Consider the following 48,182-nt stretch of genomic DNA (forward strand, 5'->3'; position numbering starts at 1 on the left):
GAGCTTATCGAGGCTCCGGGCTTGTCCAACACCTGAATATGGGGTGTCGGCTTCGCGACACCTATTCTTGTATGTTACACGGATTTAACCACCAGCATTTGAGTGGCTCCTTTTTGAAACTCGTAATTAATACCCTTTTGACAACAGACTAATCCTTTGGCGCTCAATGTTTCAATTACACTATTTAGGTGGGGTGATATTTCTCCGTTGAGTGATAATAACGGATATATTCGAACTTCTTTAGCAACCCTGCAAAGCTCTAGGATAGATGCAATGTGCTGTTCTAAATTTACATGCTCGCTATATAGAAACAAATAATGGGAACACAGTGCAAGATCGAACTGTTTATCTTGAAAGCTCAGGCTAGGTAATGATTCATTAATGTAACGGCCTAATTCTTTGCCATTCTCGTAATCATCAATGAACGCATTCATAGCACTCATTCGGAGTTCTCCTAGCGCTTCCACTGTGGGGATGCTTTTCCAAATGTACTTATCTTTATTAAGTTGCATTTGAGGCATAATTTCATCATAAACCGAAGCTATACGACTTTTCAGCTCTTCACCACTAAATTGATAGGTAGGATCAACTGAAATAACATTTCCACCAAGTTTTGTCAGCTCAGCATTAAATGATGCGGGACCATCACCGCAACCTAAAATTGATTTATCCAGATCAACTTCCGTTAATGAGAAGATTTCTTGATATTCATCTAAAGACCTACCCCAAGGTACTACGTTTTCCAACTTCACTTCTTACTTCCTTAATACGCTGTTACACGTATTATACGGAATTCCGTATAAACCCCGCACGCTAGCGCACGAGAATCGTTATTCCGTAAAAAATAAATTAATAATATTCAGCCAGTTAAATGCTCTTTTACCACCCTTAACTAGCTAAACAGGGGAAAACAAAGGAAGCCTAGTATTTACCGAGATCAAATTTGGCCCCCATAAAGAATTCATCTGATTAATTTTGTGATTATATATCAAGGTATTATAAATAAGGTGTGAACAAAGCGAGACTTTTGCAATTACTTTACCGCGCCAAATCCCCAGATATTGCCATTTACCTCATTAGCACTGGTTTTATATACAGCGCTATTGAAATGCATTTTATCGACCCATCTTGTTTGGCTAACTCACCTTGTTTATGAGGAGAAATCACACTATTTCTCTTATTCAGGTTAAATCAGGCTGCTTAAGGAGAAACCTTTTTACAACTTACCTAACCAATCCCTAAGCACGGGTTGGACCTCTGACCCAACCACTACGCCCATATGGGTCACATCGGGTAATAGCTTCACGTCTACTTTTGTGTATTCACTGATTAATGGTTGGTATTGGTCTACATACATGGTTTCGTCAGCAGTACCTGCAATTACCAGCAATGGCTGGTTAATACTGCTCAAATCTTGCTGATAATCTCGCGGCGCAAAAGAAGTATTAAGGCGATAAGAGTAAGCCAAGGTTTCACTGCCATTTCGCAGTGGCTCTGGCAGGTTAAATTGTATTGCCGTGAGTGAATCAAACCAATGAACACCCATGTTATTTAACATAGTGAGTCCCACAATCCGTCCCGTATAAGGCTGTGCCCAACCGCCTGCATTTGGCTTTGTGGTGGGTGCGTTGTAATAGATAAAAGGCGCTAATAATACATAGGCGTCGGCTTGCCCACCATACTGGCCACCAGCAAAACGGATAGCTAATCCGCCTCCCGAAGAATGACCGCCAACGATCACCTTAGTGTCGGGATGGCGGGTTTTGATCATTGCCATAAAATCGGCTAAATCATCTTCAAATTGGCCAATGTAATCGACATCGCCACGTCTTTTCGGATCATGCCCATGGCCGCGTAAATCTGGTGTATAAACCTGCGCCAAACCTTGTTTGCTGACATAGTTTGCCAAAGATAAAAATTGCTGGCTATGCCAACCCGAGCCATGCAATAAGATGAGTGTTTTATTAGCCCGACTAGGATAATGGCGATAAGCGAGCGCAGTATTGTCCCGGGCCTGATAATATTGCAGTTCAGGTAATGAATTGTAATCTATCAACATTTCGTTGAAGTTAATGTTGTCAGCACCTTGCTCTGCGGATATTTTTGGCTTGCTAACTATTATTAATGTCGCCGCGATGCCAAGATAAATTAGCACGGCAATAAGTAAAATTTTTAATATTATCAATACTTAAGCCCATATTTAAAACTAAGTAAAACCCCCGCTAAGTGGCGGGGGTGTTTGGCGACAACAGACTAAGGGTAAGTCTAGGACAAGCTAGTAACTAAAACGTACCTTGCCTGAACAATTCATTGCCTTTGTCACCAATAATAAGCATTCGGTGTCCTTCGGTAATGGAAGGCCACTCTAACTTGGTTAATTGGCGGTTAATAATCTCATCTCCAACAACATGCTGCCGGCTTTTATCATGACGTCGCAGCGTACTTTCCTTTACTTGAAAAGCAACAATGGTAATTAACGCCCCATAATTCAGGCCAAAGTCGCAAATTATTTGCCTAAAATCTTTACGAATATTAGTCGCATCCCACACAACATTTCGCTTATTTGCTAACGCTGTTTTTAATCGAGATTTAGCCAGCTGCAACATTTGACCACGATTTTTTTGGCAACTTCTTTTTCCGTTGATCTCTTCGCGTATTTCATCTAACGAAATAACCTCGAATCCGTTAAGGTTTTGCGCAATCCAAGTGGATTTACCACTGCCACTAATGCCACACATCACGTAAAGATGGCTGTAGCCTAAAGCACCTTGGTAGTTCTTAGCGAGCGCTTCCTCTATTATATTTATTTGGCCAATTGCGAGCTGACGAACAGCATAACCATTCAAATAGGCTTGTTCAGAACGAGAAGGTTTAACCTGAATAGGCTTTAATATATTGTCTGTTGGCTCATCCACACTCCATAGCTCATATTCTTGAGCGAACATTCTAAACTGTTCAAGCAAATCGATTTGTAGCGATGAGTCTGTACACGTTCGGCCTTGCATATCCGCTAATTCAAGCCAATAAAGTAGTGCTAAGTCTACATGCAGTGAAAGGTGCAAGTAGTCGCTGTAACTATTATTTTTGATCACTAGGCTTTTTGGCATCTGATGGTAGCCCACTAGCCCTATAATGGCTCTTATTACTTTATGCTCAAGGGGTAACTCAAGCAATTTAATAGCTAAATAGCTGGCACCAAGCTCCTCGTGCTTTGGCGCAACAACACGTTCAATACCCGCAATTAGCTTACGCTTTGTGGTTATCGGTTTTGCAATATCGTGCAGTAGAGCCGATAGGATCAATATCTGCCTTTTTACGCCAGTTATATGCTTGGCGTCAGCGTTGAATATTTCATACAGTTTACTCAATACCATGTCTGTATGTATGGCCACATTACCTTCCGCATGCCAAATGCTGTCTTGCTCAGTGTCAGCAAATTGGTGCAATAAGGGAAATGTCTCTCCTAAGTACCGTACACATTCAGCAAAATTTGGCGAATGGTCTAAGGCTAAGCTATCTAGCCAGGTTGCTAGTTTGTTCATCTTAACCTCCTTTTTTTAGATTTATATTGCTTAATCCATTAGGGACCAATTCAGCATGCATCCAATGTTTATCAGTGATCACATGGTTACTTCTCACCCATTTAGCGACACTTTTATTAAATTGTGAGTAGTGAAAACCATCAGTTACTCTTACTACGTAACCTTCTTGGTGTTTTGTATCCAGCACTATATTTTTTATTGTTTTTTCGCACCATAAGCCAACATACAACTCTTTCGGGGTGATTAAGCCTAATTGTGCAAAAAAACGTTTGCTGTCTTGCCAGCTTAAGCATTCGTTGTTTTCATTCCATAGTGAAAACGCCATAAAATAACTCATTAATGCTTCATAACTAATCGAGTGCCTTGCATAGAGGTTTTCACCACAAATACGCCACCCTTGTGGAATTTGGTAACCAATCTCAGCTTGCAATCCTTTCACCCATGTTCTGGATGGATGAAAGCGACTATCAATCGAGCGAGCATGCACAAAATCACTGTAAATAGTGGTATTTTCGCCATCCATTTTTTCTGTCACAACGACTTGTCGGTTTTCAAAACAGCTTATATTACCTTGGTAAAGGTCATCATCGGTCGCCCCCGGTGACCAAGGTAAGTGCGGGGTGCGAGGGTATTTAATTCTCATTATGTAACTCCAAACTTAAACGTTATGATTGCCCGTTAGGTCAATCTCTTAATGGTTTTATGCAGCGCATAGTTAATTCTCCATTCCTGAAATGGCGAATATGACGATGCGCTGCTGAGCTAGAATTACATTGCCCTACCCTCTAATGTTCTGAATTTAAGTTAGCGCCAAATAGCTACTAACATGTTGTTTTATTAGAATTACTAAATCTTTGTCCATGTATTGATATTCATCAGGAATATCTAATACCTGAATATCTTTATGAATTAACAACTTATAAAACTGTGCTTTTAACCTATTCTTGTGTTTTTGCTCCATAACAAAAATAACATCCGCCCACTGAATGGTATTGGCATTCACCCTTCTATGAGCCTTTGTGCTTGTACCTGCTGATTTTACAGCTAGCGCAGGATGATTTTTCCATACCTGCTCACCCGTTGGGCTTCGCCATTGGTTACGGCTACAAATAAACAGTACATTTGTTACTTGATGTTGCTGCATTAAATCATCGCTCCCTTACTCACAGAGCGCTCATGACTTAAGATAAATTTTTCACCTTTAAATGTTTTTACCGGATCACCGCGCTCAACTTGCCAGTGCTGTTGCCAACGTTTCTTTTCTTGCTGTGTCATGGTTGCCAATTTCGTTGCTTCAAGCTTTTGCAACAATATGGCCTTGGCTAAACGTTTATTGGCATGTTGACTGCGCTCACTCTCAACCCGCACTGACATACCTGTTGCGGTATGGGTGGCTCTTACCGCCGAATCGGTGGTATTAACATGCTGACCACCCGCACCCGACGCACGACATGTTTGAAAAGTCACACTGTTATCAAGTTGACTGTCATCAATGTCATACATTTGACCGCTAAAAAACCAGTTTTTACGTTTGTGCTTAGGTCTATACTGACTTTGACATACCCACAACATAGCGCCCTGCCATGATAGAGCAACTTGCCTCGCACCATCCTCGGGGGTAGAATCAAGTTGCAACAACACCGATTTATAGCACTCTCGTTCTTTTGCCGTGATCGTTTCAACGACATCCAACTTGATACCTTTATCTAAACATTGTTTATTAATCATGTTGAGCGCCAAGCCAACGGCTTTACAGCATTCCATTGGGCCTTGCCCTGCAGATATTTGCAGTAAAATCATGCTGAGCACTCCCCATTGGTTTTAAAGGTTAAAACGGGGCGCAGCCTTGCCAACACCTCAATTAGTCCTGCTTCTACCATATCGCTGATCACCGTTTCACATTTTTTGTATGCTTGGGGTGCTTCGTCGTATAGCAATTCTTTATTGCCACATACTACGCGGCTACCTAGCGCGGTTCGGTATAAGTCTTCACGCTTGTATTTATGACCGAGGCGGCCATGGCATTCGCCGCGTTGCCACTTGCGACCCGCGCCATGGGCCAGAGAAAATAGGCTAATGCGACCATTTTCAACTTGGTTTGAGCCATCCTCATTTGAATTGACTAAAAGCGGTTTAACCAGATAACTGTGATCCCCCCGCGACCCCGGAATAACCACATAGCCTTTGTCACTCGGGGTGGCGCCTTTTCTGTGTAGCCAGCCATCCAAACCATCCATGTTTTTTGCCGATACTAAATTGTGATTAATATCTAATGTGCAGTTTCCATTGGCGCGAATGGCCTCTAAAAAGCGCATGGCAATTAATTCACGATTCAGCTCTGCAAAGCGCACGGCTTCGTCATGCTGTTGCATGTATTTGGCAAAGTCGGCATCACTTTCAGATAATCCATCGTGACTGTATTTTGTTATATGCGCGGCTAGAATTGACTGCCCAAGCCCACGTGAGCCTGAGTGCACAAGTAGCTGCAGGTGCTTTTTATTCAACCCTAACTCATCTAATACTGCTTGATTGTAAATCTCATCAATGGCCTGAAATTCAGCAAAATGGTTACCCCCACCTATGGTGCCCAAGGCATGGTCATAGCCATTAATGGTGATGTTTTTGGCCGCTTTTCTAGATTGAATAACCGACTGCCAGCTGTCATCGAGTGGCTGCTCAACATGGGTGAATTTTTTGGCTAATTTATCAAGATTGACCTTTGATACTTTGGCGGAGGTTTGCCATAACGACATACCACAACCAATATCATTACCCACCAGCGCGGGGTAAATTTTGTTGCTAGTAAAAAAAGCTGCCCCAATGGGGTAACCTCTACCGGGGTGTAAATCAGGCATGCCCGCAACGCGCTGCATGCCCTCTAGCTGAGCTGTTTTTATTAGTTGTTGTATTGCCAGCCCTTCAATCCACGTATTTTTAGACGCAATGAGGCTAACGTTTTCAGAAATTTTTTGGACGGATTTGCCCATAGTACCAATTCCTTTTTCTTTATTAGAAAAATAGGATTAAAACGAAAATCGAATTGGCAGGTCTGGATCTATGTTGAAATCATCGAAAGGAACGAAGTTAACGCGGTGTTTAGCTAAATATACTTAGTGTACAAAGACGTATTTGAGCAACCCGTTTCTTATCGGATAAGACCTGCAAAGGATGTTAATGTAAATGTCATGATATTTTCTCCTTACAGTAAGTTGATCAATTGAGTTGGTATAGAGCACTTTTGGTTAGTGCTCATTAATTGGGCGGCATAGTATTCAGTTTTTGTGCGTAAAGCAACTGCAATTTTAGGTTAATTTGACTTATCATCCTGCGGCTGTTGCAATATTTCCCCCTGAGCACGCATTTACCTACACAATTTTGGAGAGGTGTATGCCCTTTAAATCGTATATTTTTTGTTTTTTCGGCTTTTTCTTAATGAGCTGTGATGCCAGCCCTGACTACTTGACCGATCTTAGACGCCATAAAGACACGGTGGGTAATTTTGTCGGTAAGGGCTTAACCGTTGCAGAGCGCGATACGGATCTGGATTGGTATGTAGCCGACTTTCATAGCACAGCGCTAAAAAATGCCTCACTGCTTGAATTCGCGCCCGAGAATGATTTTAAGTTTGTGCGTAGTTACAAGTTTTACGACGGCTCAGGGCTGCTCTGGTCGTGGACTCACTCAGGTCGCCAGTTCAATATGATTTATAGCTTTGTCGGCCCTGGCACCGATGTCACCATAGTTGAAAACACCCATCAGCTTACGGATGATGAAATCATTATTGCGCTGTACTTTGAAGACAAATATCAAGCCGTACTCAATGTATTTGAAGCCCCTAAATGGCGTATTGTTGATCAGCCAATCACTTACCAGCCCGAAGCGCTAGGCTTTTTACATCTCGTTGGCGACATTTTCCAGGGCAAGGTTGCCACCCTACCTTATGTGCTAATTGAAAGTTCAGGTTGCGCCTATTTAGCAGACAATCCAGCAACATGTACCGATCTACCCGCTCCTTTCAAACAATGGTTAAATGAACATGCAACGAGTTTGTTTGGCGCTAAATCCACAGCCGGATTTGGCATCAAAGTGGTTTACAACGATAAGGCAGAGTTTAGCGAGGTGATTGCTGCCTATCACTACAGTGAAGTGTACGATGAAAATGGATACCAACTTCTTAATGACATCCAGCTGCCCATTGCAAAAGGTTATCTTAATGAAGGAAATCGGCTCAAAATGCCCATTGGATACAGGTATTGAATATTCGATAGCGTGTCACTTTATAACTCGGCAGCCCGTAAAATAATGTTTGCGCATTCCTCGGGTTGTGCGAGCGCAATGAAGTGACCACCCGCCACTTTTTCTATGTCAAGCTGGGTAAACACTTTTGCCAAAACGTGCACCGCGCTAGCATCGACTAAACGATCCTGTATTGGCCGTATATAAACCGCTTGAATAGCTAAATGATCACGGGGGGTATCCATGACAGCCATCATCGACAATCGGCGTTTCAACTTTAGTGAACCCGCTTGATCAATCGCCCTGTTCACCAAGCTAATTTGCGCTTGGCTACCTAAGCCACTAAAACAACTTACATTTAGTAGCCAATCAGGCATAAACTTGGACTGAATAAAGGAGGCAGGTACCAACACACTTAATCGAGCAATACTTGAAGGGCGAGAAATGAAACTCGCAACAAAAATAACTTTTACAATACGTTCACCAAGAATATGGCATAACTCATACGCAATTCGCCCTGAATAGGACTCCGCCACTAAAATGATTTTTTCGCCTTGAATCCCCTTGGCAATTTGCTGCGCCAATTCAACGTAGCTATCGCCTGACACATCATTAAGCGGCACAACTTCAACATCCAACCGGCGCGATAATTGCTGAGCCAGCGGCTCAAAAAGTAACCCTGTGCCGTCCATGCCGGGTAATAGAATAACTTTCAACGATGTTCGCCTTTTTTGTGTAACGCTTCTATGTATAGCCTTTGGCTTTCAAGGCGCTAGCTAAGGTGGTCAATCATAACGTTCGCTTATTCAGTATGCGTCCTAACACTTTTTTCATCGACTCTTGAAAATCGATCACCGATTTCATATCTGTGATTTGTGATAGATCGATCTGACCATCATCAACCAATTGATTGAGTTTTACTCGGGTTGGAGGTTCACCTAAGTGCGCTTTTAGTTCATCTTTTAAAGATTGAGGCGAAGCGTCATTACCAGAACGCCCCTCAAATGCAGAGCAGTGTTGATAACGGTTTTTCAACGCACATAAAAGCCATGCTTCTGACTTGGGTTGAGCCACAAAAGGGACGCCATTATCAAAGCCTTGAGCTTCAAAGCCATATTCCATCGAAATACGTTTGGTCTCATAGTCAGGCCATTTATTACTGTCAGAATCGTGGAATAAAACCGCTAGACTTGGCTGAATACCTGCGTTCAGCGCCAAATGTGCTAGCGCACGTGCAGCACTGTAAAACTCACGAGTTTCGGGTGGGGTCTTTTTACCGCGCCTTGATAAAGGCTTGATTATCTTTTTATTACGAGAGATTTCGGTAATTCGTGCTTCATGGATCACTTCGAGCATGCCTGTCTCTAACAATGAGTACTGGGCATGCTGTTCTATAAATTTATCGATCAGCTTACTGAGTGGCCCTATTGCCTCATTGGTTTTACCGATATCGGTTTCGCCTTCACCACTGACAACTAAATACATATTTTATGACCTCTTAACCATTAAGTAATTTGAATCGGCCGATTTCAGTTACAAGGTCCTCAAGAATAGTGTCTTCATAGGCTTCACCTGGGCCCATGAACTTCAACTTGTTCAGCATATACGGGAGATCGAATAAGCGAATGGCTTGAGTAACTCCCGCCTTATTCTTATAGATATAAACGACGCCGGTTTTGGCTACTTCATCTTCCATGTAGTTAAGGATCATTGGGCTGTGGGTGGTGATAATAACTTGGGTATTTGCTTCTACTAAGCTATCTACTAGCTTTTCAATTAGCTCTGGGTTCACACCATTTTCAATTTCATCCAATAACAACGCACTTTGCTTTTTGGTTAGCTGGGCAAAGATCGCCATAAAGCGAAGTAAGCCATCATTGATGTGCCTCGCTTCGGTCTTGATGACCTTCTCACCAAACTTTTCTTCTATGTCAAGCCTAACGGTGCCTGCCGATTTTTGAACAGTAGCATCTACCTTGACCAAGTTTGGGTATAAGCCTGTAAGCGTCGTTACTAAGTTCGATTTTTCGTCTTTGCTCATCTTGCTAATAAAGCTCGATAGCATCTTACCGCCCGCACCGAGTGTTTTACCACTGATGTGTTGATCTCGAAGCATATCGGGTGAAAGCATGTCTAAAGCATTTAGCTCATTGAAGAAGGTCTTAAATTTCACCAGCTCTTTAGGAAGCTGGTTTTCTCGTAATTGGGATAGAATCGAACCTTGGTAGGCAAAGGTGATGGGGGCTTGCAGCTCTTCCGTCGGCAGTGAAAACTTACCATCAGCAACATTAAGTAGCGTTCTGCCACCCCAAATAATTTTCTCAGCCGTGCAGTACAACTCCGTGCGGTTAAAGCTGGCTTCCCAAATGACTGGATTACCAGCATCAGACAGCTCTACCGTAAAAGAAATATTAGATAGCTTGGTAAGCGTTGAATTCAAATCTTTCGCACGCCATTGACGGCTTTCTAACCATTCATCAATATCACCGCTAATCTGTTGAGAGAGAAAATCAATAAACTGCAATACGGTCGACTTACCCGAGCCGTTTAAGCCAACTAGACAGTTAAACTGGCTAAACGGCATTGAGAAATCCACCAACGACTTAAAGTTATTGGCCTTAATATTGACCAGTGAGAGTGATTGATTCATTTCGATATTACCCTTTGTCGGCGACTTTAATTTAGACGTCACGTTTATGGCTCTCTTCTTTGGTTTGTCTTACTCGCGTACTTCTAAATATACGCTCTAGCAATTAATCAGTTGGTTACATCTATCAGTTCTTGTGGACCCTACTCACTTTTTATACTGTATTCAAAAGAATAATAGCTTTGCAAAGAAGTATCTGCGTTATCAACAGAATACATAAAAGCCCTAGCGCAGACCAAAGCTACCATTATGCCTGTTATGTGAATAGCTTCATTCCCACCGTACTAAAATTTCAACATACTTCAATAACTTGCTTTAGTTACAGGTAAAAAGGTTAATCGTGAGCGTCTCAAAGTCAAACATCTCACGTTAACATGACCATCAACAGCTCATGACACTCGATACTGCCCCAGCTCAGGCGCTAGCAGCAGCCCTTGGCTTTTTAGCAATTGAATGCGTTGTAAATAAGCTGCGCCAGTCATTAAGTGACTAACCACATCGACCACTTTACGGTTTTGGTATTCAGCTAAATACGTGCCTTTGGTCCACGCATTAAACGCGCCCAGTGCGGGGCCTGCCCAAATTTGGTAATCCATTTCACGCCCTACTTCGCCTTGGTTTGACCAGCGGCTGGAAAGGCCTAAGTACCAGCGGAAAATTAACGCCATTTTGCGTTTAGGGTTATTTTGCGCGCGCTCGATTTGTTTAGGGTCACGACTGTTAAAATGGGCAACGGTGTTCTGCCACACCACTTCAAGGGGTTGACGAAATACTTGCTGCTCGAGCTTTTCACGCTCAGCGGCAGGAATGGCATCAATGCTGTCGTATTGTTGATACAAGTCGTATAACTTTTGCGCGCGCATTGGGAACAAGGTGCCGCGTTTAACCACTTGTAGTTGTACGCCCATTTCAAACATATCGGCGGCTGGCGCCATGGTCACGTCGGCCATTTCCGTGGTCGCTAATAGCTTTTTGGTGTGTTCACTGGCACCTGCTTCAATACAGGCTTGGTTAACCGAGCCGGTAACAATAAAGTCTGCGCCCATGGCAAAGGTAGCTAACGCGGCACTTGGCGTCCCCACGCCGCCACCCGCACCTACGCGCACGGGCGTGCTAAATTGATATTCAGCTTGCAACTGGTCGCGCAAACTGATCAAAGTTGGCAATAAAGTGACTAATGGACGGTTATCAGTGTGGCCACCAGAGTCCGCTTCGGCGGTAATGTCATCGGCCATTGGCACCTGCTGTGCTAATTCAAATTGTTGCGCGGTGATCAAACCTTGATCTAGCAAACTTTGCAGTAATTTAACCGGCGCAGGTTTAATGAACTTTTCGGCTACTTCAGTGCGTGATACTTTGGCGATCACTTTGTTAGCTATGTTGATCTGACCTTGCGCATTCACACTTAACCCTGCGGCGCGATAACGCACAATGTGCTCGGTTAAGCCCAAAAATGCCGATGCTTCAACGGTATGTACGCCATGGCTTAAATATAATTCCACGCAGCCACGCTCTAACGCTGGCTCACTGGGGCTGTGGATCAAGTTAAATGCATAAGGGCCATTGGGCAGCGCCGCTTGAATGGTGGTGATGGCTTGTTTAACACGATCTGGCACTAAACCCGCCGCGCCAAATGAAGCTAAAAAGCCCGCTTGGCCTAACGCTATTACCATTTCTTCTGAGGCAATGCCATTGGCCATGGCGCCCGCGTAATAAGCATAGTTAACGCCGTGACAGGCTTTAAAGGCGGCGCTGCCAAGTTCAGTGGCATCACAAGCAGGTGCAAAGGCTAATAGTGACTCGCCATTAACAGCATTGGCATCGGGGCGAATGGTGACGCCCTGCGCGCTATTAAATACAAAGCTATTTTGCGCCAGCTGACGCAGTGCCGTTTGGTTGGCGGTGGAAAATTCTAGTGTATTCATTGTCATTCTTCGTTAACCCTTAACTTCGGCATTAGCAGCGGCATTGGCCGTGTCTTGCTCGGTCTCTTTAATGCAAAGAGCAATATCTGTAACTTCATAAATGCGCAGACCGTCTTTAGACAAATCGGCATTGGCAATTAGCGTGACTTTATTTGGCTCGCGGATCACTTGGGTGATCTGCACGTTAATGTTCATCAAGGTATTGAGCGGGTTAATTTGCCCGCGATATTTCCATTTCACATTACTTAGCAGTGGCATAAAGCGCGGTGAAATAAGCTCGCCGCCTAAGCCTTGTTTTAACGCAAACACTTGCATTACTTCAATAATGGCCTCAACGCCCAATGAGCCCGGCATCACTGGATCTTGGTGGAAGTGAAATTGGAAGAACCAATCACTTGGATCAATCGTGCGCTCAGCGTAGCAATAGCCTAACTGATGCGTGCCGCTATTTGGCAGCAAGTAAACGGTATCAACAAAGTTTAATCGCCCTCCCGCCAAGCGGTAATGTGGCCGCTTCGGGTCAACGGCAAATAAAGGGTTTTGTTGATTGGTTAAATCAATGCGCTCAGGCATTTGATTGCTGCCAACGGTGGCGGCGTCTTGCTCTAAGTACCAAGCTTGACGCACCTTGCCGTTATCTAAGCCCAGTTGATGGGTCAGCGCCTCGGCTTTAAAATAACCAAATACCGCGCTGCCTTGATAAAACGGCGCGCCATCGGTCGAGAGCACAAAATCAAAGCTTTGAATAATGTTAGTCCCTGCGATCACCGTTGATTTCAAGGTCGATTCGTTGACGATGGTTTTTCCGCGCAAGTCCACTTCACGCAGCAACTCGCCTTGACCGTCGAGGTTTCTAAAAAACAGCTCGGTGCCAGGAAAGCCTAATGTGGTGCCCATGTAGCCGGAGATAAAGCCATTAGGCTGCAAGGATATTTCCATCAAGATGGAATACGGCATGTAATTGTGGTGGCTGTTGCCCTGGAAGTACCAAGCATCAGCAGGCACATCATATTCCGCAATACAGCTAGCAGGATGTTTTAAATCGCCGCGTTTACCTTGCACATCAATCACTCGGGTGGTGAGTTGCAAATCACCACATGGGGTGCGCGGCGGGATCAAGCCATCGTAGATGCGATAGTCTTCACCAAAACACTGGCAAATATCGCCCGTGGCAAATTCAAATAGATGATAAGGGGTAAACGGCAAAGTATCAGGCGTGCGGTTTTCACCCGCCACTACTGGCGCGGGTACATGCTTTAATGGCACCACGCCTTTGATTTTTTCGGCGCTCAAATCGGGCACTTGCGCCATTAACGGCGCGCTGGTACAGGGCAATCTGGTATTAGGTAATTTCAAGCCTGCTTTCGCTATCCCTTTAATCATTACGCCAAGGTTTTTAAAGTCCACCACTACCTTACCATTTAGCACTATGTCGATGTCGGCTTTGGCATAAGGCATCGGATGCAAACCGATTTCCGTCACTTGCATGCGATACACCAAGGTGCCATGTTGCGGCAGTACTTGACCACGACAGCGCACTTTTTGCGGCTCGTTCGCCATCGGTTGAAAGCGCCCTTGCTCGACTAAGGTGTGTAAACCTAAATACATCATGTAAAACTGCAGCAGTTGACCACAGCCTTCAGCCATCAGTGAGCCCGCCATCACTTGATCGTCTTTAAAATGACACGGGAAATACCAGTGCTGCGGATCAAGGCATTTTTCACCTTGCAGTGAACCAAGCCCCCAAGGGCCGCCATGGATATCAATGTTGGACACTTGCTCAATCATCAAGAATTTTTCAGATGAGAAACAAAGTGATGAGTTTTTATCAGTGGCGTATTCAGCGCCAAAACAAGCCGCGACATCGCCTTGGATCAAATGGCGGATTGCCTCTGTGTTAAAAGCAGTTTGCTGATGGGCTAGCAGCGGTGTGAAGTGTTGTTTTTCAACTTGAGCCAGCGCCTTTAATTCATCTTGTGTTTTGATCACCCCTTTACCATCGGCTAGCTCTTGATCGGTGAAAAAGCCGGCGCAGCCGCCGTCCATTTTCAGCACCATGGTATCGCCCACGAAGCACTCATAAGAGAAGAAGAACAACAAGGTATCGCCATTGCGCGCAAAATGATTGATGCTAATGTCGTAGCGCAAGGTCTCACCGCCTTTTGGCAAGTCAGCGAGGAAGGTTAAAGTACAATCAAGTAAACGATATACTCGCTCACCTTTGTTTTCAAAATCAATGCCTAAGTAGCTGATCAGCATTAAATCACATTGGCCTGATTCAACCGCCACCGCCCAAGGAATTTGTCCGTCCACTAGATAAGGGGCATCCAGCGGAATATCGTATTCGGTGGTCATGGTGCAAGGCTTGTATTCGTTGACCTTGGCATTGAGCTTGGTTACCCGCGACACCAATAAGTAATCGGTAGTCGGCAAACGCACGCGGCGCGGATAACTGTCAATGATGGCGTATTCAGGGCCAAACACCTTAGCAATCGAGCCTTCTGAATACTCAACTAAATCGTCATAGTTCCAGATCTCGCCCGCTTTTGGCTGATAAGTTTTAGTTTGATAGGTTTCAGTGCGCTTAGGCAAAGGAGTCTGGCACACCAGTCGAGCAAAATCATTTAAACCTTGCTGGCGCGTTTGTGCCACTTGGCTTGCTTGCTCATGTTGCGCCAAGGTGGTTGGCTGAGCGGCTGTGTTTAAGTTAACTGACAAGGCTGTTCCCTGTTCGATTATGGTTTTTGAAATAGAGGGGCCGCCAAGCCCGACGGCTTTCACTAAGCCGACTTTCTGCGGAGTGGGCACCTTGAATGCCTTGAACATTTTGGCATTAACGGCACTTTGCAACGTGACTTGGCTTAAGCTGCCATCAATACACTGCATGTAAGCCGCCGCTAATTGGCCTTGTGGTGCTGGACTTGGTAAAGCTGGGTTTAATTTGACCAGCACACTTAATAAACTGAACAAACCGCTGGCAGCATAGAGGTGACCCGTCTGTTCGCTACTGGTTTGCACCGTGGCGTTCGGATGATGTTGTTGACAACGCTGTTGTAACTCCTGTTGCCCTTGTTGGCTATCACTGCCGGTGATGTCCACTAGGCTAATGTCTGCGTCATTGTTTTGTGCGCTTAACTCATTAAGTTGACCACGGGTAGCAAAGTTTAGGCTGGTGATTTGGCCATAATAGGGCTGGGAAGTCACTTCATCACTGGCTAAACGCAGCACAATCGCACCCGCTCCGTCACTCACATGGCCGCAAAAATCAGCCGTTAATTGCTGGCGCAGAGCAAAGTTTTCAGCACTGGCGGCTAAATCGACAGCGGCCACGACAACGGCATCCACTTCCCCTTGTACCAGCAGATCGTGGGCAATTTGCAAGCAGTTGTAAACGGAGTTTTCTTCGCTGGAAATAGTAAATGCTGGGCCATTGAAGTCCCACAGTGACGCTATTCGCGAAGCCATAATATTGCCAATAAAACTGGTATATTGATTTAACTTGGCAGCGCCTAACACGCTGTCCATGGCAATGGCTTGTAACCTGGCTTGCTCAGCTGACGTAAGCGTAATGCCTGCTTGCTTGAGGCTGGCAGGAAGTTGCGTTTGCAAATTAACTCGGCCACGAAATTGATGGGTTTCTGGCTCAGCCGACATGGCCACCAGCACAGCAACATTATCGCCAACTTTCACTTTGCCATCCTGCAAGGCTTGGTCGGTAACTTTCATTAACAATAACTGCTGAGGGATCAAGCTATCATCATTATTTGGTGGCACTTTAAATTGCATAAAGTCCAGCTCAAACTGTTCAATAAAACCGCCTCTCATTGCTTCAGGCTCTGCCAGTAATTGTTGCTCCATGCCCTTCCAGCGCAGTGGCGGCAGAGGGACAAACACGTCTTGTTGCTCAGACATAATTTGCGCAAAATCAACTATGTTTTCAGCGCGACCAACATGACAAGCGACGCCGGTGATTGCCATTGCAGTGGTGCTTGACTCACGTTTGTTCGCTGCTATTGATTTTACATCGGTGGCAGGCGGTTGTTGTAATACTAGATGGGCGTTACAGCCACCAAAACCAAAGGCTGAAACCCCTGCACGCTTTGGCGCACTGCTGTTATTGGCTGGCCAAGGCTGTGCATTCCTGACTAATTGTTGCTCGCCCCACGCAAGATTACCTGAGCTAATAGGCGCATTAATGCCAATGCTGGCAGGTATTTGGTTATGTTGCATCGACAATATGGTCTTCACAATACTGGGCATACCCGCCGCAGTCAGCAAGTGACCGATATTACCTTTGACTGAGCCAATCAGTGGTACCTGCTTGCCATCGCCAAAAAATTGCGACATCGAGTTCAACTCGACTTTATCGCCCAGTGGTGTGCCGGTGGCATGACACTCAATGTAATCCACGTCGCTGGGTTTAAGCTTCGCTTGGAGATAAGCACGCTGATAGGCCAGTACTTGGCCTTTACTGTTTGGGCTAAGCACAAACTGACCGCGGCCATCATTAGAAAGGCCGACGCCTTCAATAGTGGCATAAATCTTATCTTGATCACGCAGTGCATCATCAAGGCGTTTCAGTACCAGTACTCCCGCTCCCTCACCGGCAAATAAACCTTGGCTTTGCTGATCGAACGGCGCTGAAATCCCATTGGCGGGATAAGCCTGAAAAATGGAAAATCCCATATTGATAAAAAACGGATCTGAGCCAGATACCGCACTGGCCAGCATCACATCACTGCGCCCCGCGATTAAAGCATCACACGCTAGCTTAACGCTATATAAAGAAGAAGCGCAGGCCGCATCTAAAGCATAATGACCACGGCCAAGCCCTAATGCATTGGCCACTAACCCGGCGGTGTAGCCGGCAATCAAGCCTTGTTTGGCATCGGCTTGCTGATCATTAACGTGATCAGTGGTGTGATAGTCTTGATCAAATGCCTCCAGTTTAAAGTCTTTCCCGAGTACTTGCTGCAACCCTGCTTCGACCGCGCGATGATATAGCGGCAAGTAAACTTGGTTTGAGCCTTGAGTCGGAAACGATAACGCGCCTAGGACTAAACCCGTTTGCTTTAACACCTCGTCCGTTAACGTTACCCCAGCGTCAAGCAAGGCTTGCTTGCAAACTTGTAAGATCCAGTGCTGGTGGCAGTCAAGTTGACTTAATTGCTCAGCAGATACTTGATAGCCAGTTGCATCAAAATCAAACTGCTCGATATACCCGCCGCGATGACTGTAATGTTTGTCATTGTCACCCTTACTGCCGGAGAAATCGGCAGGATCGGCACATTGGCGCGCGGGATTGACGTGTGTGCGTGAATCACGTTGCTGCTGTAAATTTTGCCAAAACCCCTCAAGATCATGACTACCTGGAAATAAATGTGCGATACCGACAATGGCAATACTGGTCATTAAATGGATTGATCCTGTTGTTGATAAAGAGATAGAGAAAAGTGACGGCCAAATAAACTATCTAGTTCGGGCTTAAGACCTAAACTGACCAGCTGAGCCAATAAACGTAATAGACTGCGGCTACTACTTTGCCCCTTGCCATTGGTGGCTAAACTCACATGAGGCTGATGTTGCAGTATTTTATCTATATGCGTGCAGCAACTTCGCCCCGCGCCTACTTCAATAAAAATACGCGCGCCTGCTTGATGCACTTGCTGCGTTAAATGGGCAAAATCCAACGGCTGACAAAAGCAATCACGAATACTTTGGCTGATGGCGTCACTTGAAACATTCACTGGTTGATAGTTCGCGCTGGAGAATAACTTAACCGCAGGCTGTTTCCTTGATGCCTGCAGCGCAAGCGCTTGGCCTTGCTCCGATAGCGGCAGGTGAAATATTTGCGCTATTTCGTCGCCATAGTATTGCGCCGCAGGTGTGTGCATCGCCGTGACAAATCCGACCTTAATCGCTCTTACGCCTGTTTCATTCAATAATTGCTGACATTGCTGCGAATCACCCACCAAAATACCGCTGTCGCCGTGGTTAATCGCCAGCCAAGCTTTATCATAATGGACAAGGTTTTTCGTAAAACCGTCGGGTAAACGCAGCGAATAACTGGCCCAATGCACCTCTTGCTCGGGTGTTAACTGCCAGTGCTGCGCGACGGCGTTTAACTCACCGGTAATGCCACTGTTGAAGGCCACTGATTTTGCTAGCCGCTCGCCAAGCACTTGAGGCGATTGCCATAATGACAAACCGGCCCACATGCTTACTTCGCCTAGGCTGTAACCGAATGCATAAGCAGGCGTGATGTTAAGCTGTTGTAATAAGTGACTGAGTAACCAAGCGCTACCCACGCCGGCTTGTGCCAATGTGGTCAGCTTGTCAGTGCCTTGCCCATCTGCTAAAAAATGACGCGCAGCTAATAGCTCAGCCAATTCACCGTTTGTGTCTAATGCTTGATACAAACGAGGAAAATACCGCGACAAATCATGAAACTGTCCGGGATAACATGTGCCGATCCCCGGATAAACAAAACAAACACTGTCAGCAATAAACGAAGCTTGCTGATCATCTTTAACTTGGCGCACTGCACTGCCAGCTGGTGTTTGTATTGACGCTTGGCTTAACGCGGTCTGTTGCCCAAGTCTTTCTAATAATTGCTTAACCTCGCCATCCAGTGCATTTATTTCGCTGGCAACTAATACCGAAATCAACCCTTTGGTATTTTGAGTATCCGTTGAGGTTTTATGTTGTTGGTAGGCATTTAAGTCATTCAGCATCTGCTGATAACGCTGACTGGTTGGCAAAGCTAAAATACGGTTGAGCTTAGCAATTAATTCTGTCTTATTCAGCGCGGTAACAGGCCAAAACACTTGCCAATTTAATGGCTCCGAATCAAAGGTAGACTCGATTGGTAAAGTAGCTGAAGGCTCAGTACAAAGCAGTGGCCATGGTGTGGCAGTTTGGTTGCCCTGTTCAAATACTAATGTGGCTGATGCGACTACCCTTGGCTGCTCAGCGTTCACCATACCTGCAAGCTCAAGATACGCCTGACGGCTTTGATGCATGACGCCGTACCAATAATGCTGCTGCAATTGCCGCTGCTTCAAGCTTTGAACCAAGTTAAATATGCAAGAGGCCAGATCGTCGTCGCCGGATAATTGCCGCTGCCAATATTTAGCTAACTTCGCATTTGGCTTAGCTGTTTGTTTCAATGGTTCGGGTAAAACTTGCCTTAACCGCGCTAGCATCTTAATGCCTTGCTTTAACGCAATCGGCACTGGCATAAACGTGAGCAACAAACCAAATGATGCATTTAGACTTGTTTTAGCATCTGCTGATAGGCGCGAGCGCAGCCAAGCAGGTAGACCCGCACCATTAACGGGGATGACAATTGAAGATCGGGCTTCAATATTTTCGCCAGCCTTTATATCTATTCGGCGAGCTAATAATTGCTGACAATAACTCAACAACGCAGCGCGATTGTCGAGCCATTGAGCGCAGCCATGTACGTCAACTATGCTAGGTCTTTCCCTTGCTGGAATTTGAGCTAAATTCAAGACAAATTCATCACTTAGATCAATCGCACAGGTATTAGCTAAGTTGGCTGGAACATCATCTTTGGGCAGCGCCACACAATAGAGACCACAAAGGGCCCATTTGGTGGCGATGCCGTTATTGGTTATGCTACGAGTGGACATCAATATTAATTCATGCCCTGTTTTTTACCTAAGCTTTGGCTTAACACCACTTTGCCTTGGCTCATCACGACCAGTGCTTGGCCTTGTTTATTAAACAGGCCGATATCGGCAATCAATTCACTGTGTGTTTGTTTTACAACCGTTAGCTGCAGGTACAATGTCTCGTAGGCCTTTGGTCGCTGGTAAAATGTAACTTTGGCCGCTGCGACAGGCAAACTCGCCATGCCCAACTGATCTTTTGCCCAGACCAACATGACTTGATACAACAGATCATCTGCTAATAACGCACTGCTCGCATTGGCAAAATCGCCAAAGTAGCTGGCCTCAGGCGCTGGGATCTGCGCACTAAATAGCGCGCCATGTTGATCCATCTGCAAGCTTGCGGTTAAGCCTTGAAAGCGCTGACCATGAAACAAGGTGCCATCTTGATACCAGGTAGGTTTACTTGCTACTTGATCAACCAACAGATCAAGATCCAACACCTCTGCTGGCGCAACAACTCGGCCGTTAGCTAACATGCATAATTGCGCACCATAATGAAACACAGTACGGCCATTTTGCTCGCTGCTGATACGTGCATCCACCACTCGTTCATGCGCTGAATCGCTGACGAACTCAAGGGTTAAGTTTAACTCCGCGTTGGCATCGGCGTCTGCCAGCACCACGCCTTTAAACAAGCGGTAATCCTGTACCGCCGTTACCGTAAAGCCAGATAACCAAGTTTCGGCTTGAGCAACCATCCAACCGGTAGCGAACACTGTCGGTAACACAGGTGCGCCCGCTATCTGATGGTCGAGCAAAAATGGATGAGTCGCGACCGCGATGGTTTTAACACTCACATTTTTGTCGTGCAACTTTGCCGATTTCAGTTTATCTAGGTGCAACAAACGTTTACTTGCTTGCTGCACCTGTGGCTTTTTTGCTGCATCAACTCCTGACTCAGGTGCTTCACCCGCCATATCGGTGCCAACTAGCACTTGTACATTAGCTAATGCGCCGCAACTGATTTGATCGGCAAATAACTGTGCACCGCCAGCAATCGGGATCACATATACACCGCGTTGCTCAAACATACGTTTTAGCTCAGGTGTGACCATGCCACCGTCCCAAGGGCCCCAGTTAAAGCTCAGCACGCGCGTTTGTGGATATTGCTGCGCTAACGACAACGCCGTTTTATTGAGTATTTCATTAGCGATGGCGTAATCAGCTTGACCTTTGTTGCCATAAAAACCAGCGGCAGACGAAAACAGCGCGATGTGTTTTAAACTCGCCACCTCTAAAGCCGCCAATAACGCCTGCAGTCCTGCTACTTTAGTGTTAAAGACGCGCTCAAAGTCGCTGAGTTTTTTGTTCTCAATAAAGCCATCGGCTAATACACCAGCGCCGTGGATCAAACCAGTGATCGGCCCTAAAGTCATCTTGGTTTGTTCTACTACACGCGCTATCGCTGCAGTATCAGTGACATCGGCAGCAACATATTCTGCTAATCCTCCGACGGCGCTGATCGCTTCAAGACCGGCGTTAATTTCCAGCTGCGACAAGATAGGTTGGATCATCTTTTTCAAGCTGGCTGGCGTAGCTTTTTCGCCAATCGCTTGGCAATGCCCTAACGCCGCTTGTTGTAACTCGTTAGCTTGAGTTAAACCTTGCGCCCAAGCAGGAATAGTAATCGGCTCAGAGCGGCCGAGCAGAACAAATTTAGCTTGATAGCGTTTTGCTAGCTCAAGCACACAGGCATGAGTCACCCCTTTCGCGCCGCCACTCACAATAAACACATCTGCTGGTGTCGGCGTGCAGTCAGTTTGACGCTCAGCTGATACCTCAGTATTAGCTTGCGGCACTAATGTAAAGCGGCCTTTTGAGTTGATTGCTACTTCACTTAGCACGACGTCACTGTCGAGGATCTCGTCGAATAACAGACTTGCTAATTCACTGCCTTCAATGCCGGGCGCGATATCCAGCGCGCGACACAAGGTTTGCGGCCATTCCTGCTTTAAAGTTTTACATAAACCTGACAATCCCATTTGCATCAGCTCTGTATTCGCCAAACCAGACGCATAACCTAAACCGCCATCGCCTCGTGCCACGGTAATAAAACAGTGCTCAGGCTTGGCGAGTTGTGCTTTTAAGTTTTTAGCGAATAAAAACACCGCAGCCAATAACTGCTGGCTTTGCGCTTCATGTTTTGCCACTTTAAAGTCGTTTGGTTGCAAGTGTACAAAACCTTGTAGCTCAGGGTAACTGGCGATTAAATCTTGGCAAAACGCGGCCACTGTGGCTTCGCTAACTTCATCAAGCGCGCGGCGCTCAATTTTGCTGTTTAAAGCTGAGCTGGCTTTTATTAATGACTTAGGAAAGCTCACCACCACGGGTACTAGCCCCTTGGCTAGTAATTTTTCCGCGATAATGCCAGTGTTATGGCCATCATCGGTCAGTAAAATTACTTGGCCCTGACGCGCCTTAGTACTAGCTGGCTTTGGCGCAGCTATTGGACTCATCAGGGCATATTGAAAAGGGACCTTTGTCTGCTCCTTATCACTGTTATCTGTCACATTAGCTTGTGGCTGAATCAGCTCACCCTCGCCTAACTTCGACTGCATGTAGGCAACGATTTCACCTAAGGTGCGCAGCTCGGCTAAATCTTCTGGGTTGAGCGCAGGCAATTCTGGCAGTTGGTCTTGCACTGTACCGAGAATTTCCACGCGCTTAATTGAGTCGATACCTAAATCGGCTTCCATGTCCATACTCAGCTCTAGCATATTAGCTGGGTAGCCCGTTTTATCGGCCACCACATTTAGCATGGTTTCATTAATTGCTTCTAAGCTTAGATCGATGCTTGGTTGCGCAGAGGCAGGTGCAACATCACCTAGTTGCGCCTGCATGTAAGCGACAATTTCACCTAAAGTGCGCAGCTCGGCTAAGTCTTCAGGATTGAGCGCAGGCAAGCTTGGCAGTTGATCTTGTACTGTGCCTAAGATTTCCACCCGTTTGATGGAATCGATGCCTAAATCGGCTTCCATGTCCATACTTAACTCAAGCATATTGGCGGGGTAACCGGTTTTATCGGCTACCACGGCGAGCATGGTTTGATTGATGGTTTCTAGGCTGAGTGTCGCTGGGGCGGTTTCTGCCGCTGCTTGAACAACAGCAACGTCGCCTAGTTGTGCCTGCATGTAAGCCACAATCTCACCTAAGGTGCGTAGCTCGGCTAAATCTTCTGGATTAAGCGCGGGCAAGCTTGGCAGTTGGTCTTGTACTGTGCCTAAGATTTCTACGCGCTTAATTGAGTCAATACCTAAATCGGCTTCCATGTCCATGCTTAGCTCAAGCATATTGGCTGGGTAACCGGTTTTATCGGCTACCACGGCGAGCATGGTTTGATTGATGGTTTCGAGGCTGAGTGTCGCAGGGGCGGTTTCTGCCGCAGCTTGAACAACAGCAACGTCGCCTAATTGCGCCTGCATATAAGCCACAATCTCACCTAAGGTGCGCAGCTCGGCTAAATCTTCTGGGTTCAGCGCGGGCAAGCTTGGCAGTTGGTCTTGTACTGTGCCTAAGATTTCTACGCGCTTGATGGAATCGATGCCTAAATCGGCTTCCATGTCCATGCTTAGCTCAAGCATATTAGCTGGGTAACCGGTTTTATCGGCCACCACGGCGAGCATGGTTTCATTAATCGTTTCTAGGCTGAGACTGCCTGAAGAGGTTTGCACGAGTGCTGTAACTGGAACATCAGATACAGTAGTTGTGACAACTTCACCCAGTTGCGCCTGCATGTAGGTCACAATTTCACCTAAGGTGCGCAGCTCCGCTAAATCTTCTGGATTGAGTACCGGTAAACTCGGCAGCTGGTCCTGCACCGTGCCTAAAATCTCTACACGCTTGATGGAATCGATGCCTAAGTCGGCTTCCATGTCCATGCTTAGCTCAAGCATGTTAGCAGGGTAACCGGTTTTATCGGCCACCACATTTAACATGGTTTGGTTAACATCACTGGCGCTTAAGCTAGCGGTTGGTGTCACTGACACACTTGGCGTGGGAATGGGCTCAGCTACAGGCGTAATCACAGGATAAGCCTTGGGCATAATTGGCTCATTGCTAACAGCCGTCGCCACTTGAACAGGCGCTTGCTCGGGGGCCGAGGTCTGCACCGGCGACGCTGAAACAGGTGCTCTTGAGCTAGAGGCAATACCAGACAACGAGTCTAACAATCGATTATTCAGCTGGGCTTGTTGCTCTAGAAACTGTTGCTGCAAAGCAATACTTTGATTTTGCTGTTGCTGCAACTGTTGCTGAAACTGCGCCATATTAGCAGCCAATGTTTGCTGCTGCTCTAGTAAAGCGGAGGCTATCGGGCTGATAGCGGGAGTATGGGCCGTTTGCTCAATTGATTGCGCACTTGGTGCGACTGGCACTTCTTTAATCACTTCTTTTACCACCTGTTTCACCACTTCAATGGTTTTTGGCTCGGGTTGGCTAACTTGGCCTTGCGTTAAAGCCTGTTGCATTTTTTGTTTGGTTGCATCGCTGAGATAATTTTGCCCACCTAAACGAATACTCAGCGGTGAAGATTTTTTCGCCGCAGATTTTGGTGCAAGGGCATATTTATCCAGTGCAGTCAAAGGCAAGCCCAACACAGCAAGTTGTAGGTGTGCCAATTGCAGTTGTTTATCACTGCAATCACTGCTGCCATTGAGGGCGATGCTAATCACGTCATCTTTGTCACTTAATGTTTCTTGCACTAAACGGCTCAAAACATTTTTTGGCCCAAACTCAATAAAGACACGACCGCCCTGCTGGTAAATCTCATTAACTTGGTCGGTAAAACGTACCGAACTCAGCATATGCTCTTTAAAGCTTTGTTTGATCTTAGCGCCGGTTTTAGCGTGGTTTTTACCGCTGCCATTGGCGGTTAATGTATTAACAGGCGCGTTAAATTTAACGCTGTCAATCACCTTGGCAAAAGGCTCTTGAGCAAATTCCACCAGCGGGGTATGGAATGCCGCCGAAACCGGTAATTTAACCCCTTTTATACCAAGTGCTTTAAGGTCTTTAACTGCTTTATCTATCGCACCACTGCTACCCGCCACCACTATTTGCGTCGGAGAGTTAAAGTTGGCAAACCACAGTTCGTCATTGCTTTCAATTAGCTGTTCAAGCGCTTTAACGCGGTCGCTAAGCTCATCACCAGTCAGACCTTTAAAAACAACGGCCATCATGGCACCACAGTCTTGCCCAGCTGGCGTATTGGCCATCGCTGCGCCGCGCGCCACACACAGTTTCAAATAATCGTCTTCGCTGATCACTTCACTGGCCGCAAGTGCAGTCAGTTCACCAAAACTGTGCCCTGCTGTGAAGTCAGCCTTAAAGCCTGTGCCTTGCATTAGTTTATGCAAACTCCAACTTAACGCGCCTATGGCAGGTTGAGCAAAACGGGTATTTTGCAGCGCGGTTGTTTGCGCTTTCTTTTCCGCAGCTGTGAATACCGGGATTGGCATCACAACACTCGATAAAGAGCTTTGATTTTGCTCTGTCAACAGTGCGTCAAAATGGCTTAGGGTGGTGCGATATTCCGGATAATTCAGCGCTAATGATTGCCCCATGTTGACATACTGAGATCCTTGACCGCTATAAAGTGCCACTATTTTACCTGTCATCTCCTGCGCCGAAGGTCGATAAAATAGGTTTTGTTGCTGCCATGATGAGGCATTATTTTGACTTAGTTTAGCCAAGGCTGCGTTAAGCTGCTCTTGAACCGGTAAACTGGCGTCAAGCCAAACGCCGAAACGGGCGTGTTCATTAGCTACGGGTTTAACACTGTATTCATTTAGTAAACAGCTTAAAGTCAGTTCGCCTGCTGAAAATTGGCTCACCACCTGGCGTACGTCTGCAACTAACTCTGTTGGTGTTGCACGACTAAATAATAGGCTAATGCCAACGCGGTGCATACGATACGAGCCTTGATGCTCTGGCGTGTACTCTTCAAGGGCAACATGATAATTGGTGCCACCAAAACCGAATGAGCTAATGCCCGCGCGGCGCGGTATACCATTACTGATCCAAGGGCGCGTTTCAGTACTTAAATAAAATGGTGTATTTGGCAAATCCATTTTCGGATTAGGTTCATTAACGTTAATGGTTGGCGGCAGCACCTTATGATGCAACGCCAATGCCGCTTTAATAAAGCCTGCCGTGCCTGCGGTCGACTTAGTATGGCCTATCTGCGATTTCACACTGCCTAATGCGATATGTTGCTTATTAGGGTTATCTTGACTAAAAACTTGACGTAACCCTTCAAACTCAGCCACGTCTCCCGCCGCAGTGCCGGTGCCATGAGCTTCAATTAAGCCGACCGTATGTGGCGCAAAACCTGCGTCAGCGTAAGCACGATTTAATGCTTTCGCTTGGCCTTCAGGGCGCGGCGCATAAATGCTCTTAAATTTACCATCCGATGACGTGCCGACTCCTTTCACTACGGCATAGATACGGTCACCATCGCGCTCAGCGTCAGCAAGGCGTTTTAGCACCACCATACCGATCCCCTCGCCGATCATCATGCCTTTGGAATCTTTATCAAATGGTTGGATCACGGAATTTTCGGTAAAGGCAGGTGTTTTGGAAAAACTCATGTACATTTGCGGCGAGTTATCGGTACACACGCCGCCGGTGATCATCACGTCTGCACGGCCTTCCCATAATTCTGATAACGCCATTTTGGTCGCGGCTAATGAGCCGGCACAAGCAGCATCCACCACGCAGTTCATACCACCTAAATCGAAACGGTTGGCGATCCGTCCCGCGATCACATTGCCTAAGGAACCAGGAAATGAGTTTTCTTCCCAATGGACATATTGGCTTTTGAATTTTTCGACCACGAGCGAGGCATCTTCCTCACTCACACCGCTATTAAGCAAAACCTTTTTCAGCACTGGATAGTGCAAACGTGCATTTAAGCTGTGGCTGATTTTTTGGCCGCCGCCCACGCCAAGTACGACACCAATTTTATTGCGTAACTCGGGCGATGCGTCACTTAATCCAGCATCGGCTAATGCGTCCTTGGCCACCACCAATGACAATAATTGTGAGGTATCGGTCAACTCCAGAATATTTGGCGGTAAGCCATATTCCATCGGATCGAAGTCGATGTCTGGAATAAAGCCACCACGGCGGCAGTACACTTTGTCAGGTGAGCTTTTGTCACTGTCAAAGTAGTCATCAATGTGCCAACGGCTCGCTGGTACATCAATGATCGCATCCACTTTATTGCGGATCAGATCCCAGTAAGCATCTAGATGTGCCGATTCGGCAAACAAGGATGCCATGCCAACGATGGCAATGGGTGATTTACTGTCTTGTTCGGGTTTCAACTCTGATTTCAACAATGTTGTCGACATTAAGCTTCTCTTTGTTTTCTCATTCTAATTTGGTGATTTAAACACGACGTATGCCATTAATTGAAAATGGTTTTATTGCCGAATTTTTGTTTAAACACATGATAATTTTCTGCCAGTGTTCGCCTCATATGGAATGGCGCGTGGCGAAGAACGTATTTCATATAGCGAGTTGACGCCGCTTTTGCACTATCGCTGTAAATATCGACATAGGCCCAATCACTTTGTGGGTCACTGGCCACAAACATATTAAGCGTCTCACCTTGGCTATATTGTTCAGGAACTGGCTGCGCCATGACATGCACAACAGGCTGCTTAGCATCACCTGTGAGCTCTAAGGCATGGGCTAACGTTTGATGGTTGATGGAAAAGTGCTGACACCGATCGGCTTCATCGCCAATGCGCAGCTGATCAAATTGACCAGAGCTGATTTTAGGTGAGTCAGTTTCATCTATTTGCGACACACCGTGACGCTTTAAACAACGAGCAAGGCCCGACCGGGATACTTGAGGGTTAATATGTTGTTGTGTTACCAGCAGTAATTTGTTGAGGCTGAATTGTAAAATTAACTTGAGCTGCACCACCACATATTCCTGTGGCGGAGTGAGAGTTGTGTTCAACTTTATAGGAATATTGGACGCATCATTAACGTTTTCGCGTTTTTTCCATTTACGAACGGTGGCTTCACTGATATTTAAAATACGAGCAAGTTTGGCCACAGGTAGGTCTGATGTCTGGATGAATTCACGCATTTCAGGCGTAGTTGTCGCGTTAGCATGGCGTTTCTCTGTCATGCTTTATAACTAAACCTGTTGCTGAAACAATAATTTACCATTTATTCCTCAAATACAGTGGGTTTGCCGGTTCTTTGCTAAAGTTATCTCTAGGAGAATTATTCGATATTAAAAACGCTGCCAGATTACATGACTCAAGCAAACGAAACAATCTGCCGGAACAAGTGGAATTAAAATAAACCCATTTTTTGGGTTTTTAAGGGGAAAAATAATGTCAAAATATGATCTGGATCGCGCCAGAGTGGAAGTCATTTACTCCGATATCAGTAAAATTCCCGAACAAGCCTTTAATGAGCTATCAACAATATGGTGCACAGCGGAGGAAATTACCGCGCTATCCCAATCTAAGAACCCCGAAAAGAATAATTCTCGGTTACTTAGCCGCATGTTATTACGCTACGCTTTGAAACTAATGCATCCAAAAATTAACCATTTGCATTGGCATATCGAAAACAATGCTATGGGACAAGCAATTTTACAAGGTCGATTAGATCGCCTAAATAACTTGGTCTTACCGCGCTTTAGTTTTTCGTACAGCTACCCTTACGTTGCTGTGGCTTTTCACAAAGATCTCATCGGCTTGGACATAGAGGTACATAACGAGGAACTCGATTACTTAACCATTGCAGAAAATTACTACTCGATGAGCGAAGTGGCTTTAATGGATTCGTTACCAAAGGAAGACCGACAGACTTTCTTTTACCATCTCTGGACGATAAAAGAAGCCAGTGTCAAAGCCATTGGCAGTGGTTTGAGAATGAAACTCTCGGATATTAATGTTGATCACGATCCCAAAGACTTACTAACCGAGTACGGCCATGTACCCGTTCGTATCTTTGATGTAAAAGAAGTGTTTGACCCAAAAAATGGCATGAAACTGCGTAAGCGAGTGCCGATGCGAGAAATGTACAGTCAATGGTTTATCATTAAACCTAATGTTCATTTTGCCATTACCCAAGATCACGCTAACCCCATCTCATTAGAATACATTGAATGGGATTAATCCTTTAGCCTTGTTTAACGACGCTCATGTTGCTAACAAGGCGATCACTTCTTGAGGTAGTGGGCAAAGGCTGCGAGCTTTATTCATACAAACCATTTCAATTTCAGCCGTTACGGCTGCCTTTGTGGCGTTTGGCCGCCATATTTCTTGTAACCAAATAGAGCGATATGGGCCATCAAAATAGAAACGGGTACGCACATCGATGATGTCGGCGAATTCTACCCCCTCGAAACACCCCATATTGGTTTTATAAACGGCGAAGCCGATCCCTTGCTCATGCCAGAGTTGTTGTAACACGTTCGCGCCAATGACATGTTCTCGTGCACGTTCAAAATATTTTAAAAAGTTTGGATGATAAACCACTCCCGAAAAATCGGTATCTTCATAATAAATTTGCACCGGAAAATTAAACTCGGCGCTTAACCTAACATCTGTTTTAGTTTGCATACTTTTCATCGCGTCGCCTGTAACATAGAAGCTATGGGTTATAAACAATCCCCGCTTTTGCTTCAAGTAGAGATATTTGGGTGGCTAATTATTCAGCGATAAATCAAAGAAAGACCACTTGCATGACATTAAACGGCACAAAACATTGCATCTTATTTTTTTTCTTGTTCCAATGAGCCGTTTTTTTTATCGACCGATTTAAGATAAGGCTTTATCCATTCAGATGAATTACTCCAACGTCTACGTTAATAGCATTGCTTATGAGCTCGCACCAATTGCTGTTTCCAGCGAAAGCTTAGAAACCAGATTAGCGCCTATCTACGATAAATTTCGTATACCCAAAGGCCAATTGGCCGTATTAACGGGCATTGAAGAGCGTCGTTGGTGGCCAATGCATACCAAAGTGAGTGACGGTGCAATTGCCGCAGCAAAAAAAGCGATTAACGAAACGGGTATTTTATCTGACGACATCGGTGCCTTGGTTTATACCGGTGTATGCCGTGACCAGCATGAGCCTGCAACGGCTTGTCGCATAGCTGCTGAATTAGGCATTAAAAATAAAGCCAGTATTTATGACATTAGCAATGCTTGCTTAGGCGTACTCAGTGGCATGTTGGATATTGCTAATCGAATTGAACTGGGCCAGATAAAAGCGGGATTGGTAGTGTCGTGTGAATCAGCCAGAGACATAGTAGATACGACCATCGCAAAAATGGTCGCCAATCCAAGTATGCAGAATTTTGCCGCAGGGTTAGCAACCTTAACAGGTGGCTCAGGCGCGGTAGCGGTATTACTCACCGATGGCTCATTTAATCTCAACAGTAAACGACAACACAAGTTAGAGTCGGCAACCACTTTAAGTGCACCTGAACACTACGACTTATGTTATTGGGGCATGGAAGAAACTGCCAAAGGACTGTTTAAGGAAAACATGCGCACTGACGCGGTTTCATTACTAAAACATGGCGTGGCACTTGCTCAGCAAACGTGGGTGGAATTTTTAGATAACGCAGGCTGGCAAGCCGAGCAAATTAACAAAGTGATTTGCCATCAAGTGGGCTCTGCCAACCGAAAAAATGTGCTTGAAGCGTTGAATATTAGCCAAGATAAAGAATTTCCGAGTTATCAAAAACTCGGCAACATGGGCACCGTTTCGCTACCCGCCACCGCAGCACTAGCCCATGAACAAGGTTTTTTAAATGCAGGCGACAAAGTCGGCTTTCTTGGTATTGGCAGCGGCTTAAATTGTATGATGTTGGGGTTAACTTGGTAATGAAAACAGCAGCAGAATATTCACCTTACCCAGCCAATTATCTTGACCGCAACGGCCTAAAATACCACTACATCAATGAAGGCAGTGGCGATCCTATTGTGATGGTGCACGGCAATCCTAGTTGGAGCTATTATTACCGAGAGCTCGTTGCCGAACTTAAACAAGATTTTCAAACGATTGTACCTGATCATATTGGTATGGGACTATCGGATAAACCTGATGACGCTCATTACGAGTACACCCTTAAATCGCGTATTGACGACTTAGAAGCGCTGTTACAGCACTTAGGTGTAAACAAAAATATTACCTTAGTTGTACATGATTGGGGCGGCATGATTGGTATGGGTTACGCCGCTCGCCACCCTAAACAGGTCAAAAAAATCGTCGCACTCAATACCGCAGCCTTTCATATGCCGAAGGCAAAAAAATTGCCAAAGCGCTTATTTATGGGCCGTAATACTGCCATCGGCGAGTTTTTGATCCGTCGATTTAATGCTTTTAGCTCCCTAGCATCCTATATCGGCGTAAAACGTGCGCCCATGCCTGCCGATGTACGTCAGGCTTTTGTCGCACCATATAACAACTGGCAAAACCGGATCGCCACCGTTCGTTTTGTCCAAGATATTCCGCTTGAGCCTGGCGACAAGGCATACGATTTAGTCAGCAATATCGAAGCGAGCCTGAGTCAATTTGCTGATATTCCCGTATTCTTAGGCTTTGGTTTGCAAGACTTCGTGTTTGATAAACATTTTTTAGCGCAATGGAAACGTCACTTCCCCCAGGCTGAAGTACATGAATATCCAGACTGTGGTCATTATGTATTACAAGACGCGGCCAAAGACATCATTCCATTGATTAGTGAATTTATCCGTCGTGACTAAGACACAAAAAGGTTCGCAGCAAGACTTGGCAATACACACTAATATTGCCAATCACTTAACGGACATGGCCGGCCAGCAACCAAGCGCATTAGCCATTGCTATTCAAACACACTCTTTTTTTGGCAAGGTGGCACATTACACTGAGCTTAACTTTGCACAATTAGAAGCAGAAACGAATTTATGCGCTTGGGCACTTCACCACAAAGGGGTTAATGCTGGCGATAAAGTGGTGCTGATGGTCACCCCTAGTGTGGATTTTTTTGCTCTTACTTTTGCCCTTTTTCGCCTTGGCGCAATTCCGATTTTTGTTGACCCAGGCATGGGAATTAAAAATTTAAAGCAGTGTTTTGATGAAGCGAAACCCGATGTGTTTATCGGCATAGATAAAGCGCATATTGCGCGTGTATTATTTAGTTGGGGCAAGAGCACGCTGCGCTTGAATATTACTGTTGGGCAATTAGGCTATTGTGCTCGACTCAGTAAATTAAAACAGAAGGTGAAGCAAGACTTCGCTTTTGAATCGATTACGCTTAAACCTAATGCGATGGCTGCCATCTTGTTTACCAGTGGCAGTACGGGCGTGCCTAAAGGTGTGGTGTATAGCCATGGTATGTTTAACGCCCAAATTCACGCTTTAAAAGGTGATTATGGTATCGCGCCGGGTGAGCGAGACCTAGCAACCTTTCCTTTATTTGCCTTATTTGGACCCGCCTTAGGCATGGCATCGATTATTCCCGATATGGACGCAAGCAAACCTATTAAGGCTAGACCAGAATATATATTTGCCGCGATAGAACGTTACAAGTGCAGTAATTTATTTGCCAACCCTGCATTAATGGATGTGCTTGGCCGTGCTGGCTCACAAAGCCATCGCAAGCTAGACACTTTAAAACGGGTCATTTCGGCCGGCGCCCCCGCCACCCCAGCTTCGATAGCGCGATTTGAACAGTTATTAAATGAAACAACTCAAGTGTGGACCTCTTACGGGGCAACGGAGTCTTTACCTATTAGTAAAATTGGTAGCCACGAACTCTTGAGCGAGACTCAAGATATCACAGATCAGGGCGGTGGCATTTGTGTTGGTTCGGCTGTGGCGGGTATAGACATCAAAATCATCAAGATCACAGACCTGGAAGTTGAGCGAATGGGGCAAGCGAAGCTTGCTGCTCCCGGTGAAATTGGTGAAATTTGTGTCAAAGGCCCTGTTGTTTCCCCTCGTTATTTCGAGCGTGATAAGGCAACCGCATTAGCAAAAATACAAGATGAGATACAAGGTGGGTTTTACCACCGCATGGGTGATGTTGGCTATTTAGATTCATTTGGCCGGCTATGGATGTGTGGTCGTAAAAGTCACCGTGTTACCTTATTAGAAACTGAGCTTTATACCTTATGTTGTGAGCGAATATTTAATCTACATCCTTTAGTGAACCGCACTGCATTAGTAGGCGTAATAAAGAAAGGGGTAAAATGGCCAGTTCTTTGTGTGGAGCTCAAACCAGATGCCACTAAGAACAATGATGAAAAAGTTTTGTTTAGAGAGTTAGCATTAATAGGGATGCAACATCCTCACACTAAAATAATAAGTCAGTTTTTAGTTCATCCAAGTTTTCCGGTAGATGTTCGGCATAACGCAAAAATATTCCGAGAAAAACTAGCCGTTTGGGCGCAACAACAAATTGACCAACTACCACTTGTGTCTATTAATCAGGTGAAAAAACAATGAAGACTGTATTAGTCACTGGTGCCGGTGGGTTTCTTGGCCTTGCCTTAACCAAACTACTGATCAGCAAAGGGATCAAGGTACATGCTTTGATCCGTCGTGATAACCCTGAGCTCTCAGATTTAGGCGCGATCATTTTTAAAGGCGATTTAATTGACTACCAAGCCATTGAAAATGCCGCTCAAGGCTGTGACACCGTGTTTCATGTTGCTTCTAAAGCCGGTGTGTGGGGTGCTGAAGCTGATTACATCGCTAGCAATATTTCTGGCACAAAACATGTCCTTGAAGTTTGCTTTGATCTTGGCATCCCGCGTCTGATTTATACCAGTACACCCAGTGTTATTTTCTCTGGTCAAGACGAAAATGGCGTTAACGAAACCGCGCCTTACAGCGCTCATCCACTTAATCATTATACTTCAACCAAGATAGCCGCTGAAAAAATGGTGCTAGCTGCCAATAGTTTTGAATTAAAGACGACAAGCTTAAGACCTCATCTAATCTGGGGGCCTGGCGATCCACATCTTGTACCAAGGGTGATCAACAAAGCTAAACAAGGCCGATTGGCTTTGGTGGGCAAACAAGATAAGTTAGTAGATACGGTTTATGTCGATAATGCTGCCCTTGCCCACTACCAAGCAGCTATTGAACTTGAGAATGAAGCAAAGTGCGCGGGGAAAGCTTATTTCATTAGTAATGATGAGCCGGTGACCATGGCTGACATGCTCAATCATATTTTGTCAGCAGCGCATTTACCGCCAGTAAACAAACGTGTCCCCGCGAGTGTTGCTTACACCTTAGGACTAATACTTGAAGCTGTTTATGGATTGCTCAGTATTAAACAAGAGCCAGCCATGACCCGATTTGTCGCTCGTCAATTATCCACTGCACACTGGTTTGATATCAGCGCAGCAAAAAAAGATTTTGGCTATCTTCCTCAAGTCAATTTAAAGCAAGGAATGCTCAGGCTAGAAGCTTGGTTAGCAAATAAGACCTAGGGTCTGTTGATCTTTGGTGGTTGATTTTTGTTCGAGAGGGGACACCTTGTCTAAAAGATCAACAGACCCTAGTTACTAGTAATGATTACGCATTTCAAATTCAAAAGTAACGTCCTCAGTTATTTCAGCTTGGCTTAAACTTAACTTCATTTGCCAGATCATTTTATCGGTAATGCATGCCCCCAATAGAAGCTCTCCTTGCCAAGACTGGTTGGTCTGCCCCGCTTCAAAAATAACCGGAATAGTTCCCATAAACATATCTTTACCTACTAATACAGCTTTATTGATACTGACACCAGGAGGAAGAGTCAGCGACAGTGGTAACGGCGTTTCGGCTAATACCTGTGCGTCTTGCTCTGATTGGATCGTGACCACGCCATTTAACTTAGTTAAATTCACTTTACAGCCGCGAGCGAAATCACATAAATTTGATTCTTTACTGGGCTGATGCATAGCAGGGCTATTGCGCTCTTGGTTAGATTGTTGATATGTCCGGTAGGCGAAGGCGCTGATTAAAACCACCAATACAAAAACAATTTGTATGACTCTTTTTAGCTCTAACTTCATGTCAAATAACTTCCTATTAACCCTATATTGTGTAGGTTTTAATCAATTGCTGTTTTCTTGGACAGATATAGTTAACAAATTTGTTCTCCATTAACAATTTAGCCTCAGTCTGACTGTCATTGTATCGCTTTCTGCAGTAGAATTCGCACCGAATATCGTGTTTTTAAAACTCCTAATCTTTACAAAGTGCGGGGTAGCCAGTTTTAATGTAAGGCACATATTTGCTAATTGTTTCGTGAATAACCTTTAATTTACGTGGTAACAATGGACAGCAGTGGAAGCATAATAAAATGACAAGCCATATAGAAACTCAACCTGACTACAACTACACAGTTGTACGCCAATTTACCGTGATGACTATCATCTGGGGTATTGTTGGCATGAGTCTCGGTGTGTTAATTGCAGCCCAATTAATTTGGCCAGCATTAAACTTCGAGACCCCTTGGCTAACCTATAGCCGTTTACGCCCTCTTCACACCAATGCCGTAATTTTTGCTTTCGGTGTTTGTGCTTTGATGGCAACCTCCTTTTACGTGGTACAACGTACCTGTCAAACAAGATTGTTTGGTGGTCCACTGGCACAAGCTGTGTTCTGGGGCTGGCAATTAGTGATCTTATTGGCTGCCATCACTTTACCTATGGGTTACACCACAAGTAAAGAATATGCCGAGCTTGAATGGCCTATCGATATTCTTATCGCGGTTGTCTGGGTGATGTATGCGGTGGTGTTCTTTGGCACTATCGTCAAACGTAAGACATCGCATATCTACGTTGCCAACTGGTTCTTTGGTGCATTTATCATCACAGTAGCAGTCCTTCATATTGTTAACAGTGCGGCAGTGCCTGTGGCAATGATGAAGTCTTACTCTGTGTACGCTGGTGCAGTAGACGCCATGGTACAGTGGTGGTACGGCCATAACGCCGTAGGTTTCTTATTAACCGCTGGTTTCTTGGGTATGATGTATTACTTCGTACCAAAACAAGCTGGCCGTCCTGTTTACTCATACCGTTTATCCATTGTGCATTTCTGGGCGTTAACCTCGGTTTATATCTGGGCGGGTCCTCACCATCTGCACTATACTGCTTTACCTGACTGGGCTCAGTCCCTTGGTATGGTAATGTCTTTGATTCTTTTCGCTCCATCTTGGGGTGGTATGATCAATGGTATTATGACGCTATCAGGCGCATGGCATAAATTGCGTTATGACCCTATCTTGCGTTTCCTTATTGTTTCATTGTCTTTCTACGGTATGTCTACCTTCGAAGGCCCGATGATGGCAATAAAAACGGTTAATGCCCTGTCTCACTATACCGATTGGACCATTGGCCACGTACACTCTGGTGCACTAGGCTGGGTGGCAATGGTATCTATTGGCGCCGTTTACCATCTGATCCCGAATCTATTTGGCCAAGGCAATATGTATAGCACCAAATTAGTGAATGTGCATTTCTGGTTAGCAACAGTAGGTACTGTGCTTTATATCGTTGCAATGTGGATTTCTGGTGTAATGCAGGGCTTGATGTGGCGTGCGGTGAACGCTGACGGTACGTTGACTTACAGCTTTGTTGAATCACTGCAAGCCTCGTACCCGTTCTATTTCGTTCGTTTCTTAGGCGGCGCTATCTTCTTATCGGGCATGTTGCTTATGGCATACAATGCTTATAAGACAATTGTTGCACCTAAAGGCTCTTTGCAGCCTGCACCGCAACCAGCATAAGGAGTAGCCATAATGAAACATGAAAAAGTCGAAAAGAACATTGGCTTGATGGCTATTTTGATTGTAATTGCAATCAGTTTTGGTGGCCTAGCGGAAATTACCCCGCTTATTTTCCAAAAAGAAACCACCCAGCCAATTGAAGGCCTGCGTCCTTATAGTGCGCTCGAACTAGAAGGCCGTGACATCTACATCCGTGAAGGTTGTACTGTATGCCACAGCCAAATGATCCGCCCGTTTCGTAGTGAAACAGAACGCTACGGTCACTATAGTGTGGCTGGTGAACACGTTTGGGAACACCCATTTTTATGGGGTTCTAAACGTACTGGCCCAGACTTAGCGCGTGTTGGACAGCGTTACTCGGATGATTGGCATCGTGCTCACTTAATCGATCCTCGCTCGGTTGTACCGGAATCTAATATGCCTGCTTTCCCTTGGTTAGAGGTAAATGAATTAGACGGCCAATTGACCGCTAAGAAGATGGAAGTCTTCAACATGTTGACGAAAGGTAGCTGGCATACTGATGAACAAGGGAATGAAATTCCTTTGTATTCAGCGCAAGATATTGCGGCAGCTTCTGATGCAGTTAAAGGTAAAACAGAAATGGATGCCTTAATTGCTTATCTTCAGTCTCTTGGTCATGCACTTAAATAAAGGTAGTTAATATGGATTACGGAACATTCAGTGGCTTATATACCGGATTTTTAATTGTAATCTTTATTGGCATTATCGCCTGGGCTTATAGCAATAAACGCAAGCCTTCTTTTGATGAAGCGGCAAACCTCGTGTTTGCCGATGATGAAAAGTTTGCCAATAAGCCAAGTGCCGACAATAAAAACGCAGGAGCGAATTTATAATGAGTACTTTTTGGAGTATTTGGATAACCGTAATCACTCTTACTGTGATTATAGGTTGTGCGGTTATTTTGTACTGGTGTGCAAAAGACAAAATGGGTGTTCAAGAAGGTGAGTCCATGGGACATACTTTCGATGGCATCGAAGAACTAAACACTGGTTTACCTAAATGGTGGGTTGGCTTGTTTGTTTTCACTATTGTTGGGGCGTTAGTTTACGTATTAATGTTCCCTTCTTTTGGTGGTTTTGGTAACGGCTTGTTGGGCTGGACCAGTGCTGATCAGGATATTGTGTCAAAACAGGACTCCATTAACCGTGCTGCAACGTCTACTTCGCAATATCAACGTGAAATGAATAAGGCCGATGAATTATATGGCGAAGTATTTAAAGGTTTAACTCATGATGCGCAAGGACAGTACTTGCCTGTTGAAGAAGTTGCTAATAATACTGAAGCGGTAAAAGTTGGCCAACGTTTATTCTTGCAGAACTGTGCTCAATGTCATGGCTCTGATGCTCGTGGCGCGAAAGGCTTCCCTAACCTAACGGATAATGATTGGTTATACGGCGGTACTGGCGATATCATTAAGACAACGCTAATGGAAGGTCGTAAAGGTAACATGCCAATTCGCGGCCTACTAAGTGAAGAGCAACTAGATAAAGAAGGTTTAACTAACCTAACATCTTATGTGCTTAGCCTAAGCGGCCGTAAAGTGAACGCGATTGAGGCTCAAAAAGGTAAAGAATTATTCGGTACCTGTATGGGCTGTCACGGTGCGGATGGTAAAGGCATGCAAGCTTTAGGTGCACCTAATCTAACCGACAACGTTTGGTTATATGGCGGTAGCCGCAAAGATGTTGAAACCACACTGCTACATGGCCGTAATGGTGTTATGCCAGCGTGGAAAGATATTTTAGGTGAAGATAAAGTACATATCATCGCTGCCTATGTTTACTCTCTTTCAAACGAAAAAGAATAAATATTAAATCTTGCTCAAAACCCCGAATTTTCGGGGTTTTTTTTTGCCTTTTTGTTACACTCCATTAGTCCAATTTAAGGAGTATTTTGGTGAAAAATAAATGGTACCAACAAGCCCCCGTGTGGCTCATTATCCTCTTACCTCTTTCCGCCGTCATCGCCGGTATTTCGACCGTTATCATTGCCCATAATAATAAGGTGGATTTAGTCGCTGAAGATCATGTCAAAACAGGCAAAGCCATTCATGCTGATCTGTCCAAGTCAGAACAAGCCGTTAAATTAGGGATTTCACTCGATCTGACACTTGATGGCACATCGGGCCTTATTTCTTTTAATGGCGGACAATATCAACCAGGACAGGTACTAAAACTGAGTTTTTACCATGCTACACTTGCTGAGAATGATTTTAACTTAATGTTATCGGCCGATGCCTCAGGCGTTTATCGCTTTGATTTAGACCAAGCTATTGATGGTAAATGGGCAACGCGAATTGAGCCATTCGATGGCAGTTGGCGTGTACAAGAAGATATCGAATTTCCTACGGGAAAGGTTACGTTAGATGGTAAACAGTGACACATTGGGCTGTTTTCATTGCGGTGAGCCTGTGCCAGAAAACAGCCATTTTTCCGTTGAGTTTGACGGAGATTCTAAACCTATGTGCTGCCCCGGTTGTGAAGCTGTGGCGGAAACAATTATTAAGAGTGGTTTATCGTCATACTACCACCACCGCACTGAGCCAGCGCAAAAAGCGGATCAGCTAGTTCCAGAAGCACTGCAATCTCTTGATTTATACGATCTTGAAGAGATTCAAAATGATTTTGTCGCCCTAAACAAAGATTTACAAGAAGTCATGGTGTCTATCGATGGCATTACTTGTGCAGCTTGTGCTTGGTTAATTGAAAAACAGCTTCGCGTTATACCGGGGCTGACTTTTATTAATGTAAATACGACATTGCATCGTGCAATTATCCGCTGGGATCCCAATCAGCTAAAACTCAGTGATATATTAAAAGCCATCGCCACGGTGGGATATCGCGCTCATCCTTTTCAGGCGGACGATCAAGAAAAGCAATATCGTGAGCAAGTAAAATCCTACATGAAACGCATTGGTTTGGCGGGTATCGCCACAATGCAAGTGATGATGTTTGCAGTCGCCCTTTATGCCGACTTATTCACCGGAATGGAAGACCAGTTTCGTCAATATTTCCGCTGGGTCAGTTTGATCATGGCCACACCGGTATTACTCTATAGCGCCCAGCCATTTTATTTTAATGCATTGAGAAATATCCGTAACGGCACTTTAGGGATGGATATTCCCGTTTCGATTGCCCTACTCGGCGCCTATATCGCCTCAACCTACGCCACTATTATGGGCACGGGGGAAGTATTCTTTGAATCTATTTCTATGTTTACTTTCTTTTTGCTCATTGGCCGTATGCTTGAACTTAGGGCTCGGCGCAAAGCATCGGAAAGCGGTAATAATCTCGCGAAGCTGATGCCTAAAATGGCGTGGCTTAAAGAAGGTGATGAACTTAAACACGTCCCCGCAAAATTATTACAGGTTGAACAAGTTGTACTGGTTAAGCCTGGTGAAACAATCCCAGCCGATGGCATCATTATTGCCGGTAAATCAACCGTCGAAGAATCAATGCTGACGGGAGAGCATATCCCGGTACTGAAACAAGTTGAGGCGGCGGTATACGCAGGAACCATTAATTTAGAGAGTCCGTTGACCATTCAAGTTAAAGAGACAGGTCAAAGTACATTGATCGCGGATATCATTCGGTTACAAGATTTAGCTCAAGCCGAAAAGCCTCGCATTCAAGTCATTGCAGATTTAGTTTCACGATACTTTGTCGGCGCACTGTTAATTGTTTCTGCAGTCACTTACACCAGCTGGATGTTTATTGCGCCCGAGCATGCTTTCTGGATCACTCTATCGGTGTTGGTGGCTACCTGTCCATGTGCATTGGGTTTGGCTACGCCAACCGCATTAACTTGTGCCACCGCCAGTTTAAATCGCTTAGGCGTGTTAATTCGCAAGAACCATGTACTTGAAACCTTAGCAAAAGCAGATCACTTCATTTTTGATAAAACAGGCACCCTAACACAAGGAAAGTTTAGTGTTGTTAATACGTATTTGTATGGCGAGCTAAGCCAAGAGCAAGTTCTCGGCTTAGCTAGCGCATTAGAGCATCACTCTGAACACCCTATTGGCCGTGCATTTCACCCTTTCAAACAAAATAATATCCAGGTCGATTCTGTCACTAACTTACCTGGAGAAGGCTTAACAGGTTATTATCAAGGTAAATTACTGCGACTCGGTAACCCAGTATTTTGTCAACAAGCTAACCCTATTGATAGCCAGCTTTTAGTGATTATGCTGACGATTGATGCGGAATTAGTGGCTATTTTTGAGTTAGATGATGCACTTAGAAATGACGCTCAAGCCTGTTTAACTCAGTTTCATCAGGCTAATGTGCAAACCACAATGCTAACTGGTGACGGCTCTTATCAAGCGCAAAGCGTTGCGGATAAACTCAATATAAAGCAAGTTATATCTGGCGTTACTCCCGCACAAAAGCTTGCCACCGTACAAAATTTCCAGCAACAAGGCAGTGTTACTCTGATGGTGGGCGATGGTATCAATGATGCGCCAGTGTTGTCTCAGGCTCATGTTTCAGTTGCAATAGGCAGTGGCACCGATGTCGCTAAAAACTCCGCTGACGTTATCTTATTAGGCGATTCTTTAAATAAACTTGCGCAAGCACGCAATTTAGCCATTAAAACACGCACTATAATTCGAGAAAACTTAGGCCTATCATTAGGCTATAACTTATTAATCTTACCGCTTGCTGCAACAGGGCATGTCCCACCTTATATTGCCGCGCTGGGTATGTCATTAAGCTCTGTAGTAGTCGTATCAAACTCTTTAAGGCTGTTAAAAAAATGAGCATTATATTTACTCTGATCCCTATCGCCATTTTATTCGTCTCGATTGCGATCGCCTTGTTTTTTTGGGCGGTAAAAACAGATCAATTTGAAGACTTAGATCGAGAAGGGGTTAATATTTTGTTTGATGAAGACAAACCATCAGCTGAACATTTAGCGGACCAAACTAACGCCTCGGAGCAAGGCAAGCCGAATAATGGCTGATTTTTACGCTGCCGTATTCATTGGCTTACTTGGTGCAGGTCACTGTCTTGCTATGTGTGGTGGTGTTGCCAGCGCCATGACCTTTTCTATCGAGCAACAGCAGCGCTCTGCCCGTCAGCTATTAGCCATTTTGTTTTATAATCTTGGTCGAGGGATCAGTTATATCGTTGCAGGGATGATTATAGCCGGCGGCGCCGCCGCACTAAGCCAATTTTTTGAGATTAAGTCTGCGTTACTTTGGCTACGCTTGCTTTCGGCAATAATGATGCTATTGCTGGCGTTGTATATCAGCAAAATATGGCAAGGCTTACAAAAAATTGAGGCACTAGGTCACTATTTCTGGCGTATTATTCAGCCATTAGCTGCACATTTAATGCCAATAAAACATCCATTAATGGCCCTGCCCTTTGGCATCGTTTGGGGGTGGTTGCCTTGTGGCTTAGTCTACTCAAGTCTGTCATGGGCGGCGGTGAGCGGCAGTGCACTACAAGGCGGATTAATTATGGCTGGTTTTGCGCTAGGAACTTTCCCTGCAATGTTTAGCTTAGGTTTATTTTCTAACTATTTAAAAAACCTACTCAATTCACTTTGGTTTCGCTGGATTGGCAGCACGATGCTTGCACTATACGCGGTACACACTGGTTACATTGCGTTAAGACAAATGCAATATATTCAATAGATAAACCAACGCCTTGAGTAATAAACTAAATATCCGTTTTTTTTGTTACTTTAACCGTCTTTTATACGTTCTGTCACAGAATCTTAAATCGTATTGACTATATGATTCCGAGCAATAAATGTTACAATATTGATATATATCAAGTGGAGATTTCGGGTAATTATGAAGTCCGATAGTAAAGGCGTAAAAAGAGTCCAATCTGGTGGCTGCGAAATTCACTGCCAAGATTGCAGTATTAGTCAGCTTTGTATTCCTGTTAGCTTAAACGAAACAGAGCTTGACCAATTAGACAATATTATTGAACGGAAGAAACCAATACAAAAAGGTGAAGAGCTTTATAAAGCGGGCGAAGATATGCGCGCGTTGTATGCCATACGCTCTGGTACGGTTAAATCCTATACCATCACTGAGCAAGGTGATGAGCAGATCACCGGTTTCCACCTTGCTGGCGATCTGGTCGGTTTTGATGCGATTAATACAGGTACCCACCCTAGTTTTGCCCAAGCATTAGAAACATCGATGATTTGTGAAATACCTTACGAAACGCTAGATGATTTGTCAGGCCAAATGCCAAAACTTCGTCAGCAAATTATGCGAATGATGAGTAATGAAATTGTTGGCGATCAAGAGATGATCTTATTGCTATCAAAGAAAAATGCCGAAGAACGTCTTGGTGCTTTCATCTATAGCCTTTCACAACGTTTTTCAGAGCGTGGTTTTTCACCACGAGAGTTTCGCTTATCAATGACACGTGGTGACATCGGTAACTATCTTGGTTTAACCGTTGAGACGATCAGTCGATTACTTGGCCGTTTCCAGAAGAGTGAAATGATCGCAGTAAAAGGCAAATACATTACTATTATCGATCATGCTCAACTTGCAGAGGTCGCTGGCGCAGTAAAAGCTGAATAACTTATTTATAAGCCAAATTATTGATCATTATCCCGTCATAAATCATTATTTTAGGCTAGATTTATACTAAGTACGTGACATTATATATCAAGTAAACCGGAGGGTTTCCATGGTTAAATTTCGCAATATTTTAGTTGTTATTGATCCTACAAAAGAAGAGCAGGCTGCGTTATCTCGAGCAGCCTATATCTGTCAAAAAGAAGAAAATGCTAAATTGAAGCTTTTCCTCTCGGTTTATGATTTTTCATTTGAAATGACCACCATGCTTTCTCTTGAAGAAAGAGAAGCCATGCGCTCAAGTGTTATCGCGCAACAAATGGATTGGTTAGAAGAGCTTGCTGCTCCCTATCGAAATCAAGGCCTTTTGATTGACACTAAAGTGATTTGGCATAACCGCCCTTTTGAAAGCATCATTCAGGAAACGCTAGACTTCGGCCACGATCTCGTCGTTAAAGCAACACACCACCACCCTAAATTACAATCAGTCATATTCACACCTACTGATTGGCATCTGCTGCGTAAATGCCCTGAGCCATTGTTATTGGTTAAGAAACATGATTGGCCTGAAAATGGTACGATTTTAGCTGCAATTAATGCTACTGCTGAGGATGACGAACACTTGGCATTAAATGACAAAATAACCAATGAGGCATTAGACGTTGCAAAAATGATTAATGCTCATGTAAGTGTAGTTAATGCCTACCCCAGTACGCCAATGAACATCGCACTTGAGTTACCTGATTTTAATCCCGTTGAGTATCGCGATGCGATAAAAGAGCGTCATCAGCAAATGCTTCAAAAACACGGAGAAAAGCACTCTATTCCCCTTGATAGGCAGCATGTAATAGAGGGGTTAGCCGAAGATGTGATACCTCTAATTGCCGAAGAGCTGGATGCAGAGTTAGTGGTGCTTGGCACGGTGGGAAGAACCGGCTTGAGCGCCGCTTTGATTGGTAATACTGCAGAGCATTTAATTGACAGTTTAAATTGTGATTTACTCGCCCTTAAACCTCACGATTACGTCTCTCCACTCAGTCAGTAAGTGAGTAATGGACTAATTTAAATAAGTGAATGAAAAGGTCAGTCATGCTGACCTTTTCCGTAATTAAACGTTAGTCACATCGATAAATAAAGATTCATCAATATTCGATGATGAAACAACCGCTTCCTCGAACGCATATGCTTTTCTGTCCTGTTCCCGATCGATGGGCAAATTTGCAAAATCGAATATGTTTTTATCAGCTAACTGACTTGGACTGATATTTTGAATGGACTTGAAAATACTTTCTACACGACCCGGTGTCTTTTTGTCCCATTCAACCAGCATCCCTTTAATATTTTGTCGTTGCAGATTCTCTTGTGAACCACATAAGTTACAAGGAATAATTGGGAATTGCTTTTGCTCAGCATAAGCGATGAGATCTGACTCACGACAATAAGTTAAAGGTCGGATGACCACGTTTCGTCCGTCATCTGAGCGTAACTTAGGCGGCATTGCTTTTAAACGAGCGCCATGAAACATGTTTAAAAATAAGGTTTCAACAATATCATCAAGGTGATGGCCTAACGCAATTTTAGTAGCACCAATGCGCTCAGCAAAAGAGTACAAGGTGCCTCGACGTAAACGGGAGCACAGACCACAAGTTGTTTTACCTTCTTCGATCTTTTCTTTAACTACTGAATAAGTATCTTTGTCGACAATGTAATAAGGTATCCCTAAGCTCTCAAAGTATTCTGGCAAAATGTGCTCAGGGAAACCAGGCTGCTTTTGATCCAGGTTAACAGCGATAACTTCAAACTTAATTGGCGCAGATTTTTGCAATGCTAGCAAAATGTCCAGCATTGCGAAGGAGTCTTTACCGCCACTAATACACGCCATTACCACATCGTTTTCTTCAATCATGTTGTAGTCGACAATGGCATTACCCACATTTCTGCGTAAACGCTTGTTTAATTTATTAAATTCAAGCGTTTCTTTTCGTATATCTTTTGGATTCATTCAACTTCTCACAGGCCGTTAAACATGGCTGCTGGCACACTAAGGGAATTAACAAAGTGCGGATTATACGGTGTTTTAAACACAGTTGAAATACCGCTAGACGCTTGGTATTGCGTATTACAGTGTTGAAAATGATGTCGACAGGAGATAGAAAATAGCAAGGGGCAATCTGTTTAACATCGCATAGAGAGCGAAAGCTGAGGTCCCACTCGGCTCTCATCATGCAAACAATATGACCAAACAGCCTCAAAATACTTATTCAGCAAGCTTTTGCTGGCTACACACGTATAGCCATGAGGAAAGTACTGCTAATTAGCCAACCAAGGCTTAATATCGATGACTTGAAAAGTCAGTTCAAGAGGCTTGTCACCCTGCTCTTCAAGCCATTGTTTAGTCAAGTTGACTTTATGGTTCACCACATTGAAATCATCACCAGCAATGCTCACTGAGTCGCTATCTAAGTCATCACTCAGTTGTAAACTAATGCCATTAAAATCAGGCAAAAAAAGTTTCCCCCAAAAACCAGCATGCCCCTTCATTAGCATTTCTAATTCATTGGCGATGTCTAACAGTGCAGAGACTTCCGTTACTTGGCTTATAGGCTTAATCAACTTAGTCTGTATCGACATGGCACAATTGGGCTCATCCGCAGCAAAGTCCATCACCAGCTCAGCCTTGTCCTGCTTTAACCGTGCATCAAATGGCAAAATTAACTCGCCATCTATGGTCTGCTTTACTGCTACTTTTTGAGCGTTAGTTTGTAAATACGCATCGTTTAAAATACAAGGGCCAGTGCCATCGGGGCTCAGTAAAAAGAATGCCGGTGAAACTTGTGTTAAGCCTTGTTTATTGACCACATCTAAGCGTTTATAAAAATCGCCATAAGAAACTTTTGATTCCGCCCCTTGGGCAGCCTGAGAGAGCAGTAATAAGCAGCTAATAGACAAAATTTTATGCACTGAACTCACCTTTATCTTTAGCTACTTCAATACTCAAGCGGATCCCACAGACCTCGCGGTAGATGAGCGCTTGGAGGGTAAAAGCGAAAGGGATCACAAAGGCTAAGCCAATCACTGTCATCACCGCTACCACCATTAGCACATTAATAACCGCATGGATTATAAACAGTTGCCCCAACCCTTTATGAACCACCCTAATTGATAGTGGTACCGCTTGGATCACCGACATTTTGCGCTCTATCATTAGCGGAATAACCAAGGAAAAAATAGCGCTGATGTAAATTGATGGAAAATATGCAAATAAGCCCAAGCCCAAATTCATAAATAACATGGAGAGCATGTTCGGAACGGCGAAAGCGATGGCGAGTGGCCCAAAATATTTAAAAAAATCAAAAACCATCAATGGTTTACTCTTAAGGCCGACAACGTGATTAATACTCATCATAGTAAAACCAGCAATCAGCGAGGGGATAACAAATACGGACATTAACAGCGCAATAGTGACCATTTCTTTAGTAAAAATTACGGGGTTACCCTCTTCATCAACCACCTCTTTAATTAAGCCCAGTAACTCACCACCGTGAACTAAAACACTGGCAACCAACATCATGAAACCGACGGCGGCTAATCCAGCCAACAACAAGGTCGACAAGTTTTTTAACGTTAATTGAAAAGATTCAGCAAATACATTCTTAAGGTCTAACTTAAAGCCTTGGGTTAAAGAGTTCGTTAAATTGCCGCCAATTTGTAACTGTGTTGGTTTATCTTGTTCGCTCATTACCTAACCACTATTAATGCATGGGGGGACATTTTAAGAGGTTGTGCCGAAGATGTGAAAGGGAAATCGCAATAATGAGCAATATTATTGTTTAGCAATCTCTTACACAGAGAAAAAATAGACAATTTTACCTGATAAATGTTTTCAAGCGCTTTATTAGCCAGAATATGATTAAGTTATTCTAACCGCAGCTAAAATTTCTTCTACCAGTTGTGGTACTAACAAGCCAGCGGCACCTTGTCTAAGCTCATTAAATTGCGAGCTAATTTCACTAGGCTCAAGGTTAACCTCAATGGTATGAGCGCCTTGACTTGCCGCTTCATGAACGAAACCAGCCGCAGGATAAACACTGCCTGAAGTACCGATAGAAATGAATAAGTCGGTTTGCGATAACTGGCTATAAATGCGGTCAAGATACAGTGGCATTTCACCAAACCAAACAACATGTGGCCGAAGTGGCTCAGGAAACTGGCAACAGGTGCACATATCTTCAACGGATAAATCGCCTTTCCATTCAAGAGTTTGGTTAGTATTTGGACAGCGCACTTTAAGTAATTCACCATGCATGTGAATTACCTGATTAACACCCGCTCGTTCGTGTAAATCATCAATATTTTGCGTGACTAACGTAACTTCGCCGTTAAACTCTTCAGTGAGTTTAGCCAAAGCAAGGTGGGCAGGATTAGGTTGGATGTAAGGTTGTTGCAATTGCGCTCGGCGTTGGTTATAAAAACTATTAACCAATTGCGGGTTACGCTTAAACCCCTCAGGTGTCGCTACATCATTAATATCGTGATTTTCCCATAAACCATCTTTGGCGCGGAAGGTTCTAATGCCAGACTCAGCAGAGATACCCGCACCGGTTAGGATTACAATATTTTGACAGTTCTTTAGATCTATTTCAGGCATATAGACATACCATGTTTATTCAATTGGCCACAAATTAGCAACAAAGTCGCAAAATTAACATCACACTATGGTCGTAGTGTGATCAAACGGTGGCTGTTCTGGTCAACCAAAACTGGACACCTTTAGTTGAGAATTTTCAAACTCCACTGGTGACAGATCACCATTGGCT

Annotated in this window: 36 protein-coding genes and 1 pseudogene; 16 read left to right on the forward strand and 21 right to left on the reverse strand. The window is 44.6% G+C overall.

Annotation, left to right across the window (positions count from 1 at the left end; genetic code table 11):
- Positions 1-74 precede the first annotated feature (74 nt).
- The 7 genes from Q4519_RS16130 to Q4519_RS16160 form a co-directional block, all read right to left on the reverse strand.
- Positions 75-752 carry a hypothetical protein gene (locus Q4519_RS16130; RefSeq protein WP_232803560.1) on the reverse strand — a complete coding sequence of 226 codons (678 nt, stop codon included), beginning with the start codon at positions 750-752 and terminating at the stop codon, positions 75-77.
- 464 nt (positions 753-1,216) lie between these two features.
- Positions 1,217-2,185, reverse strand: coding sequence for an alpha/beta hydrolase (locus Q4519_RS16135; RefSeq protein ID WP_303514010.1), 969 nt, complete (start codon positions 2,183-2,185; stop codon positions 1,217-1,219).
- A gap of 97 nt (positions 2,186-2,282) precedes the next feature.
- A complete protein-coding gene (locus tag Q4519_RS16140) occupies positions 2,283-3,542 on the reverse strand; it encodes an AAA family ATPase (RefSeq protein WP_303514013.1) in 1,260 nt (419 codons plus the stop codon).
- 1 nt (position 3,543) lies between these two features.
- Positions 3,544-4,185, reverse strand: a complete 642-nt coding sequence (locus Q4519_RS16145) for an RNA ligase family protein (protein ID WP_303514015.1) — start codon at positions 4,183-4,185, stop codon at positions 3,544-3,546.
- A gap of 156 nt (positions 4,186-4,341) precedes the next feature.
- Complete coding sequence (locus tag Q4519_RS16150; RefSeq protein ID WP_303514017.1) at positions 4,342-4,686, reverse strand: low molecular weight protein tyrosine phosphatase family protein; 345 nt, start codon at positions 4,684-4,686, stop codon at positions 4,342-4,344.
- Positions 4,686-5,342, reverse strand: coding sequence for a peptide chain release factor H (prfH, locus tag Q4519_RS16155; RefSeq protein ID WP_303514019.1), 657 nt, complete (start codon positions 5,340-5,342; stop codon positions 4,686-4,688). The genes Q4519_RS16150 and prfH overlap by 1 nt, the downstream gene beginning before the upstream one ends.
- Entirely contained in the window at positions 5,339-6,529 is a 1,191-nt protein-coding gene (locus tag Q4519_RS16160) for an RNA ligase RtcB family protein (protein WP_303514021.1), read from the reverse strand. Before Q4519_RS16160 ends, prfH begins: the two co-directional genes overlap by 4 nt.
- Before the next feature lie 400 nt (positions 6,530-6,929).
- On the opposite strand from Q4519_RS16160, the gene Q4519_RS16165 reads away from it, so the two are divergent.
- The gene (locus Q4519_RS16165) at positions 6,930-7,799 is read left to right on the forward strand and encodes a hypothetical protein (RefSeq protein WP_303514022.1); all 870 of its coding nucleotides are present in this window, start codon (positions 6,930-6,932) and stop codon (positions 7,797-7,799) included.
- Between the two features lie 20 nt (positions 7,800-7,819).
- Here the strand turns inward: Q4519_RS16165 and Q4519_RS16170 are convergent, their stop codons facing one another.
- From Q4519_RS16170 to Q4519_RS16205, 8 genes and pseudogenes are all read right to left on the reverse strand, one after another.
- Positions 7,820-8,494: an alpha/beta fold hydrolase gene (locus Q4519_RS16170; protein WP_303514024.1), complete on the reverse strand. Its 675-nt coding sequence runs from the start codon at positions 8,492-8,494 to the stop codon at positions 7,820-7,822.
- A 73-nt stretch (positions 8,495-8,567) separates the two neighbouring features.
- The gene (locus Q4519_RS16175) at positions 8,568-9,263 is read right to left on the reverse strand and encodes a hypothetical protein (RefSeq protein ID WP_303514026.1); all 696 of its coding nucleotides are present in this window, start codon (positions 9,261-9,263) and stop codon (positions 8,568-8,570) included.
- A 13-nt stretch (positions 9,264-9,276) separates the two neighbouring features.
- Positions 9,277-10,428, reverse strand: a complete 1,152-nt coding sequence (locus Q4519_RS16180; RefSeq protein WP_303514028.1) for an AAA family ATPase — start codon at positions 10,426-10,428, stop codon at positions 9,277-9,279.
- Between the two features lie 386 nt (positions 10,429-10,814).
- A pseudogene (locus Q4519_RS16185) lies at positions 10,815-12,185 on the reverse strand (PfaD family polyunsaturated fatty acid/polyketide biosynthesis protein); the annotation flags it as partial.
- Positions 12,186-12,362: 177 nt separating this feature from the next.
- Entirely contained in the window at positions 12,363-17,762 is a 5,400-nt protein-coding gene (locus tag Q4519_RS16190) for a beta-ketoacyl synthase N-terminal-like domain-containing protein (RefSeq protein WP_303514032.1), read from the reverse strand.
- Complete coding sequence (locus Q4519_RS16195) at positions 17,762-20,005, reverse strand: PfaB family protein (RefSeq protein ID WP_303514034.1); 2,244 nt, start codon at positions 20,003-20,005, stop codon at positions 17,762-17,764. The genes Q4519_RS16190 and Q4519_RS16195 overlap by 1 nt, the downstream gene beginning before the upstream one ends.
- 5 nt (positions 20,006-20,010) lie before the next feature.
- The gene (locus Q4519_RS16200) at positions 20,011-27,399 is read right to left on the reverse strand and encodes a type I polyketide synthase (protein WP_303514036.1); all 7,389 of its coding nucleotides are present in this window, start codon (positions 27,397-27,399) and stop codon (positions 20,011-20,013) included.
- 56 nt (positions 27,400-27,455) lie between these two features.
- Entirely contained in the window at positions 27,456-28,190 is a 735-nt protein-coding gene (locus Q4519_RS16205; RefSeq protein ID WP_232803573.1) for a transcriptional regulator, read from the reverse strand.
- 211 nt (positions 28,191-28,401) lie between these two features.
- On the opposite strand from Q4519_RS16205, the gene Q4519_RS16210 reads away from it, so the two are divergent.
- Entirely contained in the window at positions 28,402-29,193 is a 792-nt protein-coding gene (locus Q4519_RS16210) for a 4'-phosphopantetheinyl transferase superfamily protein (RefSeq protein WP_232803574.1), read from the forward strand.
- A gap of 24 nt (positions 29,194-29,217) precedes the next feature.
- On the opposite strand, the gene Q4519_RS16215 is transcribed toward Q4519_RS16210, so the two are convergent.
- A complete protein-coding gene (locus Q4519_RS16215; RefSeq protein ID WP_232803575.1) occupies positions 29,218-29,649 on the reverse strand; it encodes a thioesterase family protein in 432 nt (143 codons plus the stop codon).
- Positions 29,650-29,863: 214 nt separating this feature from the next.
- Between Q4519_RS16215 and Q4519_RS16220 the strand changes: the two genes are divergently transcribed.
- From Q4519_RS16220 to Q4519_RS16235, 4 genes are read left to right on the forward strand one after another with little or no spacing between them, the layout of a single operon-like run.
- Positions 29,864-30,913 carry a 3-oxoacyl-ACP synthase III gene (locus Q4519_RS16220; RefSeq protein WP_232803576.1) on the forward strand — a complete coding sequence of 350 codons (1,050 nt, stop codon included), beginning with the start codon at positions 29,864-29,866 and terminating at the stop codon, positions 30,911-30,913.
- Complete coding sequence (locus Q4519_RS16225; RefSeq protein WP_303514038.1) at positions 30,913-31,794, forward strand: alpha/beta fold hydrolase; 882 nt, start codon at positions 30,913-30,915, stop codon at positions 31,792-31,794. Before Q4519_RS16220 ends, Q4519_RS16225 begins: the two co-directional genes overlap by 1 nt.
- On the forward strand, positions 31,787-33,517 hold the full coding sequence (locus Q4519_RS16230; protein WP_336623450.1) for a fatty acid CoA ligase family protein: 1,731 nt from the start codon (positions 31,787-31,789) through the stop codon (positions 33,515-33,517). Before Q4519_RS16225 ends, Q4519_RS16230 begins: the two co-directional genes overlap by 8 nt.
- The gene (locus Q4519_RS16235; RefSeq protein ID WP_303514039.1) at positions 33,514-34,509 is read left to right on the forward strand and encodes an NAD-dependent epimerase/dehydratase family protein; all 996 of its coding nucleotides are present in this window, start codon (positions 33,514-33,516) and stop codon (positions 34,507-34,509) included. Before Q4519_RS16230 ends, Q4519_RS16235 begins: the two co-directional genes overlap by 4 nt.
- A gap of 75 nt (positions 34,510-34,584) precedes the next feature.
- Here the strand turns inward: Q4519_RS16235 and Q4519_RS16240 are convergent, their stop codons facing one another.
- Complete coding sequence (locus Q4519_RS16240) at positions 34,585-35,076, reverse strand: hypothetical protein (protein ID WP_303514041.1); 492 nt, start codon at positions 35,074-35,076, stop codon at positions 34,585-34,587.
- A 290-nt stretch (positions 35,077-35,366) separates the two neighbouring features.
- Here Q4519_RS16240 and ccoN point away from each other — a divergent pair, with 290 nt between their 5' ends.
- The 10 genes from ccoN to uspE all read left to right on the forward strand — a co-directional run bounded on the left by ccoN (position 35,367) and on the right by uspE (position 44,410).
- The gene (gene ccoN, locus Q4519_RS16245; RefSeq protein ID WP_232803580.1) at positions 35,367-36,794 is read left to right on the forward strand and encodes a cytochrome-c oxidase, cbb3-type subunit I; all 1,428 of its coding nucleotides are present in this window, start codon (positions 35,367-35,369) and stop codon (positions 36,792-36,794) included.
- A gap of 12 nt (positions 36,795-36,806) precedes the next feature.
- A complete protein-coding gene (gene ccoO, locus Q4519_RS16250; RefSeq protein WP_232803581.1) occupies positions 36,807-37,445 on the forward strand; it encodes a cytochrome-c oxidase, cbb3-type subunit II in 639 nt (212 codons plus the stop codon).
- Between the two features lie 11 nt (positions 37,446-37,456).
- A complete protein-coding gene (locus Q4519_RS16255) occupies positions 37,457-37,648 on the forward strand; it encodes a cbb3-type cytochrome c oxidase subunit 3 (RefSeq protein ID WP_232803582.1) in 192 nt (63 codons plus the stop codon).
- Entirely contained in the window at positions 37,648-38,622 is a 975-nt protein-coding gene (gene ccoP, locus Q4519_RS16260) for a cytochrome-c oxidase, cbb3-type subunit III (RefSeq protein ID WP_232803583.1), read from the forward strand. Before Q4519_RS16255 ends, ccoP begins: the two co-directional genes overlap by 1 nt.
- A gap of 89 nt (positions 38,623-38,711) precedes the next feature.
- Positions 38,712-39,194: a FixH family protein gene (locus tag Q4519_RS16265; protein ID WP_232803584.1), complete on the forward strand. Its 483-nt coding sequence runs from the start codon at positions 38,712-38,714 to the stop codon at positions 39,192-39,194.
- Positions 39,181-41,574 (forward strand): heavy metal translocating P-type ATPase, encoded by a 2,394-nt coding sequence (locus tag Q4519_RS16270; RefSeq protein ID WP_303514045.1) that lies wholly within the window; start codon positions 39,181-39,183, stop codon positions 41,572-41,574. The genes Q4519_RS16265 and Q4519_RS16270 overlap by 14 nt, the downstream gene beginning before the upstream one ends.
- Positions 41,571-41,777 carry a cbb3-type cytochrome oxidase assembly protein CcoS gene (ccoS, locus tag Q4519_RS16275; protein ID WP_303514047.1) on the forward strand — a complete coding sequence of 69 codons (207 nt, stop codon included), beginning with the start codon at positions 41,571-41,573 and terminating at the stop codon, positions 41,775-41,777. Before Q4519_RS16270 ends, ccoS begins: the two co-directional genes overlap by 4 nt.
- Entirely contained in the window at positions 41,770-42,456 is a 687-nt protein-coding gene (locus tag Q4519_RS16280) for a sulfite exporter TauE/SafE family protein (RefSeq protein ID WP_303514050.1), read from the forward strand. The genes ccoS and Q4519_RS16280 overlap by 8 nt, the downstream gene beginning before the upstream one ends.
- Positions 42,457-42,618: 162 nt before the next feature.
- Complete coding sequence (locus tag Q4519_RS16285; protein ID WP_232803588.1) at positions 42,619-43,368, forward strand: FNR family transcription factor; 750 nt, start codon at positions 42,619-42,621, stop codon at positions 43,366-43,368.
- Positions 43,369-43,477: 109 nt separating this feature from the next.
- On the forward strand, positions 43,478-44,410 hold the full coding sequence (uspE, locus tag Q4519_RS16290) for a universal stress protein UspE (protein ID WP_303514054.1): 933 nt from the start codon (positions 43,478-43,480) through the stop codon (positions 44,408-44,410).
- Positions 44,411-44,473: 63 nt separating this feature from the next.
- Here uspE and ttcA read toward each other — a convergent pair whose 3' ends face one another.
- The 4 genes from ttcA to cobB all read right to left on the reverse strand — a co-directional run bounded on the left by ttcA (position 44,474) and on the right by cobB (position 48,013).
- Positions 44,474-45,367 carry a tRNA 2-thiocytidine(32) synthetase TtcA gene (gene ttcA, locus Q4519_RS16295; protein WP_232803590.1) on the reverse strand — a complete coding sequence of 298 codons (894 nt, stop codon included), beginning with the start codon at positions 45,365-45,367 and terminating at the stop codon, positions 44,474-44,476.
- 308 nt (positions 45,368-45,675) lie between these two features.
- Positions 45,676-46,326 (reverse strand): DUF2987 domain-containing protein, encoded by a 651-nt coding sequence (locus Q4519_RS16300; RefSeq protein WP_232803591.1) that lies wholly within the window; start codon positions 46,324-46,326, stop codon positions 45,676-45,678.
- Positions 46,319-47,104, reverse strand: coding sequence for a hypothetical protein (locus Q4519_RS16305; protein WP_232803592.1), 786 nt, complete (start codon positions 47,102-47,104; stop codon positions 46,319-46,321). The genes Q4519_RS16300 and Q4519_RS16305 overlap by 8 nt, the downstream gene beginning before the upstream one ends.
- 171 nt (positions 47,105-47,275) lie before the next feature.
- Entirely contained in the window at positions 47,276-48,013 is a 738-nt protein-coding gene (gene cobB / locus Q4519_RS16310) for a Sir2 family NAD+-dependent deacetylase (protein WP_232803593.1), read from the reverse strand.
- Positions 48,014-48,182: the final 169 nt, after the last annotated feature.

Origin of the sequence: Motilimonas sp. 1_MG-2023 (assembly GCF_030547455.1) — a bacterium.
GTDB lineage: Bacteria > Pseudomonadota > Gammaproteobacteria > Enterobacterales > CBDFNC01 > Motilimonas.

Bases quoted from the DNA above. Each gene is read 5' to 3' on its own strand.
- Q4519_RS16140 (WP_303514013.1), bottom strand. From the start codon at position 3,542: ATGAACAAACTAGCAACCTGGCTAGATAGCTTAGCCTTAGACCATTCG.
- Q4519_RS16145 (WP_303514015.1), bottom strand. From the start codon at position 4,185: ATGAGAATTAAATACCCTCGCACCCCGCACTTACCTTGGTCACCGGGG.
- Q4519_RS16150 (WP_303514017.1), bottom strand. From the start codon at position 4,686: ATGCAGCAACATCAAGTAACAAATGTACTGTTTATTTGTAGCCGTAAC.
- prfH (WP_303514019.1), bottom strand. From the start codon at position 5,342: ATGATTTTACTGCAAATATCTGCAGGGCAAGGCCCAATGGAATGCTGT.
- Q4519_RS16160 (WP_303514021.1), bottom strand. From the start codon at position 6,529: ATGGGCAAATCCGTCCAAAAAATTTCTGAAAACGTTAGCCTCATTGCG.
- Q4519_RS16165 (WP_303514022.1), top strand. From the start codon at position 6,930: ATGCCCTTTAAATCGTATATTTTTTGTTTTTTCGGCTTTTTCTTAATG.
- Q4519_RS16175 (WP_303514026.1), bottom strand. From the start codon at position 9,263: ATGTATTTAGTTGTCAGTGGTGAAGGCGAAACCGATATCGGTAAAACC.
- Q4519_RS16180 (WP_303514028.1), bottom strand. From the start codon at position 10,428: ATGAATCAATCACTCTCACTGGTCAATATTAAGGCCAATAACTTTAAG.
- Q4519_RS16190 (WP_303514032.1), bottom strand. From the start codon at position 17,762: ATGACCAGTATTGCCATTGTCGGTATCGCACATTTATTTCCAGGTAGT.
- Q4519_RS16195 (WP_303514034.1), bottom strand. From the start codon at position 20,005: ATGTCCACTCGTAGCATAACCAATAACGGCATCGCCACCAAATGGGCC.
- Q4519_RS16200 (WP_303514036.1), bottom strand. From the start codon at position 27,399: ATGTCGACAACATTGTTGAAATCAGAGTTGAAACCCGAACAAGACAGT.
- Q4519_RS16205 (WP_232803573.1), bottom strand. From the start codon at position 28,190: ATGACAGAGAAACGCCATGCTAACGCGACAACTACGCCTGAAATGCGT.
- Q4519_RS16210 (WP_232803574.1), top strand. From the start codon at position 28,402: ATGTCAAAATATGATCTGGATCGCGCCAGAGTGGAAGTCATTTACTCC.
- Q4519_RS16215 (WP_232803575.1), bottom strand. From the start codon at position 29,649: ATGAAAAGTATGCAAACTAAAACAGATGTTAGGTTAAGCGCCGAGTTT.
- Q4519_RS16220 (WP_232803576.1), top strand. From the start codon at position 29,864: ATGAATTACTCCAACGTCTACGTTAATAGCATTGCTTATGAGCTCGCA.
- Q4519_RS16225 (WP_303514038.1), top strand. From the start codon at position 30,913: ATGAAAACAGCAGCAGAATATTCACCTTACCCAGCCAATTATCTTGAC.
- Q4519_RS16235 (WP_303514039.1), top strand. From the start codon at position 33,514: ATGAAGACTGTATTAGTCACTGGTGCCGGTGGGTTTCTTGGCCTTGCC.
- Q4519_RS16240 (WP_303514041.1), bottom strand. From the start codon at position 35,076: ATGAAGTTAGAGCTAAAAAGAGTCATACAAATTGTTTTTGTATTGGTG.
- ccoN (WP_232803580.1), top strand. From the start codon at position 35,367: ATGACAAGCCATATAGAAACTCAACCTGACTACAACTACACAGTTGTA.
- ccoO (WP_232803581.1), top strand. From the start codon at position 36,807: ATGAAACATGAAAAAGTCGAAAAGAACATTGGCTTGATGGCTATTTTG.
- Q4519_RS16255 (WP_232803582.1), top strand. From the start codon at position 37,457: ATGGATTACGGAACATTCAGTGGCTTATATACCGGATTTTTAATTGTA.
- ccoP (WP_232803583.1), top strand. From the start codon at position 37,648: ATGAGTACTTTTTGGAGTATTTGGATAACCGTAATCACTCTTACTGTG.
- Q4519_RS16270 (WP_303514045.1), top strand. From the start codon at position 39,181: ATGGTAAACAGTGACACATTGGGCTGTTTTCATTGCGGTGAGCCTGTG.
- ccoS (WP_303514047.1), top strand. From the start codon at position 41,571: ATGAGCATTATATTTACTCTGATCCCTATCGCCATTTTATTCGTCTCG.
- Q4519_RS16280 (WP_303514050.1), top strand. From the start codon at position 41,770: ATGGCTGATTTTTACGCTGCCGTATTCATTGGCTTACTTGGTGCAGGT.
- Q4519_RS16285 (WP_232803588.1), top strand. From the start codon at position 42,619: ATGAAGTCCGATAGTAAAGGCGTAAAAAGAGTCCAATCTGGTGGCTGC.
- uspE (WP_303514054.1), top strand. From the start codon at position 43,478: ATGGTTAAATTTCGCAATATTTTAGTTGTTATTGATCCTACAAAAGAA.
- ttcA (WP_232803590.1), bottom strand. From the start codon at position 45,367: ATGAATCCAAAAGATATACGAAAAGAAACGCTTGAATTTAATAAATTA.
- Q4519_RS16305 (WP_232803592.1), bottom strand. From the start codon at position 47,104: ATGAGCGAACAAGATAAACCAACACAGTTACAAATTGGCGGCAATTTA.
- cobB (WP_232803593.1), bottom strand. From the start codon at position 48,013: ATGCCTGAAATAGATCTAAAGAACTGTCAAAATATTGTAATCCTAACC.